The sequence below is a fragment of the Sphingobacterium sp. BIGb0116 genome (assembly GCF_024808035.1).
Lineage (GTDB): Bacteria > Bacteroidota > Bacteroidia > Sphingobacteriales > Sphingobacteriaceae > Sphingobacterium > Sphingobacterium paramultivorum.
The window spans coordinates 1326442-1384112 of sequence record NZ_JANUDT010000001.1; the positions used below are offsets into that span (position 1 = coordinate 1326442).

Consider the following 57671-nt stretch of genomic DNA (forward strand, 5'->3'; position numbering starts at 1 on the left):
TGGGAGGTTGTCCAAAACTTAAAAGCAGCCTTACCAAAAATTCAGGAGAATTTACCCGACGACGTCAAGTTATCTTATGAATTTGACCAGTCCGTCTATGTCATCAATTCCGTAAAGAGTTTGATTACCGAAGGTGCAATCGGTGCTATCCTCACCGGACTAATGGTCCTCCTATTTTTAGGTGATCGAAGAGCTGCGCTGATCGTTATCCTAACCATTCCGATATCCGTGATATCCGGGGTGCTCTTTCTGAAACTCTTCGGGCAGACCATCAACCTCATGTCCCTTAGTGGACTAGCCTTGGCTATTGGTATCCTGGTCGACGAAAGTACGGTAACGATAGAAAATATACACCAGCATCTGGATATGGGTAAACCCAAAGCCTTGGCTATCTGGGATGCCTGTAAAGAGATTGCTTTACCCAAATTATTGATCCTGCTCTGTATACTAGCCGTATTTGCGCCGGCATTTACCATGACAGGTATTCCGGGCTCGTTATTTCTTCCATTGGCTTTGTCCATTGGATTTTCAATGATCATATCCTTCCTCCTTTCGCAGACATTTGTTCCTATCATGGCAAACTGGCTCATGAAAGATCATGCGCATAAAGCGCCACATGCGGTCCAACCTACGGGTTTAAATACAGATGAAGCTCAATTTGCAGCAACTGGACTGACCATAGAATCCGAGCAGGATACCCTAAATCAGAAGAAACTATTGGTGGAACGGGAAGACTTTAACAACGATGGAAAGATCAGTATTTTTGAACGGTTCAGAAACAGATTCATGAAAATGATCGACCGTTTGTTCAAAAGAAAGAAAACCATTACCGTAGTTTATCTGCTTGGAGCAATAAGTCTTGTTGTCATTTTACTTTCCACAATCGGACAGGATGTGTTTCCGAAAGTTAACTCCAGTCAGTTCCAAATGCGCCTCCGTGCAGCTGAAGGTACACGTATCGAACGCACCGAAGAAAAAGCAAAACTAGCGCTGGCCGAACTGGAAAAACTGGTTGGGAAAGAACATATCAGCATATCTTCTGTCTATATCGGTCAACACCCCGGACAGTTTTCAGTATCACCGATCTATCTTTTCATGGCTGGTCCACATGAAGCTGTTTTCCAAATTGCACTGAAAGACTACCATCACGATATGGACAGTTTCCGTGATGAATACCGAAAACGCCTGAAAGCGGCAGTTCCCGATGTACAGGTATCCTTTGAACCGATCGAGCTTACGGATAAAGTATTAAGTCAGGGATCGCCCACTCCTATTGAAGTTCGGATAGCAGGAAAAAACAAAAAGAACAACGAGAAGTACGCCGGTAAATTGATCGAGGAACTAAAAGCCATCCCTTATTTTAGAGATGTGCAATTAGCACAATCCATTAAATACCCTTCTTACGATATTAAGATAGACCGCATCAGGGCTGCACAATTGGGTGTAGATCTCAGCGAAGTCACACGATCGCTGATCGCTTCCACCTCTTCTTCGCGTTATACCGAAAAAAATACCTGGATAGATGAAAAAGCAGGACTTTCTTACAACGTCCAAGTTCAGGTTCCCATCGATAAAATGAAAGATGAGAAAGAAATCGGTGAAATCCCTTTATTGAAAAATTCAGCGCGACCAATACTGAGCGACGTTGCAACGATCACACCGTCCTTCACCTATGGCGAAAACGACAATTTAGGTGCAATGCCTTATGTATCAGTTACAGCAAATATTGATCATACCGATTTAAAAACAGCCTCCAAGGATGTACAGCGCAGTATCAAAGCCCTTGGTGAACTTCCTCGTGGTTTATCGATGGAGCAAATAGGACTTGGAAAAGTATTATCAGAGACCATGAGCAGCCTCGAATCTGGTTTGGCCGTAGCCATCATCGTTATATTCCTGATGCTATCAGCTAACTTTCAGTCGTTCAAAGTTTCTATGGTTGTGCTCACCACAGTGCCTGCGGTTGTGCTGGGCTCATTGATTCTGCTGTTGTTAACCGGATCTACCCTCAACTTACAATCTTACATGGGGATTATCATGTCGGTGGGTGTATCCATTGCGAACGCTGTTTTACTCATCACCAATGCCGAACATATCCGTCGGCATAATGGCGATGCGCTGGCTGCAGCCCGTGAGGCAGCATCCTTACGGCTTCGCCCAATTATCATGACCAGTTTGGCCATGATTGTGGGTATGTTACCTATGGCTATTGGTCATGGTGAAGGTGGCGAACAGGTTTCACCACTCGGTAGAGCCGTAATTGGAGGATTACTATTTTCGACATTTGCCGTACTCGTCATCTTACCGCTTATATTTGCTTGGGCGCAAGAAAAAAGCAGTACACAATCGATCTCATTAGATCCTGAAGACAAAGAAAGTAAACACTATATTGCGGCATTAAAACCTTTATCGTAAAAGCAGTATAATCTATAAAACATGAAAAATAATTTGTTCAAAATATTAGCTATCGCCGGTCTGATCGCATCCTTAACAGGATGCCATTCGGCTGCCGAGGAAAATGCAAAAAAAGAAAGTCCGGAAGCTGCAGCTCCGACAATGGAAACATTTGTACCCACCAAACAGAAATTAACAAATAAAATGCAGATCCCCGGAGAAATCACAGGATTCCAGCAGGTCGAGATTTACGCGAAGGTCAGCAGTTACGTCAAAAGTCTTAACGTGGACATCGGAAGTAAAGTGCATGCCGGTCAGCTATTGGCTGTCCTGGAGGCTCCCGAATTGAGTTCACAGCTGTCAGCAGCTAAATCGCGGCTGAAATCACAGGAGGCGGTCTATATGGCTACAAAAAGCACTTACGACAGACTCTTTGAAACCAGCAAGGTAGAGGGAACGGTGGCTAGACTGGATCTTGAGGTTGCTGAGTCAAAAAAGAATGCTGATTTTGCGCAGTACCAAGCCGCTAAATCGGCCTACGCAGAGGTACAAAACCTGTTGAATTATTTGGAAATCAGGGCACCCTTCGACGGTGTAATCGCAACAAGAAATGTCAATCAGGGTGCCTATGTTGGTCCTGCTGGCCGTGGCTCGGAAATGCCCATCATGACCATTCAACAGCAACGTAAACTGAGGTTAGCCGTTGCTGTTCCTGAACAATATTCGGGTTTCCTCACCGAAAACCAGCCCTTACAATTTACTGTCAAATCATTGCCTGGGCAAACTTTCTCGGGTAAGATCGCACGTAAATCGGGTGCCCTGGACAGCCGATTAAGATCCGAGCGGGTAGAAATTGACATTAACAATACCGACAACAAGTTATTGCCGGGCATGGTCGCAGAGGTCGAATTGCCTTTAACATCGCAGGATAGTACTTTTGTTGTACCGAAATCAGCCGTATTTACTTCGGGCGAAGGAAGTTTTGTGATTGCTGTTGTTTCGAACAAGACACAACGTATTCCTGTACAGAAAGGACGCAGCATCGATGGTCAGATCGAAATATTTGGTGACTTAAAACAAGACACCAAATTGGTCAGCAAAGCGGATGAAGAGATTATAGACGGAACGTCAGTCAAATAGGACTTCTACTAATTCCTAAACAAAAGAAAGACCGACCCCAGTTGTAATGGGTTCGGTCTTTCTAATTTATTCGGTCTTTCTAATTTAAATGCCCATAAATTTAAAGGGTTGGGCAGCCTTAAACAGGTTATTTGAAATGCCATTTATTGCCATCCCCTGCTTCATGTCCAGCTTCATCGTCGGAGCCCCCTTCTTTAAATCAAATTTAGCCAGATCTACCCACAGCGTTCCCGGAACCAATACATTCTCAAAATAATAGATTTTATTCTTCTGATCAGCCACGGATCTCCATCGTGTAGACGAAATATTAGGTTCAGATTCCGAGCTTATTCCAAATGGAACCGAGCAGTTGCGGATCACGCTGAAAACACTGGCAACAGAAAGCCGCACATCGTCTGTTTGCGGGATCGCATTAATATAATAGGAAGCCCTCACAAAACGATCAGCAGCTCGATTTGTTCCCGGCAACATAATGGTTCCCGGAATTCCCTGCCAATACCTGTTTAGCGCCAGTTGATCTTCAAAGATGGGCGAGTTTGTCATAACTGTATAGGCCGCATCGTGATGAATCACCAGTTTACCGTTGATGTATTCAAATATAGCATTATCGCCTGTGGCATCTGAAAGCGATAAATGTATGGTCGTAAATTTGGTAGTTCCCGGGATATAATCACTTACAATTACAAATGGCTCATCCTTTAAGGCAGATACTGCTTCACTGACGGTCGCAAAATTATCCAAAACATATTGGGCCCAAGCCGAGATTGCAAGCCCTTTTTTTGGTCCCGCTGGATCAAATTTAGGATAGGTAGATTCGACAAGCCAGAGTACATTGGCCACCAATCCCTTTTCATTTAAACCATCGACTGTAGCAATGTCCCATGCACTGGAAACTACACTCCCATATTGGGAAGTCCATTTCAAAGACTGAGGTCCTACCTCTCCACTGCGCGCTATTCCACGCGGAAACACCCATAGATTGGCCGCGATATCATCTCTCCAGTCCATACTCCTTGCCGTGATAACGGTCTGATTAGGCCCCTTATAAACAACGCGTGTACAGGATCGGCCTTCTTTAACGGCAAAAAGGAATACGATCAACATAAATTGTGCAAGATACTTCATATGTATAGATTTTTTTGCGTGATATGACTTTGTCTTGATAGCGTGCAAAAGCACTCCAATTCCATAAACAATAATTTGAGCTTATTGTTTCTCTAAGCTGTACCCGGCATGATTTAATCCGGTACAGCTTAGACGAGCATAATCTATAGCCATAATATATGGCTCTGGGTACTATTCTGCTGCTTTCGGGTCAATTGCGGCAGCAACTGCAGTTAATGCCAAGGCACCTCCAACAAGCATTGCCCCCTGCCCCTTTTTTTCCTTAACAGCCAGCACGTCTCCGCGCTTATTATACAGTTCAATAATATTATTAAGCGCTACTGAACCGGTCTGCCAAAGCTGGGCAGCATAAAATTTTTGTTCCGTAGTTTTAACAATAGCTTTACCATCTTCTAAAATCGAATAACTTAAATAACTACGTAAACTGTAAGGTGAATCAGCGCCATCAAATCGAGCAAGTTTTACCGCAAAACTCTCGCCACTCATATCATACATATACACTTTTTCTTTTTGGGATGATCGTACAATGGATTTAACATCGTTTTTAAAATCAAAATAATGCCCATCCACATAGGCATGTGGTGGGATAAGTACCACATCTTTAGGCAAACTTACCGATCCTGTAATATAACCGTTCACCCAAGAATCATTAAATATAGTGGATTTACTAGCGTTTATATCGTAAACCGAAGCATTCATCTTTCCATTAAAAGCAGCTTGTTCAGCAGAATAGCCTTGCGTTTTACCATTAATAACCATGGCCGAACTTTTAAGATCCCATAAGATCGGTTTATCGATTTTATTTTCTATTCGAAGGTAAATTCGACCATCTCTGTCGGCAAAGGAATAATCAATTTGTACTGTATCATTATTAAATGAAAACGTTCCTTTGTCTTCATCTTTTTTTACATTCTCCCCATTGAATGTCATGAGATAGTTGGAAGAACAGGCTGAAAGAAAAACAGCACAATACATTAGCGTGAGAACTTTGAATACTTTTCGCATAATATCAGGATATCTTAGTGTCATTGCAACGGCACGAGTGCTGTTGTACAACAATATAAAAAACTATTATTAAAAAAACAGCGAAACGACATAAAATAATTTCATAATTAGGGTATTAATCGCAAAGTATCACTGTTTCTATAAAATAGTAAATGGTCGTGATAAAGCAGTAAATGGTCCTCTTTTATCGCCGATACAGCTTTGAAATTGCATTACATCAGTTTCCATCATAACAGGGATATTACAGGGGGTTAACAGGGGTATAACAGGGGGTTAGCAGGGATAAGTCCCCAGTTAACCCCCTGTTAATACCTTGTAAAAAGACTACTATATCCCTCTTAATGGAGAATAGGGTATTCGACTGATAGTAACCATAAACAAATCAAGGAATACCATCAACTGTTGGTCTGATTAGCGTAACAAAAACGGTTAAACGAATAGAAGTTTTTTTAACCGGAAAGCAAAAGCTATATTTACAGTCAACTAAACCCAATCCAATGAAAGAGAAATTTATCGACAGAAAAGATCAACAAGCCAATAAGATATTTGAAAGAAGGACATTATCCTCCGATTATAGAACGATTATCCCCCTACTGTCCTCTGGCATGGAAATCTTGGATGTGGGCTGTGGTACCGGAACACTCACGAATGAGGTAGCAAGCTATATCGGCGACGGAACTATAACCGGGCTCGATAATACACAGTCTTTTATCGACAGTGGCAATGAGCGCTATGGTAGCACCCAAAATCTGAACCTGGTCTGCAGCAATATTTTTGATTATCAACCTCCACATCCGTTCGACCTGATTATAACGGCGCGCACCATGCAATGGTTGAGTGATATTCCCAGGGCATTGGGCTTATTTAAATCCTGGTTAAAGCCCGGAGGACAAATTTCTATTTTAGACTACAATCACACCGCCATTGAATGGAACCCCGCCCCTCCGGAAAGCATGCTTACATTTTACCGTACTTTCCTGAAGTGGAGAGCAGATGCAGGTATGAACAATCGTGTCGCTGATGAAGTCGCTGCACTGCTCCAGGAAGCAGGTTTCCATTCGGTTCAGGTTATCAATGCCGATCAGACCTACAAAAAAGGAGAAGCAAACTTTGATACCAATCTGGCTATCTGGAACAAAGTCGCCCAATCGCGACAAATGGTTACTGAAGGGTATATCTCCGACGAACTTCGCTTACAGGCTATCGCCGAATACAGCCAATGGATCGAGACAGAAGCGACAAGCATGACACTTAAAATGAACGATGTACGGGCTAAAGTATAATCTCCTTTTATCCGTTTTGCTCCTACTGACATTCCCCGGGCTAGCCGTAAAAGCACAGCTCAGGGATACGATGATCAATGTAGGCAACCACAGCCTTCATTTTACTTTAATGGCGGGGAAGGGTATCCCCATTGTCTTTGAATCCGGAGCGGGAAATGATGCTTCCGTTTGGAGAAAGTTATTGGAACCGCTATCGAGCAAATTGGGCGCACCTTTAATTACCTATGACAGAGCTGGCTTTGGAAAAAGTGAAATAGACACCGTTAACGTTAGCTTGACAAATGAAGTAAAGGATCTTAAAACTGCTTTGCAGCAATTGGGCTATCGTGATCGGTACTTTTTTGTTGCCCATTCCTTCGGTGGTAACTATACGATGAAATTTATAACGACCAATCCCGGTCAGGTTGTTGGCACAGTAATGATCGATATTGTATCCCCTTATTTCATGACCATGGAGCGATCCAAATCATTGAAGAGCGAATATGCCAGTGAGCTCGATAACATCAAAAAAGAAAGCTTAGGGTTCTATCATCTCGTTTTAAACTACAAAGCATCAACGGCTGTTTTACATGAGGTTGCAGGAAAAATCAATGTTCCTATGACTGTCATTGGCTCAGGAAAATCACCTTTTGAAGAACCCGATCGCAGTTTATTTATTGCTGCCCTTAAAAAATTTGCAGATCAAAAAAACAATAGACGTTATCTTTTGGCTCAAAATGCGGAGCATCATGTCTTTTATGACGAACCAGATCTGGTCATTGATGAAATCGTCAAACTATATCAAAAAACCGCATTCGAGTAATCAAAAAGTCTATCCGTACAACCGATTTTATTTGTAGCTTAGCAAGGCTGTACAACATATAACAACTTATCTTATGGATCATCAGGCCCAAAATGTCATCGATACACCGAGCAACAATACGGTGTTTATGGTATGGAATTTCCACGAAAATGTGGTCATTAAGGATGTCTTCCAACGCTTATGTGCATTGGTTGTCAATCTCAACAATTCGGCGCAGGTACGTTCAAATCTTGTAAAAGCAAGCGTGGTATTGGGCATAAGCCACCATGCCTGGAAAAAGCTGGAACTCAACGAACCTATGCCAAAGGAATTGGTTCCTTTCGAACCTATCATTGGTCAGAAACATGTGGCTGTGGCTACACCCGGAGATTTACATTTCCATATTCGTGCTTATGAGAAAAGCTATTGCATTGACATGGCCACCGAAATTGCAGCCTTATTAAGTCCCGTTGCCGATTGCAAAGAGGAAGTTCATGGGTTCAGATATTGGGACGGCCGAAGTATCTTGGGCTTTGTCGACGGAACAGAAAATCCCCTTGGTGAGGATCGTGCTTTCTTTGGTATCGTTGGTGATGAGGATGCAGCCTATACGGGTGGAAGCTATTTATTTGTACAAAAATATATTCACGACATGAACGCCTGGCGCTCCCTACCTGTTGCTGAACAGGAGAAGGTCATCGGCAGGAGCAAAGCAAACGATATTGAGATGGGCGACGATGAAAAACCGACTAATTCACATTCGGCCCTAGCCAATGTCGGTGACGATTTGAAAATTGTTCGCGACAATATGCCTTTTGGGCAAATCGCAACAAATGAAATGGGAACCTATTTTATCGCTTACGCCAGCACATTCAGTACCGTACAATTGATGCTGAAAAGAATGTTTATTGGTGAACCCGAAGGGAATTATGATAGAATACTGGACTTTAGTACGGCCCATACCGGCTCCCTGTTCTTCTGTCCAACAATCAATATGCTGAAAGAATTTGCAGGTTAAAAGCTGTATACCCACTATCTCGGATCATTTCCAACAGGATATCCCAACGAAGTGCCATGGATCATGGAATATGGTCCCACAAATTTATTTTTCAAACTACACGATAAAAAAAATGGAAATCACTATTATTCAGCTAGGTGACGAAAACATTGCTGAAGTTAAAGGTTCAGGCGTCTTTATTCATAATCTCGATGATGGTCTACAGATTATGGTCGACTGTGGCGCGCAAGAAGCATACAAAGCAATTATTTATCAAGAGAACATCACAGACGATTTCTTCGAACTTAAAACAAAACTTGCCGGTGAAATTCTTCAAAAATATACGCAGTATGGCTTTGACATTGCCATCGTTGGCGATTTCTCCAGATACAACAGCAAAAGTTTAAACGATTTTATCTACGAAAGCAATAAATCAAAAAGAATCAATTTTGTAGGTACGCGTGAAGAAGCGATAGCCAGATTTTCAAAACGTTAAGTCATGCATATTGAATCAGAAAGATTAGCGATTCGGCCCATTATGGCAGAAGACAGTCAGGCCATATTCGGTTACCGCTCGGATAAAGAGACCAATAAATACCAGGGCTGGATTCCAGAATCCTTGGCAGAAGTCGATGCATTTATTGCGAAAAATCCGGGCACATTCAATGAACAAGAGTCCTGGTTTCAGCTCGTTATGACCGACAAAACAGCAAACGCAGTAATCGGCGATATTGGCGTTCATTTTTTTGGTACTGAACACCTGCAGGTGGAATTGGGCTGTACCATAAAAAAAGAATGCCAGCAACAGGGTTATGCCAAAGAAGGACTGAAAACAGTTATAGAGGCCCTGTTCCGTCAGTATCATAAACATCGGATCACGGCCTCGGTAGCTCCAGAAAACAAGGCATCCATGCAGCTTTTAACAAGTTTGGGATTCCGAAAGGAAGCTCATTTTGTAAAAAGCTATTTCAATAACGGTCAATGGGAAGATGACGTGGTCTTTGCTATCCTTGCCGAAGAATGGGATTCAACACAATAAGTCGCGAAAAAGCGACTTATTGTGTTGTACGATCGATCCAATCGGCGTAAGACAGCACGCCTAGTTCGGGCCTACCCTCTCCTTCCAAAACTGCGATAAACTCCAATTGGTTGCCATCCGGATCATTAAAGTAAATGGCCAATGCCGGCATCCATGCAAAGACCATCGGTGCTTCGATCCCATCTTTTAAAAAATTATAAGGTGTCAGGTCACGAGTTTTCAGATAGTCCACGGCGTAATTCAAGATATCCTCTTTATCCGCTCTAAAGGCAAAATGTCTCGGTTGAAAGTTTGTTTCTTCCTGCCACAGGCCCAACATATAGTCTTTGCCGGTTCCAATCCATAAAAAAACAATAGGACGTGTCGGATCGCGATGTGCCACACGTAATCCCAATACCTCCGTATAAAATGCGACCGATTTAGCTAAATCACGCACCTGAATATGCGTTTCGTATAAACCTTGTATCATAAGTTATTTCATTTTAAAATTATTTCAATCCATTGATAGCGCTCTCGTGATGTAAATGCAAGATCGGATAGGATTTGCCCATACCATCTACAGCTGAGCGCCCGATAAGCTGATATCCTTTTTTCAGATAAAAATCAACAGCCTGCTGATTTTGCTCATTGACATCAACTTTATACACCTGCAGCTTATCCAGTACATGCTGCATTGCCACAGTCCCAACACCTTTTCCCCTGTAGGCTGAATCCACAAATAACATTTCCAGATTATCATCGGAGACAGCGAAAAAAGCGGTAGGCTGTCCATTGTCATCGATGACATATACCTTTAATTGTGGTAAATACTCGGTTGGGATCAGTCTCTTATACAACTGAAGATCCTCCTCCTTCAAAAAATCATGTGTTGCCCGAACCGAATTTTCCCATATGCGCAGGATTGCCACATAGTCGGCTTCGCTTGCTGCTCTTATTTCCATACCTATTATCTCCTTCTAAAAATTCTTATTTACACCGTATCGCAAAGGGAAAACATTCTTATAAAAGCTTCCTTCTGCTTTACAGAAAGGCAATGTAAGTTAAATTGGAGAACTAAAATCATGAAAAAGTTAAATAAGACAGAAAGATGATGATTTAGGATCCGATAATTTGATTTAAGAGAAAACAACCTTATCTTGTAAATAAACGCATTAGCCATGTACAATACACTTCTATTTAAAAAATATCTCCCGGAAGATTTTGACGCTTTCCACGACTTGGTTAAAGCGGATGATGTCATGAAATACATTACCGGCAAAGGATTGTCCGAAGAGCAGGCCCGGAAAAAGTTCGATTCGATTCTAGAAATCAACCAGGATCCTGATTTAGGCTATTTTAAAGTAATCGAAGCGGATACACTAAAGCTTTTAGGCGACTGTAAGCTTGTTAATTACAAAAAAGATCCAAGTGTATTCGAAATTGGTTATTTGCTGCGCAAAGAACATTGGGGAAAGGGGCTGGGAACACAGATTTGCGAGTCGATGCTAGCCCTTGCCACAACATTAAATCCAGGTAAAGATGTGATTGGTATCATTGATCCCGATAACACCGCATCGAGACGACTACTGAACAAATTCGGATTCGAAAGTTTCTTCGTCGGGATAGAAGACGATATTGCCACAGAAAAACTCATGCGCAAACAGACAGCATCCGAATAAACAAAACCCATTCGAATATTAAAAACAATAGGAACTGTATATGCCCAAGCCGAACAAAAAGTCAATGAAGTTTAAGGTAAAAACAACTTATAATACACACGAAAGTCTTCAAGATACCTTATCATTCTTTGGCGTAAATTGCCACCGCCCCTATTATATTTCTTCTGGAAATCCGATTTTTGAATACCCAAGCAATGCTTTTCGTATTGATTATTATGCCATCTGTATCTGTACGGCAGGCGATATAAATATTCAGGTAGACAATCAGGAATACCATATCTCGACAAATCATATCCTCATATCCGCCCCAACAACAATTATCCGTTTTTCGCAGGTCAGCCCCGACTTTAGAATGAAGCTGCTCTTTTTTGACAAAGCATTCCTGCTTAAACATATTGTCAATCCATTCTTTATCGAACAACTGGGGCTTTTCAAAAATTCGACCTTTACCATTGTCAGCTCCCAAGACAAACAAATTGACAAGCTCTTAAAATTAATAGACTACCTCAAAGAAGTTACCTTAAGAACAACGCATTTTACAGCAGATATCATCCGCACGATTATCTTTAATCTCCTGTTAGAGATCGCCGACGAACTGGCCTCTAAAGACCATAATACCACGGAAAGTGTACAAGAGACCAACAACCTGTTCTATAAGTTTACAGACCTGGTTCAGCGACATAGCAATCAATATAAAGAAGTACAATATTACGCCGATCAGTTATTTATTTCAAACAAATACCTCATTCAGGTTGTTAAAAGAGCATCAGGTAAAACACCACATGAAATTATTGATGAGCGTGTACTTAAAGAAGCCTATGTGCTACTCGGGAATCCCGAAAAGACTATCTCAGAAATTTCTTATGAAATCGGATTTAATTCCATCTCAGCATTTGGTCGTTTTTTCAAAAAATACGCCACCTTATCGCCTTCTGAATACAGAAAGCGACAAAATATGTAGATAGAGGAAATTCGGTAGAACAATAGCGAATTTGAGGGCACAAATGATTAAGGTGATCTTAGTAACTTTACTCAAGAATTAAAAAAACATAAGAATCATGAAAGAAATCACCTCAAAATTCGACAAAGTATTAAATGCATCTGCTGAATATGGAAATGTAAATCATGAACCTGATTCAAGCAAAGAACAACAACGTAACACACCGAAAAAATCGATGCCCTTTTCTGATCAGATCGGAAATTATCAACGCAATAAAGGTATTCCACCAAAATCATATAAAGACAGTAAAATCTACATCGTCGGAAGTGGTATAGCAGGGATGTCTGCAGCCTACTATTTTATTCGTGATGGTCATGTTCCTGCTGAAAACATCACATTCCTTGAACAGCTCCATGTGGAAGGCGGCTCGTTAGATGGCGCCGGTAATGCAACCGACGGCTATGTCATCCGCGGTGGTAGGGAAATGGATATGACCTACGAAAATCTTTGGGATATGTTTCAGGACATTCCTGCATTGGAAATGCCTGCCCCCTACAGTGTCTTGGACGAGTACCGTTTGATCAATGACAACGACTCCAACTACTCCAAAGCAAGGCTTATTCATAAACTTGGTGAGATAAAAGATTTCAGCAAGTTTGGCTTGGGTAAATTGGATCAGCTGGCCATCATTCGATTGCTCCTCAAAAATAAAGAAGATCTAGATGACTTAACCATCGAAGACTACTTCAGCGAGTCATTTTTATCCAGTAATTTCTGGACCTTCTGGCGTACCATGTTCGCTTTCGAAAACTGGCATAGTTTACTTGAGCTGAAATTGTACATGCACCGCTTTTTACATGCGATAGACGGATTGAATGATCTTTCATCACTCGTATTCCCGAAATACAATCAATACGACACCTTTGTGACCCCTTTGCGTAAAGTACTTCAAAGCAAAGGTGTAAACATCCGATTCAATGTATTGGTCAAAGACCTGGATATCCAAAGCAATACAGATGGAAAAGTTGTAGAGGCCCTAATTACAGAACAAGATGGCAAAGAAGTAAAAATTCCAATCGGAAAAGACGACTTCGTCATTGTGACAACTGGATCAATGACAGAAGATACCTTCTACGGGGACAACAAAAATGCACCGATCATCGGTATCGATAATAGCAGCAGCGGTCAAAGTGCAGGCTGGAAACTCTGGAAAAATCTTGCTGCCAAATCGACCATATTCGGTAAACCCGAAAAGTTCTGCAGTAACATCGAAAAATCAGCATGGGAGTCTGCAACCCTGACATGTAAACCTTCGGCTTTAGTCGAAAAACTAAAAGAATATTCCGTCAACGACCCTTATTCCGGCAAAACTGTTACTGGCGGTATTATTACCATTACCGATTCTGATTGGCTGATGAGTTTCACCTGTAATAGACAGCCACATTTCCCTGGCCAACCGGATGATGTTCTTGTCTTATGGGTATATGCCTTATTTATGGATAAAGAAGGAAATTACATCAAAAAGCCAATGCCACAATGTACGGGAGATGAAATTCTAGCCGAACTATGTCACCACTTGGGCATTATTGATCAACTGGACGATGTTATCAAAAATACGATTGTACGTACGACATTCATGCCTTACATCACCTCGATGTTTATGCCACGAGCAAAAGGCGACCGTCCGAGAGTCGTACCTGAAGGATGTAAAAACCTGGGCTTGATCGGTCAGTTTGTGGAAACCAACAATGACGTTGTCTTTACCATGGAAAGCTCGGTACGTACCGCACGTATTGCGGTATACGAACTGCTGAACTTAAACAAGCAGGTTCCGGATATCAATCCCCTACAATATGACATCCGCCATCTTTTGAAAGCAGCCAAAACATTAAATGATGACAAACCATTTGTGGGCGAAGGCTTACTACGTAAAATGCTAAAAGGCACTTATTTTGAACATATCCTACCTATCGGTTCTGAGGAACAAGAAGAACATGAATCTTTCTTGACAGAGCAGATCACCAAATTCAAAGATTGGTTAAAAGGAATTAAAGGATAAGGATCACAGCATGCGCCATGGTTCCGTGGCGCATGTTTTTACGAAATTAACTTCCCTCTTTCAATCATTCGCATATACTCCGTTCAACCATGCAAAAGTTGAGCGATGCTGCCCATTCAATACCGGTTTACTGATACCCATTGTTTTAAGGATGGCATCAAAGGCTTCACCGATCATAAAATCATCACGATTGCTAAAAAGTGAAACCACAAGGTCTTTCTGTACATCGATATATACGATATGATGAAACCCGGTAGATTCACCTGAATGAAACAAGATTTTATGTCCTGCATTTTTTTGAATAAACCAGCCGAAATGATACGCTATTCCATCCTTTACCGGGTAGGCCATTTGATCGAACAATTGTTCCAGTCCCGGCTGTATTAACCGATCTTTTACCAAAAAATTGGCCCATGTATGATATTCCTCGGCAGATAGATAAACACCCCCATCCCCCTGTGTCGCACTCGTCACACTCTGATCGGCAAACAGGTAGGAACCTTCCGTCGGATGATAACCGTAGACTCGTTCATCAACCGTCGTGCCCGGTTCATATACCATTCCCTTGCTAATACCTAGGGGTTCAAACAATTGACTTTTGACAAATGAAGCAAAGGATTTTTTTGCCACTTGCTCGACAATCAGCGATAAAAGACAATATCCCGTATTGCTATAGCGAAATTGACTCCCCGAAGGGAAATATAAACGATCAGTCTGCCGGATATACTTCAGCACATCCTTATCCGATACCTGATCTTTCCGCTCTTTCGGAATAAGCTCTTCATAGTCCCAGATTCCGGATGTATGTTGCAGAAGCTGTGCTACAGTAATATCCTTCAGCGCAATTGGCAGATCTTCAAAAAAAAGGCCAATGGGTCATCTAGTTTTAAACGCTTTTGAATCACTAAGGTGTATATCGCCTGTGCAGTCACCTGTTTGCTTACCGATGCCAGGCGAAAATGTGAACTGGATGTGATTGCACGTTTTTCCTTCAAATCTGCAAGCCCAATTGCATAACGATAAATAAGACGACCATTTTGGCTAACTGCACAGCTAATCCCCGGCGCTTTCGGGTCCTTGTAATAGCCTGCAATGGTGCTATCCAATTTTGATTTATCCATTTTTTGCCCCATAACAACACTTGTTACACAGATCAAAATAAAACTCAGTTTTAGGTTTATCATATTTTATACAGCACATTTCGGTTTATATTGTCAGCCTCCTGAAAGGCACAGCGTATTAAATCAATTTGATCTTATTGCTTTTGAAAAATGTACCCTTCAAAAATCGAAATTTTCTTGCAATGCCCGGGTCTTTTTATGGATTTTTATTTATTTCTTTTAATTTTGCTTTCATGCTTCATTACTCATGAAGTCGAACTGATCCGGAATCCTTCCCCCAGTTCTTCATTAAAAAATCACGACAGACTATGTTTTTTATTTTCAGTATCTACGACTTTGTATTAGCAGAAAAAACGGTAACAGCAACCTTAAAAAAAGAAAACGCGCCACGAAATTTCACCTTGCAGATTATTACACCAGCCCGTCGGTTTATAGGCCTACCTTTTGGCGGTGGATTTGTCAAACTTTCCAGACTTTACGACGAACAGGGCAAATTGATTCACGCACGGAATTACTCAGATGAATTAAAAGCAGAGATCAAAGCGTTCAAAAGTCAATATAGTATCCCCTATTTTCAGTTATGGAAAGGATTTCTTATTGTCACTGCGGCAATCCTTATCTGGGCAGTTATTTATGGCGTTAAGAATAAATTGGGAAATCAACAACAGGAAAAAGCAGTGGGTCAGATGATTGATAATTTGAAGCAACTAAAGGCAGGACAGCTTTATGGTGCTACTTTTTTTACCGATCAGGATGGTAACAGCATTGATGGACTTCCCGCAGGTTGGATAAAAATAGATAAAATCGTGGGTGACACTATTTTTATACATCGTTCAAAGCAGCTCGACACAAATTCCGCACTTTTTGACATGAAGAACATCGCTTCGTTCAAGCCTCAATCGACCGATGAATGGCAGGAAAAAACAGAAAAAATGGATTTAAATCTATTGAAAAAACAGCTCGAGGATGCTGCGACAAAAAAAGTCGATCTGCTTTATATTGGTAAAGACCACGAGAAATATTCAGGTGTTATATTGACGATAAAAGGTAGCGAGTAAATCTTATTTCTAGGTATAACCAACGTATTGACTTTTCAGCGCAGACAGATCATGCGGCTAGGTCCATATTTAAAAAACTCAAGATCGGACGTTTTAAGCAGCGGCCGATCTTGAGTCTCTATTTTTAGTACTGGATTTTTTCGTCAATATCGTATTTCATACCTGGATAGTGCAGCAACCTTCGCATCAAGGCAATCTGACCGGCAAGATAATCCTCCCGTCCGATACACATCCCAATGAAATTTAGCTTGTCCTCCTCAATAAAAGGGATATTCATATTAATCTTAAATAGTTCAGCCAGCTGCGTATCGTCCACTTGCAGCAAAGCAGCATAGACTTTCGGAGATATCGATTTAAAATTTTCTTTTAATTCCAGCACACTGGGATAGTGATAACTTTCATCGAGTGTCTTTCCCATAAAAAATAGCTCATGGTAAGGATCATTTTCCTGAAGGCCAAGAACATGAGCCATAGCATAACGCACATTTACAAAATTACCCGCCATCCATACGATATGGTTAGTCTGTCCATCAATTCGTTTTAATGCATCTTCTTCCGAAACGCCATCCAACGCGTTCAGAAAAATTTGACTGTGCATACGATAAGCAGGAATGATGATTTCTAATTTTAATGATTTCGGTTTATCCATTTCGTTTTGATTTTTTTAAATACTAAATAACTGATTTATACCAAAATTACACGTTTCAATAGCGATTACACTTGTCGTAGGACAAGAAATAAAAATGAACAAAATTGATAGATCATTGCGAAATAAATTCTAAATTTCTACTAAATTGAAATTCTATCTTTACCACATGAAGATTTTGATCATAGAAGACGAATTGGAGCTGGCCAAAAGCATCGCAACATACCTTAGCGAGCAACAGTATTTATGCGAATTTGCGCCAACTTTACAGGATGCTCTGGACAAAATTCAGTTATATCAGTACGACTGTATCTTACTGGACATCGGTCTACCAGATGGAAATGGTCTAAAACTACTCGAAGATTTGAAGACGCAGCGAAAGCAGGACGGTGTGATCATCATTTCTGCAAAAAATGCATTGGACGACAAAATTCATGGACTACAACTGGGGGCCGACGATTATCTGACCAAACCTTTCCATTTATCTGAACTCACAGCACGAATCTATTCCTTGATCCGTCGCAAACAATTCAATAGCTCAAATATTGTTGTGCAAAATGAAATACAGATTGATCTACTTGCAAAAACTGTTATTGTCAATGATCTTCCTGTTGTATTGACAAAAAAAGAGTTCGATCTGCTGATGTTTTTTATTGGCAACAAAAATAAAGTGATTTCAAAAAGCACCTTAGCGGAACACTTGTCTGGCGACATTGCTGATATGCTCGATAACCATGACTTTGTCTATGCTCATGTCAAAAATTTAAAAAAGAAACTACAGGACGCCGGAAGTCAATCCTATATAAAAACGGTATACGGTACGGGCTACAAATGGGAAAATTAAAATAGTGAGATGAAACCCCTACTGAGCAAAATAACGACCCCATTTCTACTCTATGTATTGATCGTACTAGGTGTCAGTATTCCTGTTTATTATTTTGTAATCGACGGGATATGGAAAAGTGAATTAGACGAACATAACGAAATTATCGTCAAGAAAACAACCTACGAGCTGAACAGTTTAAAACTGTCCGAAGACAGCCTCCAAGCCAGCATCGCTTTATGGAATAGCATACAACCTGAAACCAATATACATCAAGTAAAGCCGGGTGATTTATTGCAAGATAGCGTGTATACCATCGAAAAACCGCAGCGTTTTGTCGAACCAAAGACAATTGACCGATTTAGATGCCTATCATCTATCATTCAGATCAATGGTGCGCCTTATCGTTTTACCGTACAAACAAATATTGAAGAATCTGTAGAAACCATCGCCGCCATCGCCGCTACAACACTGTTTTTCTTTGTTATCTTGGTCATTGGTCTACTTATTATCTCCAGAAAAATATCACTTAGGCTCTGGAAACCATTTCGAGATACCGTTGATAAATTGAAGGCATTTAATCTCAATAGTCAACAACAGGTTGACTTTCAGCAAACGGATACCATAGAGTTCCATGAGCTTAATCAATCCTTATCCAAGCTTCTTGAAAAAAACCTGGCCGTATACCGATCACAAAAGGAATTCACTGAAAATGCTTCTCATGAATTACAAACACCCTTGGCAATCCTAAAAAATAAGTTAGATATCTTATTGCAGTACCCTGATCTAAGCGATGAGCAGTACCAGCTCTTTGAAGATATGCATAAAGCGCTTTCACGTAGCACGCGAATCAACCGCAACCTGCTGCTGCTCGCCAAGATTGACAATAGTCAATTCGATCATTCCGAAAAAATCAGTATGGACTCGCTTGTCACACAAAGTATTGGAGTCATGCAAGAACATCTGGAGCTAAAACACCTACGACTGCAACAGGAGATCCAACCGTCGGTGCTGCTGACAGGAAACAGCAGTCTGACCGAAATCCTGATCAACAACCTACTCCTGAACGCCATACGTTACAGCAATGCCAACGATACAATTGCTGTACATCTCAATCAAACTTCTTTAACGGTATATAACCCCGGTTCAATGCCCTTGGATAAAATACTTTTATTCAAACGGTTTTCCAAACTCTCGAAAAACAGCCAAGGCAGCGGTTTAGGATTGGCAATTATTACTGAAATCGCCCGGTATCAAGGCTGGACTGTTGATTATCAATTTGAAAATAATCAACATATTTTTTCCATTCATTTTTAAAATTCCAAAAGTATTCTAATTTGGATGACAGTTTTGTTTTATGATCCACATGAAGCAAAACCAGACAACACACTTATTTGTATGTCATCTACTGATAAGTGTATTATTTCTTTTGGATGTCAGCATGGCCAAAAGTCAGACTACAATCACAAGGGAAATGCCGACAAACATCGCTCAACCTGAGCGAAATAATAATGCATTCAGTACAAACTTGACGGATACCAGGCCAACCGAAGGCATAGCGGCCAGCGGCCTGTTACTGTCAACAGACAGCACAGCACTGTCTCCAATAATCCATACTCCGAGCAAGAAAACAAAATTAAACCGTTTCTTCCGAACAGCAATTGATGAAACGCCTTACAAACCACATTTAACGAGCTTTATCGTACCGACAGCCTTTATCGGTTTCGGGGTGGCGAGTTTAAGCATCAATGGTTTAAAAAATCTCAATTTATCCACCAAAGACGAGATCAGCGAACATCAGTTAAAGCACAGCAACCTCGACAATTACAGTCAATATGTCCCTGCAGTTATGGTATACGGACTAAATGCTTTGGGCGTGCAGGGCAAACACAATTTTAAGGACAGGACGGTCATTTATTTAACATCACAGCTGATCTCAGGAGCCATGGTTCTTCCATTGAAACATATCGTCAAAGAAGTCCGTCCAGATAGTTCCAATAACCTTTCCTTTCCTTCAGGGCACACCGCGACAGCCTTCTCTTCTGCACAATTTATGTTTCATGAATATCATGACAGCAATTTTTGGTTAAGCATTTCGGGCTATCCATTTGCGATTTTTACAGGTACCTACCGCGCCATCAATAATAAACATTGGGTGGGCGATATCGTTGCCGGGGCTGGATTTGGCATTCTGGCAACAGAACTAGCCTATTGGGTGCATCCGCGGATCAATCATCTATTATTCAACGACAACAAAACAACTTCCGCTACGCTAATGCCCTTCTATCAGCACAAGCAATTTGGTTTGAGTTATGTCAAGCAATTTTAACCAGCCTAATTTTTTCAAAGCCTATGCATCTAGAAATTATCAAAAATATTTTTCATCTCGAATAATCTTCCATTACCAAGCAAGCACTTGCGCAATCAGTTTGGTTTTCAGCTTATCCGTATGTGCAGCCTGATGAAATCCAGAAAGTTTTATTTGCATATCCGTGTAAATTTAGCTTAGTTTGATACATTTGTAGGGACAATGCATGGATAGCCCATGATTTGGTATCATAGATAAACTTCGATTCATCGAAGTTTTTAACGTTTTTCTTTATATGAAGATTCTCCTAGTCGAAGATGACGTACGTGTCGCAGGATTGATCAAACGCGGACTTGATGAAAATGAATTTCAAACAGCTATTGCCTACGACGGCATATCTGGAAAGAAAATGGCCTTACAACACGACTTTGATCTTATCATAACCGATATCGTACTCCCTAAGATGGATGGATTGGATCTCTGCAAAGAAATTCGTCATATCAAACCCGATGTTCCCATTATCATGTTAACAGCATTAGGAACTACAGACGATAAAATTGAGGGTTTTGACGCCGGAGCGGATGACTATCTGGTCAAACCTTTTGAAATGCGCGAACTCCTAGCCCGCATCAGAGTCCTGCTCAAAAGATATCAAAAACAAGATACACTCACGGGAACAATTTTGCGTTATGGGGATCTGGAAATGAACCTCCATACCAAAAGCGTCAAAAGGAATAATACCGAAATCCATTTGACCCCCAAAGAGTTCAAGTTACTCCATTATTTATTGCAAAATCCCGAGCGTGTGCTTTCCAGAATGGAAATTGCTGAAAAAGTGTGGGAAACGCATTTTGATACCGGAACCAACTTCATTGATGTTTACATCAACTATTTACGTAAGAAAATCGACAAAGATTTTGCGACCAGATATATCCATACCAAATCCGGAATGGGCTTTATTCTAAAACAAGACTAATGCGAATCAGGACACGAATCTCCATATTGTTCACGCTGATTACAGCCACCATATTGCTGGTATTTGCCTGTACAGTATATTTTTCAGCGGTGGAGAATCGGGAAAGAGAATTTTACGCCCTATTGAAAAAAGAAGCTTACACCAAAGCAAACCTTTTTTTGAATGCAAAAGTCGACAAAAAGACCTTAGAAGATATCTACCACAACAACCGAAAAATCCTCAACGAAGTCGAGGTTGCAATTTACGACACCCGTTTTGATCTCTTGTATCATGATGCCGTAGATATCGACTTTGTCAAAGAGACACCAGCCATGCTGCAGGATATTCTCAAAAATAAAGAAATACGATTTTATCAGGAAAAATGGCAGGTCATCGGCATAACCTTTCCATATAAAGACAAAACTTACATCATCACAGCCGCAGCCTATGATCAATACGGCTACAATAAACTCAATAGTCTGTTATCTACTATTCTTTTGGTTTTCATTTTGTCTATATTTCTGATCTATGCAGCAGGAATATTCTTTTCGAAAAAGGTCTTTCAACCTATCCTGGAAATGACACAACGTGTAAAAACCATTTCTGCAACAAGTTTGGATGCCAGGCTTACGAGTAGCGGAAATAAAGACGAGCTTTCCGAATTGGCCAGCACATTCAATGCAATGCTCGACCGCCTCGAGAACTCCTTTGATGCCCAAAAGCATTTTGTCTCCAATATCTCGCATGAGCTAAGAACACCTTTGGCCGCCATGATTGCAGAACTCGAGATTTCTGCCAATAAGGACCGTAGCATAGCGGAGTATAAAACTGTCATCGACAATACGCTAAATGATGCACAGAAACTGAAGAAGTTATTTAATAGCTTACTTGATTTTGCCAAAGCAAGTTACGACAGTTCTGAAATCGCGTTTAAAACCTTACGTATAGACGAAATACTAATTGATGCATGTCAGCAGGTTCTCCAGTCAAGTCCAAATTATAAACTCGACATTTTTGTCGATCCTGCGATTGAAGATGAAAAACTTTTATCCATCAATGCAAATGAGTATCTATTGCAGGTCGCCTTTGTCAACCTCATTGAAAATGCCTGTAAATTTTCACCCAATCAAAAATGCCTAATCGCTATCAAAGCGGATGAAAATAGGATTCAGCTGGAATTTAAAGATGACGGAATAGGCATTGACCCGGTCGATCTACCCAATATATTCACACCATTCTATCGTGGAAGCAACAAAGATTATAGCGAGGGAAATGGTATTGGTTTATCGCTTACCCGAAAAATCGTGCTTCTCCATCAAGGCGAGATCAGCGTCCGCTCGGCAAAAGGCGTTGGAAGTGTTTTTAGCATTGATATCCCCCATCGTTCATTATTCTAATAAAATTCTAATTTTTTTCTAAGGCCCCTCTAACCGGCTTATCGGGAGCAGGTGGATAGTTTTGCGGTATGATTAACCGTACAATCAACTATTCGACCCAATCCTTGAGGTACATGAATTGGATCCCTGTGCTGCTGTTGCTGCAAGCTTGCAACAGCCAGTCTCACGAAAGCCCCAACCAATCTCCGGCCATCAGCGCAGCTGGAGACACCGTGACCGTCAGTGAAAACACGTCCCTGTTATCGAAACTCAAATTTGTTACGACGACCCATGCACAACATGCGCTGAAACTAAATGCAGCTGCTACAGTGAAGATTATTCCCAGCAGCTATGTGGAGATTCCGGTACCTTTTGCTGGACGAATTGTCAAATCCCACGTGAAACTGGGCCAAAAAGTTACCATCAACACGCCTTTATTTTCAATTAGTTCATCTGACTATTTTGAGGCACAAAGGGCTTACCTTGACGCCAAACAAGCATTTATGCTTGCCGAGAATATGTTAAAACGCCAAAAAGATCTGATCGCGCATGGTGTTGGCACTAAAAAAGAACTCGAAGAAGCAGAAACAAATTTTGCAATGAGCAATGCTGCGCTTGGAAATGCTACTGCCGCCTTAAAAATATTCGACAGCAACCCGTCCCATAGCGTTCTCGGTGAGCCCCTCCTTGTTCGTTCACCTATTCAAGGAGAAATTTTAAGTAGTTCGATTGTACTGGGTCAGTACACGAAAGAAGATGCTCCGGCATTACTCCGAATTGCCGAATTGTCAAAAGTATGGGTTTCGGCCTACATCAAAGAAAAGGACTTGCCGGCAATCGATCAACTTGCGCGTGTTGAAGTGAGCGTAGATGCGCTCCCTGCTAAAAAAATACCCGGAAAAATTGTCCATATCAACCAATTTGTCGACGAAGCAAGCCGGAATATTGAGGTCCTCATTGCCTGTGAAAATACTGATCGTGCCTTAAAACCAGGGATGTATGTCAACGCCGAATTCGAACGGCAAACGACTCCGACACTTTTCATTCCAGCAAAAGCTGTATTTCAATTTAACGATAAGAGTTTTGTTTGGGTCAAAACATCGTCCAATACCTTCGTCAAGCGCTTTGTTACTACTGGCGTAACAGAAGGTGATGCGATCCAGATTTTAACAGGCCTGGTTCCGCAGGAACAGATTGTTGGTGAAGGTGCCTTTTATTTAACACCCGGCCTGTGATGGGCTCAGGCTTTCAACTTTTAAAATAGAAACACATGAATATTAAACAATTGATTGGCCATATCATTGCAAAGAGATGGGTAATCGCCGCATCTTTTCTATTGATCGGCTTTTTCGGTTACTATGCCTGGCGACAACTTTCGGTTGAGGCATACCCTGATATCGCTGACGTATCATCACAGGTCGTAACTCAGGTGCCGGGACTCGCCGCCGAAGAAATGGAACAGCAGATCACCATCCCGATCGAACAGGCCATCAATGGATTGCCGGGGATGGAAGTAATGCGCAGTAAAACGACTTTTGGCTTATCCATGGTCACGATTGTCTTCAAAGATGGTGTTGAAGATTATTGGGCGAGAGCCCGTATACAGGAGCGTCTAGCTGATTTATCCCTGCCCTATGGTGCCAGTCCGGGATTGGATCCGCTGACTTCACCCACAGGTGAGATCTTCCGTTATATTCTTGAAAGTAAAACCCACGATTTACGACAGTTGACGGATCTTCAAAATTTTGTTATTATTCCCAAAATCAAACAGGTTTCGGGCGTCGCTGATGTAACCAATTTTGGTGGTATCACTACACAGTTCCAAGTGGAACTGGATCCCAAAAAGCTTGATCAATATGAAATTTCGCTTGCTGAAGTTGTCGCCAAGATCGAAAGCAATAATGCCAATGCCGGCGGCAGTGTGATGAACCGTGGAGATCAGTCGTACGTCATCCGTGGCATCGGTCTGGTCAAGACATTGGATGATTTGGGCAACATTGTCGTAAAATCCACCAACGGAAACCGCATCTATATGCGTGATCTCGGTCAGATCAAACTTGGAAATCTAGCACGGAAAGGCGCTTTAGGATATTCGGATAAACGCGGGGCCAATTATTCGGACAATATCGAAGGTATTGTCCTGCTATTAAAAAATGAGAATCCTTCTGATGTATTAGCCGGTGTAAATGCGACGGTACAGGAACTAAACGAAAAGATTCTTCCGGAAGACGTAAAAATACATGTCGTGCTCGATAGAACCAGTTTGGTCGACAATACCCTACATACCGTTTCCAAAACCCTTCTCGAAGGTATGATCTTGGTTATTTTTGTCCTTATTATTTTCCTGGGCAGCTGGCGTGGCGCACTCTTGGTTGCCATAACAATTCCATTGTCCTTGTTGATTGCCTTTATTCTGATGCATTTCACCCATATTCCCGCCAACTTGCTTTCCTTAGGGGCAATTGATTTTGGGATTATTGTAGACGGAGCCATCGTTATACTCGAAACCATTCTTAAAAAAAGGGAAGATGAACCAGAAGGTCTGCTGCAGGAAAAAACGATTGCGCAGAAAATTGCTGAAGTCGCCAAACCCATATTCTTTGCGACACTGATCATTATTACAGCCTATCTTCCCCTGTTCGCATTTGAGCGCGTCGAGAAAAAACTTTTTACGCCGATGGCCTATACCGTGGGTTATGCCCTCTTCGGTGCCTTGGCTGTCGCTCTTGTGCTTATTCCCGGGTTGGCCTATTTGATCTATCGCAAACCCCAAAAAATCTTTCACAACAAATGGTTGGCAAAATTGACTGCGGCTTATCAGTCGGCGATAGAAAAGGTTATGCAGGCTCCCAAACAAGTTTTCATTCCATTGGCAATCGTATTGCTTGCCACAGGTTTGCTCACGGCCTCCGTTGGCAAGGACTTTCTTCCGTCGTTGGATGAAGGTTCGATCTGGCTTCAAGTGTCGCTTCCCCCAGGCATCACGGTAGAAAAGTCAAAAGAAATGAGTGATACCTTACGTGCCCGCACACTTAAACACGATGAGATCTCCTATGTCATGGTTCAGGCAGGGCGTAACGACGATGGTACCGACGCCTGGACACCCTCCCATTTCGAAGTTAGTGTGGGATTAAAACCTTATAAAACATGGAAATGGGGGAAAACCAAGGAAGACCTGATCAATGAACTTGCTGCAGAATATGCGAAAATGCCGGGCTTCAATGTTGCTTTTTCCCAACCCATGATCGACGGGGTCATGGATAAAATCGCTGGCGCCCATAGTGAGCTCGTTGTCAAAATATTCGGCGATGATTTAAAAGAAACCCGACGGGTCGCCGAGGAACTGATCACAACACTCCAACAAGTGAAGGGAGCTGTCGATCTGGCCATTGATCAGGAGCCACCACTCCCCCAATTGCAAATTATCGCCGATCGCGATAAAATAGCACAATACGGACTGAACATCGCTGATGTGACTGACCTGATCCTGATCGCTATCGGGGGAAAAGCCGTAGCACAGGTCTATCAGGGAATCAAAGTGTATGATATTACCTGTCAATATCAGGAAGAAAACAGGAATTCGCCCGAAAAAATCGGCAATTTAATGCTGTATCCCGAAAATGGAAACCGTATTCCACTAGCCCAGGTGGCCACTATTAAACTCAATACCGGAGAAAGTATGATTTCACGCGAGCGTAACAACCGACAGTTGACAGTTCGTCTAAATGTTCGCGGTCGCGATCTAGGGGCATTCCTCACTGAAGCACAGCAGGCCATTGCCAAAAATATACCGTATGACCAACATAAAATTACGTTAAAATGGGGCGGACAATTTGAAAATCAGCAACGGGCCTATACGCGTCTTGCCATTATCGTCCCATTGACATTAGCCATTATATTTATCTTATTGTATGGCACATTTGGTTCATTTAGGCAAGCCGGTCTATTAATGGGCATCGTACCCTTGGCACTTTTTGGCGGTATGCTCGCACTCCATGTTCGCGGGATGACGCTAAACGTTTCCTCGGCAGTCGGTTTTATTGCCTTATTCGGTGTTGCCATACAAAACGGTGTCTTGATGCTTTCACAGATGAATGTACTACGTAAAAATGGGCTGCCGCTACATAAAGCGGTAACACAGGGAGCCTTTAATCGTTTTCGTCCCGTTTTGATGACCGCTACGGTAGCCATTCTTGGTTTGCTTCCGGCTTCACTAGCGACAGGGATTGGATCGGATGTGCAACGCCCTTTGGCAACGGTAATCGTTTATGGCCTACTATTTTCGACTATCCTGACACTATTTGTGCTTCCCCCACTCTATTATCTTTTAGAACGTAACAGCACCAAACAAAAAGACCCCGTAGAATAAATACAAATTCATCCATTCGAAACAGCTTGCTTTCTGCTGTTTCAAATGGATATAACCTGAACATGGAATGGATACAACCTGAACATGGAATGGATTCAACCTGAACATTGAAAAGCTATCAGCAAAACCTACACAGCAATCACATCCGCTGAAGGTTTGCTCAAGCCAGGAAACAAGGAATCCAAATGACAGGAGCTTACGAATAGCCCGGGCGACTTATTTCAGGTGTCAAGGGCGCCCTGCTACTTTAATAAAAGAATCACTAAAACAGAACATTCAGAAGAAGTCGATTATCATGAACAAACAATCTATTTTAACAAAGAAAAACTTTACCTTTTTTCTTTTTATACTCGCGCTATACCACCATGCAGCAATCGCTCAGGATAGGAATAGCAGTATGTCAGAAGCGACAGGGCAGCAACTCGATTATTCAAAATTTATACATACAGTCGCTAAAAATAATCTGGGTTACGCCGCCGAAAAATTCAACCTCAGCATTGCTGAAGCCAATATTATTAGCGCCAGGGTATTTCCTGACCCTGAATTTAGCATGGGCATTTTTGATAATAGTGAACGTACAAAACAACTGGGGCGGGGCTATAATGCAGGAATTGCATGGACCCTGGAATTGGGGGCTAAACGAAAAGCCCGGATAAACCTGGCCAAAGATGAAGCCGAGGTAACCCGTTTATTGCTAGCAGATTATTTCCGAAATTTACGTGCCGACGCTACACTTGCATTTTTAACAGCAAAACAGCAGGCATTATTGGTGAAAATAAACCAAAATTCCTATCAGCAACTTAGGCAATTGGCCACATCGGATAGTATCCGTTATAAATCGGGGAGCATCCCTGAAATAGATTTCCGCCAATCTAAATTGGAGGCCGCCAATATGCACAATACGTTGCTGGCAACAGAAGCAACCTGGAAATCCGCCCTTGTAAACCTTTCCTTATTTATGGCAGACAACTCCCTTACGACAACGGCAGTACCCCCAGATGCTTTCGATCATTTGGACCGGGCATACCACTTAGATGAGCTGGTCCGAGTAGCCCAAAATGACCGCAGCGATCTAAAAGTTGCCTTGCAAAACAAACAGCTTTCACAGCGTCTGCTCCAATTGGCTCAGGCCAACCGGGTAGTAGACCTCGGACTTTCATTTGGCGTCACTCATAATGGAGAAGCACGAAATGAGACTGCCCCAACGCCTCAGTTTACGGCTATAAATGCAGGTATTTCAATTCCGCTAAAGTTCTCGAATTTTAAAACAGGCGATCTTAAAGCCGCAAAATTTAAGATCGATCAGGACGAGGTTGCCTATCAAGATGTACTCCTACGCATTCAGATCGAAGTTACGCAAGCGTTCCTAACCTACCAGGCCGCTCAAAAACAGGTACAGCTATTTGACAGCGCTATGCTATCGGAAGCAAAAGCAATTTTGGAAGGAAAGGTTTACAGCTATAAAAGAGGAGAAACATCCCTACTGGAAGTTTTAAATGCTCAACGGACCTACAATGAAACACAGCTTAGCTATTATGAAGCCCGTTACAATTATGCCGTAGCATTGGTTGAACTCCAACGCACAGCCGGGATATGGGATATTCAGAAGATCTAAGCTGGGGAGATTCTGTTTTTTCTCAACTTCTTATACATACTTTTCAAGGAAGGCGAAATCAGTATCAGCAAAAGTACGCTGATACTGATCATGGACATGATCTCATAATAATCCATGGCATACCGCACAAAGGATTGGATCTTGACCCGCTCAGCAACGAGCTTTAAGGCAGCTGTATGTTCCTTATACTGTAATCCATGGTTTAAAACGCCGGCGGATTCCTGCTGCAGGTACTCCCGAAACAAGGGGTTGCCCACTTCCGTTTGATCCCGAAACACCTGTTGGTGCTGGGCAGATTCAAACAATTTGAAAAAATTCTGCAAACCGATACTGCTCGTGTAGCCCAGGTAGCGGATAGCAAGACAGACCGCAGCCGCAGAAGCCCCCAATTGAGGGCTGACACTGGTAATGCAAAATAAGATGGTGGGTACCATAATAAGCCCTACTCCGAGTCCGTGTAAAACTAAGGGTATCCAAAAATGCGCATCATTACCCTGCCCCTCAAAGGAGAAAAACATCCATTGGTGAAACAGCAGCAAGCAACAATAGCCCGAAATCCAGATCCATTTTACGGGACGTTGCCCAAGCATCCAATACAATGAGCCTAGAACACCAGCGACAATACCAGCAATATTAAACCACTGGATATAGGACAAATGAATAGGATCGAGTTGAATAACCTGTACGAGATATTGATTTGAGATGGTCAAGGAGAAGCGCTCGATATACATCATATACAAAATCAATAAGCCCAAGAGAAAGTTCCTGTTTTTAAAAATCGCCAAATGAACATACACACGCCTGAGCACCACTTGCCGGACAATAAAAAGAATAAGCAACGCTAGACCTACCCCGAATATGATCAGCATATGCTGATCGTTAAACCAATAAACTTCTTGTCCATACACCATTAAATAGCCAAAACTGACAATCACAAGGCTATAGAAAATACAGCTTGCCCAGTCTAATGAAAACAAAGGGTAAGGGCGTATATGCCGTATAGAGCGCATCGACAGCATAATCAACAATAAACCCGGTACAAATGATAAGGCACCGTATAGATAGAGCTGATCAAAATTGAATGAATCGATAAATTCGGCCGTGACGAAAGTATTAAATGGGGAGCTGCAGAGTAACATGCCAAAAAAGACAGCGTAACTTACTTCCTTAGCCCGATCGCTTTTCAACCGTGAGAATATCATGGATATCGATAAGTTTACGGCAGAAGCAAACAACATCCCTTGGAAAAAGCGCAGGCCATATACCCAGCTGATATCGGTGATGCTGTACATCAAAAAGCAATTCAAGAGCTGTAGAAGATTAAAAATAATGTAGTACTGCTTGATCGGAAAGTATAAAAAAAAGCGTCGTTCTAAAACGTAGAATCCTACAAAACCAGCATAAAACAAAATGATCAGGAACTGGACATCACTGGGTTGGGCACCGTAAAATCCAGCGGTGACATTTGTATTTGCACCTGGCAGGAAAAATAAGACCATACTCGGCATCAAACTGCTAAACAAGATAAGCTTGATCAGCCACTCCGGTACCCATTCTTTAAAAATTCCTTTCACTATTTCTGCTTTTTTGATACCGACACATTCACATTCATTCCCGAAAGAAGCTGTTGGGCTCCCCTTTGCTTATCCAGCTCGATGCGCACAGGTACGCGTTGTACAATCTTCACAAAGTTGCCCGTTGCATTATCTGGCGGCAAAAGGGAGAATGCAGATCCTGTAGCCGGGGAGATGGAAATAATTTTTCCATAAAATTTTTGATCCGGATACGCGTCAGCAACCACCTCAACCCTATTGCCAAGATGCAAATAACGGAGTTGTGTTTCCTTAAAATTAGCCGTTACCCAGGTTGGGGTTTCTCTATTGACGATAAAGCCCAAAACTTCGCCAGCACTTATCATTTGACCTTTTTCAATCGTACGTTTGCCAATCTGACCATCGTAAGGTGCGCGAATAACGGTATACCCAACATCAAGCCTTTTACGGCCGACAGCTGCCGTCAAACGAACACGTTCGGCATCGACCACACCTTTTTTCATATCCACATCATTCACGCGTTCCTGTGAAGCCTGTAATTTATGCTTTAACGAAGCCAGCTCACTCTTATACACATCCAACGTCGCTTTTACATCCTCCAGTTGCTGTGCCGTTGCAGACTTTTCCTGAAACAAATAATTATATCGATCATATTCCAACTGTTGCTTGGTTACCCGAGCCTCCCCGGCAGCAATTGAGGTGCGTAAAGATTCATGTTCCGCCTGAAGAATTTCCTTTTGACTATGAAGAACATTGATCTCCGCAGCTTCCTTATTGACGGATGCCGCTACCTGATCAGCCTCATATTTATATTCCTTATTATCTATAAGCAACAAGGTATCCCCCCGTTTAACCAATTGATGATCGTGATAATGCACAGAAACCACATATCCGCCTACCCGGGAAACAATGGGATTGATATACTGTGTTACCTGTGCATCATTTGTGTAGGTATACCGCAGTCGCATCCATAATGCTTGAGCGCCCCATAACAACAAGGCCAACAAGACAATTCCGGCCAACCAGTTGGTAATTCGAGTGAGTTGTGCCTCCACAACTGTTCTTCGTGATTTAGGTTTCATTAGATAGTACCCTTCAAAAATTCGATAAAATAATAATGTTTCTGTATCGCAATATGTGCGGTTTCAAGATCAAAAAGTGTTTTTAGGTATTGCATATCAGCATCTAAGAGATCCGTAATCAAAGCCGATGATTTAAAATACCTGTTTTTTATAATCCGTGCATTTTCCTGTGCCAACGCCTTATTGTTTTGACAGACGTCCTGCTGCTTAATAGCCAATTGATAATCCAACAGGGCCTGTAACAGCTGATTTTCCAGAATCTCCTCTTCATGATGGTGCTTTACCTCTTGTCGATCCAATGCGATCTGTGCTCCGCGCACCACGTTTTTATTGAGATAGATAGCCGAGATCGGTATGGTTAATTTAAGTCCTGTGATACTCAGATTATACCAGCTGGGATTATAGGGATACAAGAAAACCTGTGGATTGGCAAAGGTGAATGTACTGGTCAATCCCAACTCAGGAAGATAATTTGATCGCGCCTGTTTGACCGACAACTTCTTCAAAACCACTTCCTGTTCGGATTTTAGGAGGGAAAAAGCATGGCTTCGCGCTTCGGCAACAAGCGCTTCATAGCTGGGGCTTTCCACTTTAAAAGGCTCGGTCAAGGGGATAATCTCTGCTGTAATACCGCCAATTAGCTGCAGCTTCTGATTTGCAGCCTGAATATCATGACCGATCTGCACGAGCAACAGTTCCCGCTTCGAAAGCTCCAACGAAATACGCAGGACGTCACTGTGTAATACCACGCCCGCCTTATACAGATGTTCAATCTCTTTGAGCTGTACCCGTTGATCAGCAATATCCTGCTCGATTAAAGATCGGTTACTATACGACAGTTCCAAATCCAAAAAAAGATTGCAAACCTCCAATTTCGTCTGCGCTGCGGCATTCTTCCAATCGATTCTGGCCAGCTCATTTTCCAATTTTTTGGACTCAATTTTCATCAGGTCCCGATGCCCATTGTAGAGGTTCAGATAAAAATCCAGGCCGCTATCGTACAAGTAATGAATGATATCATGCTGGGAAGGTTTATTTAAAAGCCCCTGGTCATACACAGGCATATTACTCGCATAACTAGCAGAAGCTCTGGCGGAAATTTTGGGCAGCAACTCCATGCGTTGCTGCTGTACTGCCACCTCAGTTTCTTTGAGCTGCAAATAGGACTGCTCGATGTATTTACTGTTCTGTAGCGCTTTGTCGATCATGTCTTTCAGGGACATGCGCAAAGAATCGAGGGCGAAGGTGTCCGAAATAGCGAATACTAACAATCCCATGGTTAGTATTCCTTTTGCCCAATAGGGAGGAAAAAAGTTCACGTGTGCTATGTAATTTTTTTGCGTAGCAAACTTAGACACTTATTGGAACTTGGATTTCTTCACAAACGCCAATATGTTATGGAAAAAAGACATTTTTTCATCAATTCAAACAAAAAGACCAATATCTGCCAAGAAGCCCTTACAATATCCTTTTTTACAGCACATAAAAAAGGCCTTTCAAATCATGATTTGAAAGGCCTTTTTCGACGGTATAATAATAGATTATCCGTATAAGGAATCTTCTATTGCATTCCACAACTGGATTCTTTTTTGTAGCGCAATTTTACTGATCTCTTTCATTTCTGTCCATTTAACCTCATCGTCCTTCCCGAGATCTGTGATCATCTGCATCGCCAAAGGCCCATGCTCGTCGCCGTCAAGATCAATATGACGTTGAAAATAATAGATAAAGCTATCCAGATTGGCTGTAGGGAAGTTTGTTTTAATTTCTTCCAAAATAGAGGTAAACATTCCCGGGATAAGATCTTCGCGTCCAAATGTAAATGCAGCAGCAATTTTATGCACCTCGCCCTCAGCAATCACTTCGAATGTAAAATTCAAAAAGTCTTTGATCCGCTTGTCCAATGTGGTCGTTGCAATGACATCGAATATGTTACTCGATTTTTTGGCGTGAGCAATAAATTTGTTGACCAGATGAAGGTCGGCACCCATGGCATCCATGGCGTCCAGATACATCTCAAAATGGCTCAAACGGCGGCCATCAATATATTCATCCGACTCCTCAGCCAATACAATTTCGTTGATTAGATAGCGTGTTGATGGATGCTCACTCGCAAACCAAGGTAAAGTCGTACAGGTCAATTTAATCTGTAAAGCTTTTAGTAAAGACATAAAATCCCATACAGCGTACACATGCCCTTCTGTAAAAGAACGTAGATTCTTGATCGTTTTGATCTTACGATACAAAGGGTGTTGCAATAATACCTCGCGTTCGGCAGCAATGTATTCGTTAATTTCCGCAATTCTATTCATGGCGCAAAAGTATTGTCTTATCTCTATTTTTAAAAGTATTTTCGATGAGATTACAGTAACATGATAAATTTTTCGCCCAGCTATCCGCTTCATAACCAAATCACAGCCAACAACGCGCCTCGCTTTTGACCGCCCTACTCCCGTTGCTAACGCTCATTTACCCTTAAAAACAAAAATATTTTTAATTATAAAAAATAATCTACTATATTTGTAGAGTATTCAGAATTGCATGATGCAATACCAACCGAGTGCAGGCACCGCGGTGGTAAATTAATACGGGTTTCGACCAAAATAAACGTCGCAGAACGATTATTTTCCCTACAAGATCTGGATACAGTTTATGGTTTAATCCTTTAAATTTTTAAATTGTATGGCTACTACAACAAATCTTTACCAACACTTACTGGAAAAATTCAGTTATTATTCAACAGATGAACTGATCCAGCTCAACAATGACACCATCTTAGGACAAGGCTGGGGTTCAGCCAAGGCAACCTTTAGAACAGCTTTGATCAGTACGTTCTCCAAAAGAGGACTGGATCTTTCCAACATCATTTCCAAGGAAGACGGTTTTACCTCAGTGAAGCATGTTCCTGTACGCTTGGAACAGAATGTCCTGATTCCTTTACAATAATCGTTATCGGCAAAAAAAAGCGCGCATCGAAAGGACTTCGTGCGCGCTGCTGTGGTTGGTTTAGGAAATTGCCGATTTAAAAGAAGGCAATAATCTTATTATTTATAGTTTGGATTCTGAATTAACACACCTGCGCTTTTCTCAATTTCTGTTTGTGGTAATGGCCAGCGGTAAAATTTGTCTTCAAAATGATAGGGCACTTTACTGTCTTTGACCGCATTGAGTACTTCGCCTGCGATATGCCAACGAATCAGGTCGTAATGCCGTAGTCCTTCGAAAGCAAGTTCAACCCTTCTTTCGTGACGGATACGGTCGCGCATTTTTTCCTTGTTATAACCGGCAGGGAACCCGGGCATCTGAACGCGGCTCCTCAGGGTATTCATAGCATCGTAAACCGATTGATCTGGTCCGGCGATTTCATTTTGTGCTTCGGCATACATCAATAACACCTCTCCAAACCGCAGTACAACAGCATCCTGTTGGCTCAATGTTGAAAAGCCGAAAGGTAAGTTGGCCGGATCCAAAAATTTCAGCACCCCATAACCTGTAGGCCGCGGATTGGACGGTGTATGGATCTTACCGCCGCCAAAGTCGGGATGATCCACGAAAATTGTTTTGCTCAAGCGCGGATCCCTATCTTTGAAGGGATTGACTCGGTCAGTCAAAGGTGATTCGCCAAAAGGCAGACCATCTTTGCATTCATAGGTATCCACGAGGTTTTGCAACGGTGAAGCAGCAATCCAATCGCCTAGGTACATGTCCCAAGGGGCTGTATTATTCGGTGCCAGAAAATTGACCGAAAAGATAATCTCGGTATTGTTCTTCTGTGTTGCGTCGCGAAAGACATTTTCAAAAGCCGTACTCAGGGTATACTCTTTCATGACATCGGTGCATAAATCTTTTACCTCTTTCAGAATTGCTAAATCGGGCACCCCTTTATCACCATAAGCCGCAAACAGTAAAACCCGTGCTTTCAAGGCTTTTGCTGAACTTGCGGTCGCATGCCCCCCATTGTTGAAATACGGTTTAGCCGCTAAGTTGGCGATCCCGAAATCCAGATCGGCCCGAATCTGTTTTAGAATATTTTCCGCAGTTTCCTTTGGCTGACGTTGATTCTCCAGACTGAGGGGAGTCAGTACAAGTGGCACTTCACCATAGATACTGTACAATTGGAAATACACAAAAGCACGGATAAAGCGGCCTTCGGCTTCCATATTTTTCTTCTCTGGATCGTTCATATCGGCGCCATTGTAGCCCTGAAGCTTCTCGATCAGGCGATTGGCACGTCCTATTCCCACATAAGCATCGTTATAAATTCCGGTTTCATACCCCCCTGTGGTCGGATTTAAATTCCCACCTACGATTTCATTGACGCTACCTGAGTTGAACTGATTGTAGCCATTGTCGGTCAGACAGTCCCGGAAAGGCATCCCATAGGAGAAAGCCTCACTCTGCAATGACGCGTATACACCGGCCAATGCATTATCAAAATCCGATTTTTTGCTAAAATAGTTGTCCGAAGCGATCTGATCCAAAGGATTAAGGTCCAAGGCACTGTTACAGGAACCCAAAAATAGTCCGGATAGCATCAACGCTGTTATAAATTTCTTTTTCATAGCACTTAAAAGTTAACTTGTACACCAAATGAATAAATCTTGTTTTGTGGATACTGTACCAGATCACCATTTCCATAGCGTTCAGGGTCCAAGCCCTTAAATTTGGTCGCAGTAAGGAGGTTATCACCCGAAAAATAAACCCTTAGGCGGTCAATTTTATATTTTTTCAACAGCCCTTCAGGTAAAGTGTATCCGAACACAAGATTTTTCAACCTGAAGTATGAAGCATCCTGTATAAAATAGCTGGAAGCACGGCTGAATTTCTCCGGAGCACTCCAACCCCAATAAATACGGGGCATCGTTGTCGAAGGGTTTTCAGGTGTCCAACGGTCTAACCAGTCTTTTGTCGGCGGACTACCCTGTACAAATGGGGTTACACCCCAGCCCGAAACATAGGATTTGACGCCATATACTCCTTGTAATAGAGCCGAAAAGTCAAAGCCCTTAAAACTTGCACTTAGATTAAAACTATAGTTCAGCTTTGGATCTACACCGGCTATCATTGTTCTGTCGTTGGCATCTATTTTTCCGTCCCCATTGACATCCCGATACTTCAGATCGCCGGGCAGTGTATTATCATTAAACTGCTTAGGCGAACCTGTTACTTCTGCTTCTGACTGGAATATGCCAATGACTTCGTAGGTATAAAAGCTGTCCATTGCATAGCCATTTTTTTTGATCGTATAGCCTCCGATTTCAGGTTCTCCAAATTTGACCAGCTTGTTTTTGAAACGATCGAGGTTTGCACCGAGCTGATAGCGTAAACCTTCCAATGCTCCCGTAGTAATCTGATTACGATAAGTAATTCCCAATTCAACACCTTTATTCTCGACAATTCCATCATTTACGTAAGGTGCTCCCAAACCAACGATTGCAGTAATCTGTGACTGTCTTAGAATATCGGTCGTCCTCTTTTTATACCAGTCAAAAGTGATATCTAAATTTTTAAACAGACTCAGGTCCAATCCCACATCGGTCATCGTTGTTGTTTCCCATTTAATAATCGGGTTGTTTAACCCTTGTTGAGCGACACCTGAATTTAGCGTACTATTATCAAAAGAATAATTTCCGGTAAGTCCCAATACGGGTTGATACGGATAGTTGCCGGTATTCTGATTTCCGAGTTGGCCCCAGGATCCACGGACCTTCAAATTATCCAGCCAACCGGAAGCGAATTCCTTAACAAAAGATTCTTCCGATACACGCCAGCCTGCAGAGAAAGAAGGAAACGCTGCCCAACGGTTTTTACCGTAAAACTTGGAACTACCATCGTAGCGCATATTGGCTTCCAAGAGGTATTTCCCTTGATAATCATAGTTCAATCGGCCGAAATAAGAGATCAGCGCCCATTGGTTGGCGGTTCCGTTTGCCCGTTGAATATCCGATCCCCCCGCATTTAATTCTGTTAGTGTATCGTCGACAAAATTCTGTCTGAAGCCCTGGAGGTAGGTATACTTACTTTTTTCAATGCTATATCCGGCCTGAGCTTTGAGATGGTGTGCCCCAAACGCGCGATCATAGTTGAGGTAAGTAAATAAATTGGTATATATCGTTTGCTGATCCTGATCCGTAAGGCCCTTTCCAAGATCCAGTGTTGTTCCGAGCGTGCCCGTATGGTAGTAATATTCATCCAACGTTGATTTATAATCCTTGTACTTGTCCATATTGAAATTATAGGCACCTTTGGTATACCAGGAAAGACCTTTAAACAGCTGTACCTCCATCCAAGCCTGTAAATTGGCTGCATAGTCATCGGTATTGTACGTGAATTTCCGATCCAATACGGCCATAGGATTTTTATTGTTGTACTCCCAGTCGTAAGCTTTGTACGTGTACCGTCCGCTACCATCCGGCAAAAATGGGCCATAGGTTGGTGCCTGCGACATGGCCGACAGGAACAGGTCTTTGGATCCGCCTGGAATAGATTCGGTATGTCCTGTTTTGAGCAAGATATTTGTTCCGAATTTAATACCTTCCGAGATTTTGGTTGTCAGATTGAGGCGGGCGGAATAACGGTCATAGTTAAAACCTTTGATCATTCCATCCTGATTGACGTAGCCCAAACCAACATTAAAGGTTGTCTTCTCATTTCCGCCCTGGATACCGAGATTATGGGTATAAGTGGGTTTAGTTTGGAAAATAAGCCCCAGCCAGTCCGTATTTGGATATTTTACAGGATCGTTGCTGTTGCGATAGGCAGCAATCACATCGGCGGGATATAGGCCATCGTTGAGATTGGAATTCTTACGCGCTTCGTTGTATAATTCCATATACTGCGCCGAGTTGGTGATCAGATCAAACATTTTCGTAGGCTTATAGATACCAACATTTCCGTCATACTGAACGGTTGTTTTTCCCGATTTCCCTTGTTTCGTCGTGATCAGAATAACGCCATTGGCTGCGCGCGAGCCGTAGATTGCTGCGGAGGCTGCATCTTTCAGCACGCTGACATTTTCGATATCATTGGGATTAACGTCGGAGAATTTTCCCTGCACACCATCGATGAGCACCAAGGGATCTGATCCGGCGCCGCTAAAGGTGCCCTTACCACGAATGCGGATGGATACGCCTTCATTGCCCGGTTCTCCCGAGCCTTGATTGATTTGTACACCCGGGATTGCCCCCTGCAGCATGGAAGCCGTATTGACAACGGGCCTTTTGATCATATCTTTGCCACTCACTGTAGCCACGGCACCAGTTAGGTTTACTTTCTTTTGCGTACCGTAACCGACCACAACAACCTCTTCCAAACTCGACGAAGCGTCGTTCAGCTGCACATTCACGGTTCCTTCATTGGCAGCAACAGCCATTTCCCGGGTTTCAAATCCCAAAGAAGAGAACGTCAGTACGGCAGTTCCACCCGTCAGGCTGAGCTCGAATTGACCCTGCTGATCCGTTTGCGTTTCCTGCGTTGTATTTTTGACCCGTACTGTCACACCGGGTAGCGGGCGCCCTGTATTGTCCAGCACTTTTCCTTTTATTGTACGCTGTTGACCTATCCTATCGAGGACGCTGTAAGGGGCTTTTTCTGTTGATGCAAAACGACGGTCTGTCGTCCTTAGTGATGCTGCTGAGCCCGTGTAGGGTACAGCTATCGAAAGACAGAGTGCCATTATACTGGCCTCAGGACCGAAGGACAGGCCCTTGATCAAAGGCCATTGTCTTGTCTTTTCTGTTTTCATATTTACTTTTTTTGTTTATAAGGTGCTTTTATCTTGAAATTTTTGACACAAAGCATCCCCTATCATGCAAAAAATTGCATGATCCAATTCGGTTGAGGACGCTATGTTTTGTTATTTTTCTTTTGTACGATAGGCGATCCAGTTATGATCTATACATACGTTAAGTTGTTGTGATTTGGGTGAATAAATCTGATAGTTCAGTATCTTACCATCTTTCCATTCCATATCTAGCGTGTGGTTTCCCTTGATGCGCATGCCCGTGACCCGGCCTTCTTTTTTCCAGGCCTGAGGAACCGCCGGTAGAAGATACACCGTATCCTGATGGGATTGCACCAGCATCTCGGCAATGCCAGCTGCTCCACCAAAATTACCATCGATCTGAAATGGGGGGCCTGCTGTTAGCAAATTGGCGTAAACACCACCCCCGGCGCCATAATTGATATGTGTATCAACACGTGGGGTCATGAGTTGCCGAAATAATTTATAAGCCCGTTCGCCTTCATGCAATCTGGTCCAAAAGAGTAGTTTATGAGCAATGGCCCAACTCGGTCCATCATCCCCCCGCACATCTAAGCTTTTTTTAGCAGCAAGCTGCCAGTCTGGATGTTCATCATAACGAATCAGATAACCCGGATACAAACCGTACAGATGCGAGATATGCCGATGCTGCGGATCCACCTCTTCATAATCTTCGATCCATTCCATGATGCGGCCATCTTTGGCGAGCTGCACAGCTGGTGCTAAACGTTTCAGTTGCGCCGCAACCTGCGTTAAAAAAGGATCCGATTGTTTGCCCAATAATCCCGCTGCATGGATGATATTTTCAAATAATTCGCGTACGATTTGATTATCTATCGTTGGCCCCATCGTGACATTTGCCTGCTGCCCATTGGGGAGCTTGAAGGAATTTTCGGGAGATACAGAGGGCGAAGTCAACAGCCAGCCCTTGGTTGGATGTTCGTTCAGGGCACTGGAGTAAAACTGTGCTGCCCCATAGAGAATCGGGTATATCCGCCGTAGATAGTCGATATCTTCGGTATAGAGGTAATGTTCCCAAAGGTTATTGCAGAGCCAGCCCGAGCCCGCATTGGCAATGCCCCAGGAAGCAGACTCTCCAGGTTCGGTATAGCCCCATACATTGGTGATCACATGGGCTACCCAGCCCGGTGCGTTATAATACGCTTTCGCGGTTTTTGCCCCCGGAGCCATAAGGCCTTCCACAAGCCCCACCAAGGGTTCATTGAGTTCGCCCAGATTGGCCGCCCCGAGGTGCCAATGGTTCATCTGCACATTAATATCCAGGTGGTAGTCCCCATTCCAGGGCGTCTGAATCTGATTTGCCCATAAGCCCTGTAAGTTTGGTGGTAGCAAGCCTAAGCGCGTACTGCTGATACTAAGGTAGCGACCATACTGATAGAATAGAGCTGCTAATCCTGGATCCTGATCCGGTTCTTTACCAAAGGCCACCAGACGCTGATCGGTCGGTAAGTCATCTTTCGACTGTCCTAACTGGAGCGACAAACGGTTGAACTTTGCCAAGTAGTTTCGTAAATGTTCGGCATACTGCTGGCTATAGTTTTTTTTCAAAGCCTTTGCTAGCGTTTCAGCTGTGGTACTCTCAAAATCCTTACCTTTAAAATCAGTATCTGTTGCCACGTAAATCAGCACTTCGTCAGCCTGTTGAATAACAATAGATTCTCCTTTTACCAGCTGTTTCCCTCCTTTTATCTGCGCGCGGACACGTGTTTTAAACTGCATTCCTTTACCGTCCACACCATTGTCCAATTGTCCTACCAAAACAAGCTCGCCATCCTCGGTCTTGGCAGTAGCCCTTTCGGGACGGTCAATCTTGATTTCCAGGCTAATCTGTCCTTTTTTGCTACTCTGTAAACGAATAACGCCCAGGTCATCAGCAAAGCTTGTCCAATATTCGCGGCTATACCTGACGCCTTTGAGCTCATAGCTTGTTTTTGCCATCGCTTTATCGAGATCCAATTCCCGGCGATAGTTCTGCACTGCATTGAGATCCGTTTGTCCGTCAAAAGCAAGCATCAGATTGCCGAGCACTTGGTAACAGCCCCATTGCTTGCCGCCCGATCCGGGGCCTTTGCAGATAAAATGCTGGTCTATCAGACGCTGAGCAAGGTCGTTTTTCCCACTTTTGATCAGATTTCGAATACTATCCAAATACCTGCTGGCCTCATAATTATTGGCATCCTGAGGACTTCCCGACCATAGTGTGATATCATTGAGTACAATATGGTCATTCTTCAATCCACCGTCGGGCATCATACCAATTTTTCCATTACCCAGGGGTAAGGTCTCCTCCCATTGTTTTGCCGGCTGCCGATACCAAAGTTTGCCGCCCTGCACTTGCCCAAATAAGTTGCCCGAAAAAAAGAAAACCACAAGCGTGCAAAGTAACTGACCTTTCCGAAGATTTATTTTTGATGATCTATTCATGTGGTTTTAGTTTTTTGTCCAGTCATCAGTTCGGAAGGGAGATCCGGGTATCCCGGCTTCGTTGTATAAAGTCAGGTCCGGGTTATCGGCCCAGCCGTAGCGCACTGCGACGGGCGATGGTACTTCTTTGGCAGATACGATCAGCTTGTTTCCGACCTGTTTGACTTCAGCAGGATAAAAAACCTGATCGGCACCAGCAATTGTGAAACTACCGTTGCGGTTATCCGTTCCTTTCAGCACCAGTTTTTTGCCCATGGGGTTAAAACTAAGTTCCATTTCTGCAGCTTTTGTCGTCCAATGCTGAAGGACAGGACCCGAATAAGGGATCTTCTTGCCATAGAGCTGCGCTGTTGCGATCCAGCCAAGTCTTCTACCGACATCCTGCTTATTTTTCGGATGGATATCCTGTGCATCGCCGATATCCGTTATAACAGCCATACCTGTATAAGGCAATTTGAGTGTTTGGCGCTGCGCTTCCCGTAATCTCGCCCAGGAAGAAGGCTGCGGTGTTACACTTTTCGCTTTAAAGTTGGCCAGTTGAACAAAATAAAAAGGCATCTTTTCATTGTTCCACTGCTGGCGCCAGTCCTGAATCAATGCGGGCAGCAGTTGCTGATAAGGAGCGTCTTTCGAATCCGCGTTACTTTCACCCTGGTACCAAATGGCGCCTTTTATTTTAAAATCCACAAAAGGCTTAACCATGGCATTGTAAAGCACAGTAGGTCTGTTGGGTCCCTCCATCGCATTAGGTTTTGCGGGCAGCTTCGCCAGATCATAACCAACTTTGCATTTCCAGTCTCCAACGAGAGATAGCTGTTCGCCATTTGGCCCTTCCAGTCGCGGCTGTTCTGTTCCGCCATATATTCCGCCATCGCCGGCTCCGTCAAATACGCGAACGGCGATATGCAATCGGCTGCCGTTGTTGGCCGTTGCAGGAACAGTATATTTTCGAATCTGGTCGTAACCGACAGTTTCACCCACTTTTGTACCATTGACATAAGTGATGTCGTTGTCATCAATCGCTCCCAAAATCAACTTGAGGGGTTTACCTTGCCAATGTGCCGGTAGTTCAACGTCTTTGCCAAAATAAACGACACCATCCATTCCCGGAAATAGGTTCTTATCAAAAAAGCTCGGAATTGTAATCGTCGACCAGCTGCTTTTATCCAATTGTGAGGAAAACCACTCGCCCTGCGTTGCTGTCTTCACCTGATCCTGCTGTTCGGCGATACGATTCCATTCGGACAGATCTTTCGCATAGATTTCCTGTGCATCCGGACGTTGGATTTTCTCAATGGCCGCCGTATAAGTTGAAAAAGGTGAAAGTGCCTTCCTGCTCATCCAGGCTTCAATAATTGTTCCGCCCCAGGAGGAATGAATCAGGCCAATGGGAATGCCTGTTTTCTCGTAGATCTCACGTGCAAAAAAATAGGCCGTCGCCGAAAACTCCGGAATACTTTGTGGCGTCACCGGATTCCATCCACCGGACTCCACCTTCACTGCGGTGGTAGGTTGATTGGCGGTTGCTTTTGGAATCTGCAAAATACGAATATTGGGAAAGTTGGCTGCTTTGATTTCCTGCTCAAAGTTATTGATCTTACCCCAGCCCGCCAGGGGCATTTCCATATTTGACTGTCCTGAACAAAACCAGACTTCACCGATCAGAATATTTTTTAGGATCAATTGATCACCATCGTTGATGGTAATTTGGTAGGGTCCACCGTATTTCGGTGTCTCCAGATAGACTTGCCAGGCTCCTTGCTGATCGACCTCAACCTGATAGCTCTTGTTGTTCCAGCTGGTGTTTACGCTAAGTTCCTTGCCGACTGCGGTACTGGTTCCCCAGATCTTGACCTTTTCTTTCTGCTGCAGCACCATATTGTCGCCAATAAAAGCCGGCAACTGTACTTTGGCCTGTAGGGCAGAAAATCCACTGGCAACGCTGAGTAGCAGGGCCAACAAAGTCCGTTTATACTGTTTAGGTTTTATCATGATTTTTGAGTTTGTTGCTCAATTGGGTTTATACATTTAGTGCATCCGAAGTCCCGGCTGTTAGAGTCGGAGCTTCGGATGTACCACAGTTATTCTTTTAAAGTGCCGATATTTTTAGTAAAACACTGGTACGGTTGCTATTCAGGTCTGGATTTACGCCAACTTTCATCAGGTAGTCGCCCGAATAGGTTTGTCCCTGGCCTAAGCTCGACTTGGTTCCCGGATACAGGTTGATCTCCTCCACCCGGTATTGCTTTTGGGCATCCAGTCCTTTTAAACGAACAGGATCGGTTGTTCCGATACCATAGCGATTATTGACCAGGTAGTTGAAGATGACAGCCTCGGTTTTTTGGCTATTTACATAGCTGAGGGCGGCAAAGTCACCTTCACGTGGATCGGCCAAACGATACTGCTCGCCATGCCAGATTGTTCCTTTTAGCGCGTCGTAATTCTTTACCGCCTGCTGGCAGAATAGCAGATCCTGTTCTTTCAGGTGGCTCACCACAATATCAAAACCCAGTTTGCCCATCATCGCTACATCCGTACGGAATTTGAGGGACTGTTTTCCCCAGTCTGTCACATGGTTTGAGGTGCTGATTGCCGGGAAAAAGTACGAATACTCATACTGCATAAAAATACGTTCCAAAGGGTCTGTATTGTCCGAAGGCCAAAATTCGGTAAAGTACCGAAGTGCCGCATAGTCCACACGACCACCACCGCCCGAACATAACATCATCGGCACTTTCGGATACTTCAAACGAATGCGCTCCAACACTTTATAAAGGCCTTCCACATAAGAAACATAGAAAGCACCCTGGTCTTTTAGAAATGCGGAATGCGCATTGTAAATGACCGCATTACAGTCCCACTTGATATAGGCCAATGCCGGATTTTTAGTAAACAGATCGTCCAGAATCTGGAAAACAAAATCCTGCACCTTGGGATTTGTCAGATCCAGGATCAACTGATTACGGAAGTAATGTTCTTCACGCTGTGGCTGTTTGACGACCCAATCCGGATGTTGCTCGTAGAGTTCGGATTTGGGGCTAACCATTTCGGGTTCTACCCAGATACCGAATTTAACGCCCTGTTTGGTCGCTTCTTCCACGAGTGTCGCGATACCATTGGGCAATTTTGTCCGGTTGGGTTGCCAGTCTCCTAAACTGGAGTGATCGCTGTTACGCGGATATTTATTTCCAAACCAGCCGTCATCCAATAAAAATAGATCTACGCCTAGTTTCTTGGTATCCTGAAGCAAACCTTTTAATTTTTGTTCATTAAAATCAAAGTAGGTCGCCTCCCAATTGTTGAGTAAAGTCAGGCGCTCGCCATTTCCATCCAGCAGTTGATATTTACGGGCCCAATTGTGTAGATTTCGGGAGGCGGTGCCTTTTCCCTTTGTCGACAAGGTATAGATCAATTTGGGTGTTGTAAACTCCTGGTTGCTGGCTAATTTTACATTGGAAGCATAGTTATTTATGCCGGCAATGATACGTAGGTTATTGAGGTAATCCACTTCAAAATCCACCTTAAAATTTCCACTATACCCGAGGCTTGCCATCAGTACTGTTCCTTCATCTTCGGATGCCGCCTTGCCCAGAGACACCATAAAGGAAGGTGGCTGGAATAAATTCGCGCGCGTTCCGAGCTTACTGTCCAGCACTTTAATGCCATGTGTTAACGGAGCCTCGTCCACCTGCATTTCTTTTGCCCAGTCGCCATGGTACTGCCGTAGCCAATACGCGTTGGAGCGCAGGGTCAGATTGGCCGAAGCAAATTTTTCCAGCGTGACGACCTTCTTTTCCTTATTCTGGATCGTTGCCCACTGCTCAATGATATCCTCATTCAAAAACGATTTGTAGTGTAAAACGACATAAATATCGTATACCGGATCTTTTAGGGTGATATCAAGCTGTTTGACATTGGCATCCAGGTTTTTCACCGCATGCTTTTCATAGCGCAGGTCCAGCGAGCGGTTACCATCGGCATGAACGACACTGATGGCTGGTTCCAGTAGGTTTTTTGAACCTGAGGGTGTATACGCCGCATTGGAGAGGCCACTATAATCGGTCAATTGCCTATAACCGCTTGCAATGGTCGAGTACTCTTTAGAATCACTCAATTTTTCACCGTAATAAAGCATTTTCAGTGTTTTCGTGGAATCGTACTCCAACACTAAGGCATTCGATCTGGTTTCAATAGGAATCTGTTTGGACTGCGCCTGTGCCTCCAGATGGACAAGCCCCTGGGTCATCAAAAGCCCGAGTACAACATGTTTAAAATGATGGGTTGGCATATATAAATAGATTTAGGATTTGTTAACGAACTTGACTATTTTGTTTGCTTTCAATTGAATCTTATAAAGGTATTTACCATTGATTTCCTGCTGTGGGCTTAGACCTGCCAACGGGGAAGGACTTAACACCTGAATCGTTTGATCCTGCGGCGATGAAAGAATAAGCTGCATAATGCTGCTGTTGCTCCATTCCATCTTTTCGATGTGTACATTGCCACGGGCTTTGAACCCTTTAACTGTTCCGGCCGACCAGCGATCAGGCAGTGCAGGAAGTAATTCCAGCACATCCGTTTGCGACTGCAGCAACATTTCACTCACCGCAGCCACATAACCTAGGTTACCATCTATCTGAAAAGGTGGATGCGCGCAGAGCAAGTTGGCGTAAACGCCACCGCCATTGTTGTAATCAATACCATCGCCGCCAACGAGGTTAATGAAATTAGTTAGGATTTTATAGGCGTGATTCCCATCCTGCAAGCGGGCCCAAAAAGCCACCTTCCAGGCCATGGACCAACCTGTCGATTCGTCGCCACGCGCGGTCAGCGTAACTCGTGCAGCTTTGGCCAGTTCCGGTGTTTTTAAAACAGAGAATTGGTTACCGGGGTACAGACCAAACAGATGCGAGACATGGCGGTGCTTGTCCTGTGGATCATCACGATCCGTTTCCCACTCCTGCAGCTGTCCCCATGTACCGATTTTGGGTTTGAGCAGCGCATCGCGAAGTGCCGTGATATGCTTACGGTAATCGTCGTCCAACTTTAAAATTGTACTCGCCTGGATGTAGTTGTTAAAGAGATCGTAAATAATCTGGTGGTCGTAGCTCACGGCATCCTCTGTGGGTCCATGTTCCGGCGACCAGCCCTTTGGCGCCACCACAGTTCCGTCTGGTCGTCGAACCAGACGATCATCCCAAAACTCACTTATTTCTTTTAAAATCGGATACGCAAATTCGCGTAGGTATTTCTCGTCCCTGTTAAACGCATAATGCTCCCAAAGTGCCTGAGCATACCAGGCACTTCCGGGCGTGTTCCAAAGGAAGCTCTCCCCACCGAAGATATTATTTTCGGTCTTTACGGTCCAGCCTCTTACGCCCGGAAATTCCTTCTGTGTATTTATTTTTTTCACCTCACGCATGCTATTGATATAATCGAGGTAAGGCCAGGCCGATTCACGCAGATTAGCGACTTCTGCAGGCCAATAGTTCATCTGTACATTGATATTGGAATGGTAATCTGAGCGCCATGGTGGATTGTTACTGTTGTTCCAGAGCCCCTGCAGATTTGCAGGCAAACCGCCTTTCCGTGAGGAACTGATCAGCAGATAACGTCCATATTGGTATACCAAAGCTTCCAGAGCCGGGATCGGCTGTTTTTTATAGGCTTCCAACAGCGCTTTTGTTGTTTGCTTGCTGTCCAGCTGGCTATGGTCGAGATCAAGCTCTACGCGGTTGAACAGCGCTGTATAATCTGCAACGTGCCGTGCCAGCAGCTTATTTACACCATATTTTTCCGCTTGCTGCAGATAACGTTCATTAACCTTCATTGGTTCTTCGGCCGACTTCCATTTGGTAGCCCGTGTATTGGCGTAATCTGTTGCGGCACTCAGCAGCAGAACAATTCGATCGGCAGATTTTACGGTAAGGACAGCCTGTCCTTTTTCATCTGTCGTTTTGGAAAGTGAACCACCTACGACCTGTACGCGTATCTGTGCGGCATACCGCATGCCGTTGTCGAGCGTTCCCTGAAACCACAGATGACCATCTTCTACCTGCACCGCCTGCCCATGTGCATCCTGAAGTGCAATCTGGGCATTGAGTTTCCCTTTTTTACTGTTCGCATAGTCAAATACCATGACCTGATCGGGCTGACTCGCAAAATACCGACGGTTGATTTGCTGTCCATCCTGCTGATAGGCTATTTCATGCAGCCCTTTATCCAAATTCAATTTCCGGCTATAGGCGGTAAAGGATTTATTAACGTCGGAGTCAAAGCAAACAAAAAGATCACCAAAAGCCTGATAGGCACCTGTTTCCTGTTCATCACCTGTCCATAGGCTATTTTCATTAAATTGAATATGTTCCTGATTTACGCCCGCGAAGATCATGGCGCCAATTCGTCCATTTCCGATGGGGTATGCTTCAGTCATCCAGTCCGTTGCGGGCTTATTATCCAAGAGGTAATAGCGTTGTGCCTGGGAAGTGCCAAAACAAATGATCAAGAGTGTTAAGAGAACGTATTTTATTTTTGTGTGCATCAACATAGCGGTTTATACAATTTTATTGGGCAATGCCCAAGGGTGAAAAAACAAGGTATATGACAATCATCAGGACAATCAAAATTGCGCCCACACCATAGCGGCCTTTCCAATAAGCTTCTTTATCCTGGCCCGAAAACTCAAATTGATACTCCGATAGATAGTTTGGCTGGCTCAGTTTACTTCCCCCCCAGATAACCAGTGCCACAGCGATAAACAACAGCGCGAACAGGTGCAGATAGTGTAGCTCTGTTTTCCAGACAAACACCAGAAAAAAATAACTGAACATGTATAAAAACAATCCAATCTGTGCCATGCGCGGTGTCACACGGCGGGATAAAATCCCCAAGATCATAATCGTGAAAATGGGCATATTAAATAAGCCCGATACGGTCTGCAAATAGGTATAAAATCCATCGTGGGCAAAAAGGATAAAAGGGGCAATAAACATCGCTGAAATTGAAATAATCAATTCGAACAATTTCCCTTTTCGTACCAATTCCTTTTCACTGTATGGCCTCTTTTTATAAGCCAGATAGGGTTTGTAAATATTAAAAATAAATAAACTGCCACAGCTCTGCAGCCCTGCGGTATATGTTGTCATCGCAGCGCCAAAGACCAAGGCCAAGGAAAAACCGATCAGGATATCGGGAAAAATTAAAACGATAAGTTTCGGAAAAACAGAAGCCGTAGGCTGTACATGCGGCAACAGATGCACAGCCAAAAGTCCCGGCAGATTGATCAGCAAGGGCATAAGGAGCTTACCTCCCGCAGCCAAAGTCATCCCTTTTTGTGCCTCCTTTAAATTCTTAGCACTCAGGGCCTGCTGTGCAATATAGGGTTCCATCCCCCAGTAATAGAAATTGATCAGCAGCATTCCGGTAAATAAGGTCGAAAATGGGACCGCATCATGCTTTCCGCCGACAGCATTGAGGTGCTCTTTTTTTTCATGCAGTAACTGCGCTAGACCAGACCAGACATCGCCACCTCCAAGGTGCCAGAGCGCAAAGACAGGAATGAGCACAGCAAGTAAAAACAGACATAAGCCTAAGCTTAAATCCGATAAGGAGATCAGCTTGAGACCTCCCAAAATACTATATAAACTACCTATCACGCCTAAAGCCCATACCAGCAACCAGATGCTCTGCCAATAGGTAATATGCAATAACGCCGGGACATCAAACATGGTCGCAAGGCTCAATGCTCCACCATACAATACAGGAGGCAGCAAATTGACAATATATCCAATCAAGATGAGGATAGAAACCAGCATTTTTGTTTTGGTGTCAAATCGCAGTGCCAAGAAATCCGGAACCGTCCGAAAGCCATGCTTAAAATAAATAGGTAGCAGAAATTCCGATACCAAAAGCATGGCAACAACGGAACTAATGCCCCAGCCGATAACTGAAAGATTATTGATATAAACCGATTCGTTTTCACCTATAAACTGGTTGGCGCTCAAGTTTGTCAACAGCAAGGCTGAACCAACCATCCAAAAGCTATTGCTCTTTCCAGCCAGGAAGAAGCCGTTGAGCGTCGTGGAATAGGTGGTCTTAAATTTCCATAAGGACCATAACGCAACCAAACCGGTAAAAAGACAAAAACTAAAAATTATCATCGTAAAACTTTCTTTTTTATACAGAGCCGCGATCTGCCAATGTTGTCGGCACCACTTCCCGGATCAATGTTCTTTCGAGCACAAACTTGGCTGCTTCGGCCCCAATCCGTGCAAAACTTGTCGAAAAGGTGGTAATACCACCGCTGATAATCTCTTTAATAACATCATCATTATGCGATAAAATCCCCAGATCCTCACCCAAAGTCCAACCCTTTTGCAGCACCTCTTTTAACATCTGGTAGAGCTCCGGATTATGAATGGTAAAATACAGTTTCCCCTTTTTTAGATCACCTACATGGTATTGCTTTTCGATATGACCTTTTACCTTATAGTCTTTCAAAAAGCGCAAGAACGCATCTTTGATTTCATTGGGTTCGGCTGTATTTTCCCTAAAATAGAAGATCACTTCTTTATACTTTTTGATCTTTGGATAAAGCTCCTGAAACACGGCATAGGTGGCTGCTTCAAATTCCTGAGAAACATAAGAATATTCCGCCCCTAAATCCATCAGCCGGTCGATAATCAATAGTTTTGACACAGGAATATTTCGCAATAAACGCTCAGAATCGGCATTTTCAATCGGAGCGACAATATATACCGTATATCGTCCCTGAATACGATTGAAAATATCTTCAAAGGTTTCCATATTGTTGTGATGGAAAAAAAGATCGACCGTCACTTCCTCCGGAAGATTCGCCCGCAATTCGGATACCAAGGTATCCTGAAAAGTATCGTAAGCATATAACAACACGGCAACTTTCTGTTTCAACTGCGTGTTATTACTGACTACAAAATATCCTTTTCTATTTTTGGATTCCACGACTCCATGGGCAATCAGATCGCGGTAAGCCTTAGCGAAGGTTTCGCGTGCATAACCCAGGTATTGGATCAAGTTATTGACAGAAGGTAAACTGGCATGTACCTCCAGTTCATTGGCATCAATGGCATCCAACACGCCCTGCACAATACATTCATGTTTAGAGAGTGTATTCAATGCCTCCAGGCGTTTGATCCGATCGATCAATACTTTAAAATTTTCTTCTTTGCTTATCTTCATATGTTGTGATTAAAACAGGGCAATCTTAAATAATTTTGCACCTGCCTGCTCAAAGGCAATGGATTTCTCAGCGACAAATTCCTGCGCTGTTTTTTCAAACAGTTCCACCGCCTTATAGGTTGTATTTGGCGCTAGGCCAATCTGTTTAAAATCTATGTTTATTGCTGCCGGGGCTGTATTGAAATTAAATACGGCCACATACAGCGTTGTTCCAATCTTTTTGTAATAATACGTATTTGCGGCTTTTCCTTCTACAAATCCTGCCGGACGGAAGCTTTTACCGTCGGCTATAATTTTTAGAATTTCGGGATCCTGCAGATATTGATTCATCTTTGGCTGCCAGTTTTCTTTTTTCGACAGGTCATCACCAAGGATAATGGTCCCCGTTACCACACCGGAAAGCAATCTTGCCTTATTGACCTCAGGGCTTTCATCATGAAAGACCAGGTGGTCGGCATCGATAAAATCGTAGAGATAAGTTTGCCACCAGCCGTAACTAACACTGTTTAAGGTATACTGAGTTTGGTCGATCGTCTTCCAGGCGTCGCAGGCTATTCTGCGCATGTGTGCAAATTGGGCTGTTGCCAAGGATGGCGAAATTGCTGCGTAGATCAACATTTTACCCTGCAGCACGTCGACGAGATGTTTCATCCCCACAGCATAAGCCTGCATACCTGTCTGAATTTTCTTATCGTAAAAACCTGTGGATTCGATTGCCGCGTGAGAGAGGAAATCGACCTTGATCATTCGGAAGCCACAGTCGACCAATTTGCCCAGGATCACATCCATACGGGCCAACGTACCGGGATGTGTCGGGTCAAGAGCCCGACCACCATCTAAATTGTGGTAGCCTTTTTGGGTTTTGGTCCAAAGCTGGCCAAAGGTAAACTTGCTTCCCTCCGCCTTGCGGTCGGGACCACTTCCATGCCCCCAGTCTGTAAAAGGGGCCCAATACACACCGGGCTTGAGGCCCAAAGAATCACAATAGCGAACAAATTGCTTCAGCTGCGTGTAGTCACCTGACATACCTCCGGGCGTCATATTATCCCAGAAAGAGTCAAGATCTATAAAAGCCTCGCCATCTGCGTTCCGGAAATAAGGAATATCTTTTGCGAAATAGTCTGCTGTGCCTGTGGCATTCTGAAAATTAAGTTTTTCCTGTATCACGCCCCAGCTGTTCCAGCCGACAGGTGTGGCTCCTTGCCAAGATTTCACATAGGCCGGCGATAGCTTCCGGTGGATTTTAGCATAGTTTTCGAGCCCAATGCGCCAATCCTTGTCGTAAGACACGAGGTATTTTGGAGAGTGAATGACATCCCCCTTCACCGTCCCGTGCGCCATGGAATCACGTGTGATAGTTACATCTGTAAATCCCGCCTGTGCTGCCAGGTGGCTATATTGCCCCTGATCTCCTTCAATCGCGATACCCGATTTCCAGACGGATTGATCCAATGAACCAATCAACAGACCGTTTCCGCTGTCCTTATCGTATACAACGCCGACCTCGGCGCTGCGCTTACTATTCATTGCAAGGACATTGTTTTCATACGAAATAAACGTATCGTTATCAAAAGGAACAGCCAGCTGGTACAAGGATTTTCCCAAGCCGGCAATTGAAGCATTTGACCAGATCGGCACAAGTTCATTACTGGCTATATTTTTACCCCTAACTTCCAGTTCAAGGATGACACCATCTATTGTGTCGTAGCAATAAAAATGCTGCAGCAATGTGATGCCCTGTTGGGTTTTAACAGAAATGGTATACTGTATGCCTTTGCCCAAATTGTCCTGAATAGGCTTTTCTGTGACGCTGCGGGTTCCTTTCAGTTTATCTGTACTAATTTTCTGTCCATTAGCAAGTGCCACATAGGCACTTGCTTGTTGGATATAGGCGACTTGATCTTTACTTAGTGAATATGTTCCATCTTGTTTGTTATAGGTCAACGTTAGGCCATTTTTCTTGACCTGAAAAGGCTGCGCGTATAACATGAAGGTACATAGCATAAAACTTAGCGCGAAAATAACTGTCTTCATTCTGCTTGATATTATTGTAAATTGATTTGAAAAGCGTTGATCTTCATGTAATGGTCAGGTTGAAAATTGACCAGCATTCCCATATTGACAGTAACCTTTTCTTTGATTTCAAAATAAACACCATCTGATTTAACATCAGCATGGGCCATTGCCTGTTGAATCTGCTCAAGATCTGGAATTCCACTGTTTGCTTTGCTAACAACCAGTTTTGCTGGCGGTTGATCATAATTTGTCCAGGATAAGTTACAAAAAAAACGATACTTACCGGGTAATAAGGTTACTTTTTGCTCTATTTTACCATTTATGATAGCCGGAGCTCCCCAGCCTGCTTCAATGTTGACCACGCCGCCATCGTCCGATCCAAAACCACCGTAACCGTTATGGTTTTTCATGGCGGCGTTTGTCATCCAGTTGTCCAAAACTCCCCAGCGATTACCGTCATAGACCGTCGCTGTAAATGGTGTTTTATAATTCTGGAGGTACCAAGGTGTGATATTGTCTTTTTTCACAGCCAATTTGGTCGATTTGACCATAAAGGTATCGATGGCCGAACTATCGGGTCTGAACACGGTACGATAGGAAACTTCGGCACCAGGAAGATAGCGTTGAAGGCCAATCTTTTCATCCTGATTTTTAGTACGCACCACGGTATCTGTGGTACCACCATCCCAATTTCTATACGCGATACGCAGTCCATCAAAGCCCATGGTTTCCGATACATTTTGCAAACCCAATTGCAGTTGCTGTCCAGCAATAAAATTCTGTTCGAGTACCACACGTTGGTAAAGTCCTTCGCGATAACGATCGCCATATACGTTCCCCACCACATAGGTCGGAACAGAAAAGCGTCCTGCGGCATCCACACTACGAATTTCTAAATTCATAGGCCCTTCAGGCAGTTTATCGATTAAATAACGTACGGTATCCACCTTGCCCGTCAGTTTGACCGGTATCTTCATCGAATCCTGCTTACTGTTCCAATAGATCCGTAGCTCAGACACACCAGAGGAAGCTCTATAGACACCTTCTACTTGTATACGGTATTTTCCCGAACGAACTCTAATCGAGTCGAGCTTTGCCGGGTAGATAATTGCTTTCCCGTCTGTGTGCTCGGTAAACTCGTCCATTTTGGAACAAGCCGCCAACAGCGCCACGATAAACAGGGACAGCAATACGATATATCTTTTCATAACTTTGCTTTTTAAATTGATTAATAAACGCCCCACACCTGAATCTGGTTAATCTGCATAAAATAACTACCCCGCCAATTGCGCAGATTGCGAATGCGCAGGTATTTGTATTTCGGAGCATCTTCCGGTAGATCAAATGACCAGCCAGAGGTACCATACACTTCGTCTGCATTGGTATTTGTTCCCGACGGTGTTCCCGATGGTTTACGTACCGTGCAGGTAGCCAATTTGGTCCAGGACTCCCAAGAGCCATCCAAATTCGGCGTATTGCTTCCCCAGATCTCAAAATCACGTAAGTTTCCCTTATCGTAGAAGCCGTTTTCCCGTCTTGGAAAGATCACCACCCGGCTTAGTTTTGCTTCTCTACCGATCGAGAAAGTGACCGATTGCGGTACCCCTGCATTCTCTACCGTATAAAAGCTTGGCCATTTGCCCGTATTGAGATTGCCATCCCATAGATTGTCCATAGAACCGTAGAGGATTTGCGCATCTCCAGGCAAGCGTAATGGCGTAAACAATTGCCGGTTAAACAGATTTTCCTCCAATGGCGTAATCGAAGTGTACAGTGTATCGGATTTATTTAACCAGCGATCACGGACATAAAATGCGAACTTCATTTCTTTGGATTTCAATCCACGGACATTATATAGGATGATAGAATCCTGTCCATAGTAATTGTCCAAGGGCAGGTACTCCCCATTGTTGAGCGAGTCTACCATCGGTACGATCACAACATTTCCTTTTTCCTTATTGGTTGAGGTAATGCGGATACCGCCAAAGGCAGCCGTTACTTTCATCTCCCCAAACACCAGATTAAAGATCGGCGTCTTGGGCTCAACAATCACATCTACGGGATCCGACACAACCTCAGCCTTGCTTACCGCGTATAATTTAACGGTTTGCGGCTTGGTATCGGGGAATCCATCAATTAAGATTTCATTGGTGTACGTCGATGATTTGACAACACGGGTGGCGCCACTCGCCATCACGTATTCGGCTTTGACATAAAGTATGTTATCATTCTCTGGAAGGCTATAATGTATGGTTGCCTGTCCATAACCGTTCACGACGGAGGGATGCTGTACCAGTCCCGGTTTGGTCTGGTCGTCCTCCATTAAAGTCCAGCCTTTTTCCTCTTTACAGCCGAGCAGCAGAAACAGCAAACCAGCCATGACATAGATACTATTGCGATATATTCGTTTTTTCATGATTTTCTTCAATTTAATACGCTAATTACCAGCCTGGATTTTGTACCAAATTCGGGTTGACCAACAGATCGCTTTCTTTAATCGGCCAAAAATAGTCCCTTGGTGCCACGAATCGTTGTTGATAGAAGGTCTGTTCCTGATAGAAAAGCTCCGGATGGTCCTTATCCTGATTGCGATCCCAGCCCGTGATATTTTTGTTGAGTTCCTGCGCGGCAAGCTTCCAGCGTCTCAAATCCCAAAAGCGGGAACCTTCAAAGCTCATCTCAATATTACGTTCACGTTGTATGATAGCACGGAGTCCTTCTTTTGTCGTTGGTTTAGCGCTATTAAAAGCATACTTTGCCCAGGATTCTTTCACCCCTTCCAGACCAGCGCGCTTGCGAATTTTATCGAGATAGAGGAATACATCGGCTGTCGGTCCTTCACTTTCGTTCAACGCCTCGGCATACATCAGATACAGGTCGGCAAGCCGTAGCATAGGCCATGGATATTCTTCGATATGCGAGCTGTTTCCATCCTTAAAGGCAAATTTCCAATTGACCAGTTTCTTTGGGTAATAGGTTGTGATCGGCACGGAAACACCACTGCCAAATAAGCCTAAACGAAGCTGTGTTGTCCAGGTATTTTCGTCTGTCTGACTTGGGCTATTTTCCATGTACCAAACCCCACCGTCAAAGCCCACATTGGCGTAGAAACGATTTTCACGGTCAAAATGCAAACGCGCTGTTCGGTAATTTTCGATATTGTTGAAGCGTTCGTCATGCGTTCCAGTACGCAATTGATTTTTATTGCTAAAATCAAGGGTTTTGTCTTCATCCATCGGCACCCCGTTTTTCGTATAAAACTGTTCAATGATTTTAATTGTCGGGGCCAAGGTACCGTTGACGCTGTTGTTGCCGGCATTATTCGGATCGATATGCGCCATGGACGAGTACTGCAACTGCCATGTCCGCGAATTCGAATTCCCCCAGATGATCTCGCGGTTCCATTTTTCCGTCACAGCGTTACGAATGCTCATCTGAATCATTGTGGTATTGGACAGTGGACGTACCGGTGTTGGAAATTCGTATAGATTCATACCCAGCTCCTCACAGGCAGCAATAGCTTCTTTTGCAGCCTGCGCTGCTTTACGCCATTTCTCGGCTTGGAAGCTCTGATTAAAAAATAAGGTGCCGTCCACATTTTTGAAGGTTGCATAATCCGTATTACCATTGAATAACGGGCTCGCTGCATATAATAGGACTTTCGCCTTGATGCCTAAGGCAATCGGTTTTGTGATATGCCCCAGATCAGTTACTGGCGACTGCACCGCACTTGGCAGCTTACTTGCGGCCTCATCCAGTACCTTCACGATATAATCCGCTACTTGGTCAATCGGCTGACGCTTTACCTGCGTATCCTCAATTGGTGCTGTGACAGGTACGTTGACATCCATAATGGGAATAGGGCCATAGTGACGCATCAGCATAAAGTGGTAATACGCTTTTAAAAACAGGACTTCACCCTCCCAGGTGGTACGTTCGTCTTGCGTCATATCACGTACCTTTTCGGGATTTTGAATGTTTTCCAAAAAGATATTACAGTCGCGAATGGCATTGAACATCGACCGTTCGCGAACATTATTGATTATATGTCCGTCCCAATAGTTGACATAAGGATCGGTGACACTTTGATTGCCACGGGCGATGTTCCAGTTTGTCCCGTTGATACTCCGCGTTGGGTAATCCAGCCAGAGCTCATCTCCTGCCATAAAAGCAGGATTTATAGTCGGTTCACCATCATTGGGCAAATAAGAATAACAGGTTGCCAAATATTTGATCGCTTCGCTACGCATGGTAAAGGCATTATCTATTGTGGGGGCATTGTCGGGTACGACATCCAAATAGTTGCAGGATTGAAAAAACAATAGACCTGATACCACCATCGATTTAAATACAGTTAACTTTTTCATGATACATTGTTTTTTATAATCCTACATTGATTCCGATATTATATACCGCCTGAACCGGGTACCCCAAACCATCACCGCCCATTTCAGGATCCCACATTTTAAATTTGCTCCATACAGCAAGATTCAGGGCATTGGTATAAATGCGGATATTGGACATCTTCCAGCGATCCAGGATCTTCTTTGGTACCGTATAGCCCAATTCAACAGATTTTAGGCGAAGGAAGGCACCATTGCGCATCCACCAGGTCGAGAATTGATTATTGTTGTTATTGAATCCGTCGGTCAATCGTGGCCAAAATGCACGGATATCCTGATTATCTTCCGACCAGTGACTATCGGCCACCTGTTTTAACAGCCCATTTTGATAGGGGCCATTGATGGCGAAAGGCGTAATATTTCCGGGATTAATAAAAAACGATGAACGTGCAGAGCCCTGTAGGAAAGCACTGACATCAAATCCTTTGAAACCGACGGTGAATCCCATACCGTAGATAATTTCAGGATCCGTTGGAAAACCGATGGGCACTTTATCCAGATC

44 protein-coding genes and 1 riboswitch (2 of these 45 only partly in view) are annotated in these 57671 nt (G+C 43.4%); of the genes, 20 read left to right on the forward strand and 24 right to left on the reverse strand.

Annotated elements, in window-relative coordinates:
- On the forward strand, nucleotides 1-2415 hold the 3' portion of the coding sequence (locus M2419_RS05580) for an efflux RND transporter permease subunit (protein WP_259254457.1). The gene continues 876 nt to the left of window position 1, outside the view; the window shows 2415 of its 3291 coding nt (coding positions 877-3291); the start codon falls outside the window, past its left edge; the stop codon is at nucleotides 2413-2415.
- Nucleotides 2416-2436: 21 nt separating this feature from the next.
- Nucleotides 2437-3534, forward strand: a complete 1098-nt coding sequence (locus M2419_RS05585; protein ID WP_201667449.1) for an efflux RND transporter periplasmic adaptor subunit — start codon at nucleotides 2437-2439, stop codon at nucleotides 3532-3534.
- Between the two features lie 84 nt (nucleotides 3535-3618).
- Here M2419_RS05585 and M2419_RS05590 read toward each other — a convergent pair whose 3' ends face one another.
- Together M2419_RS05590 and M2419_RS05595 are read right to left on the reverse strand one after the other, a co-directional pair.
- Nucleotides 3619-4659 carry a linear amide C-N hydrolase gene (locus tag M2419_RS05590; protein WP_182330881.1) on the reverse strand — a complete coding sequence of 347 codons (1041 nt, stop codon included), beginning with the start codon at nucleotides 4657-4659 and terminating at the stop codon, nucleotides 3619-3621.
- A gap of 171 nt (nucleotides 4660-4830) precedes the next feature.
- Nucleotides 4831-5664, reverse strand: a complete 834-nt coding sequence (locus M2419_RS05595) for a YgdI/YgdR family lipoprotein (RefSeq protein WP_259254458.1) — start codon at nucleotides 5662-5664, stop codon at nucleotides 4831-4833.
- A 497-nt stretch (nucleotides 5665-6161) separates the two neighbouring features.
- Between M2419_RS05595 and M2419_RS05600 the strand changes: the two genes are divergently transcribed.
- From M2419_RS05600 to M2419_RS05620, 5 genes are all read left to right on the forward strand, one after another.
- A complete protein-coding gene (locus M2419_RS05600) occupies nucleotides 6162-6947 on the forward strand; it encodes a class I SAM-dependent methyltransferase (RefSeq protein WP_259254460.1) in 786 nt (261 codons plus the stop codon).
- On the forward strand, nucleotides 6928-7749 hold the full coding sequence (locus M2419_RS05605) for an alpha/beta fold hydrolase (RefSeq protein ID WP_259254462.1): 822 nt from the start codon (nucleotides 6928-6930) through the stop codon (nucleotides 7747-7749). The genes M2419_RS05600 and M2419_RS05605 overlap by 20 nt, the downstream gene beginning before the upstream one ends.
- Nucleotides 7750-7822: 73 nt before the next feature.
- Nucleotides 7823-8746: a Dyp-type peroxidase gene (locus M2419_RS05610; RefSeq protein ID WP_259254463.1), complete on the forward strand. Its 924-nt coding sequence runs from the start codon at nucleotides 7823-7825 to the stop codon at nucleotides 8744-8746.
- A 112-nt stretch (nucleotides 8747-8858) separates the two neighbouring features.
- On the forward strand, nucleotides 8859-9221 hold the full coding sequence (locus tag M2419_RS05615; RefSeq protein ID WP_259254464.1) for a DUF4180 domain-containing protein: 363 nt from the start codon (nucleotides 8859-8861) through the stop codon (nucleotides 9219-9221).
- Between the two features lie 3 nt (nucleotides 9222-9224).
- Entirely contained in the window at nucleotides 9225-9764 is a 540-nt protein-coding gene (locus M2419_RS05620; RefSeq protein ID WP_259254465.1) for a GNAT family N-acetyltransferase, read from the forward strand.
- 16 nt (nucleotides 9765-9780) lie between these two features.
- On the opposite strand, the gene M2419_RS05625 is transcribed toward M2419_RS05620, so the two are convergent.
- Both M2419_RS05625 and M2419_RS05630 read right to left on the reverse strand, forming a co-directional pair.
- On the reverse strand, nucleotides 9781-10233 hold the full coding sequence (locus M2419_RS05625; RefSeq protein WP_259254466.1) for a VOC family protein: 453 nt from the start codon (nucleotides 10231-10233) through the stop codon (nucleotides 9781-9783).
- A 19-nt stretch (nucleotides 10234-10252) separates the two neighbouring features.
- Nucleotides 10253-10705, reverse strand: coding sequence for a GNAT family N-acetyltransferase (locus M2419_RS05630; RefSeq protein ID WP_259254467.1), 453 nt, complete (start codon nucleotides 10703-10705; stop codon nucleotides 10253-10255).
- Between the two features lie 216 nt (nucleotides 10706-10921).
- On the opposite strand from M2419_RS05630, the gene M2419_RS05635 reads away from it, so the two are divergent.
- The 3 genes from M2419_RS05635 (at nucleotide 10922) to M2419_RS05645 (ending at nucleotide 14421) form a co-directional block, all read left to right on the forward strand.
- The gene (locus tag M2419_RS05635; protein WP_259254468.1) at nucleotides 10922-11422 is read left to right on the forward strand and encodes a GNAT family N-acetyltransferase; all 501 of its coding nucleotides are present in this window, start codon (nucleotides 10922-10924) and stop codon (nucleotides 11420-11422) included.
- Between the two features lie 64 nt (nucleotides 11423-11486).
- On the forward strand, nucleotides 11487-12383 hold the full coding sequence (locus M2419_RS05640; protein ID WP_259254470.1) for an AraC family transcriptional regulator: 897 nt from the start codon (nucleotides 11487-11489) through the stop codon (nucleotides 12381-12383).
- A gap of 97 nt (nucleotides 12384-12480) precedes the next feature.
- A complete protein-coding gene (locus M2419_RS05645; RefSeq protein WP_259254472.1) occupies nucleotides 12481-14421 on the forward strand; it encodes an oleate hydratase in 1941 nt (646 codons plus the stop codon).
- Nucleotides 14422-14481: 60 nt separating this feature from the next.
- Here the strand turns inward: M2419_RS05645 and M2419_RS05650 are convergent, their stop codons facing one another.
- Together M2419_RS05650 and M2419_RS05655 are read right to left on the reverse strand one after the other, a co-directional pair.
- Complete coding sequence (locus M2419_RS05650; protein ID WP_310441195.1) at nucleotides 14482-15294, reverse strand: serine hydrolase domain-containing protein; 813 nt, start codon at nucleotides 15292-15294, stop codon at nucleotides 14482-14484.
- Nucleotides 15258-15605, reverse strand: coding sequence for a serine hydrolase (locus M2419_RS05655; RefSeq protein WP_259254473.1), 348 nt, complete (start codon nucleotides 15603-15605; stop codon nucleotides 15258-15260). Before M2419_RS05655 ends, M2419_RS05650 begins: the two co-directional genes overlap by 37 nt.
- 245 nt (nucleotides 15606-15850) lie before the next feature.
- Here M2419_RS05655 and M2419_RS05660 point away from each other — a divergent pair, with 245 nt between their 5' ends.
- Nucleotides 15851-16600 (forward strand): hypothetical protein, encoded by a 750-nt coding sequence (locus tag M2419_RS05660; protein ID WP_201667439.1) that lies wholly within the window; start codon nucleotides 15851-15853, stop codon nucleotides 16598-16600.
- 124 nt (nucleotides 16601-16724) lie between these two features.
- On the opposite strand, the gene M2419_RS05665 is transcribed toward M2419_RS05660, so the two are convergent.
- The gene (locus M2419_RS05665) at nucleotides 16725-17249 is read right to left on the reverse strand and encodes a DinB family protein (RefSeq protein WP_115050001.1); all 525 of its coding nucleotides are present in this window, start codon (nucleotides 17247-17249) and stop codon (nucleotides 16725-16727) included.
- A gap of 166 nt (nucleotides 17250-17415) precedes the next feature.
- Here M2419_RS05665 and M2419_RS05670 point away from each other — a divergent pair, with 166 nt between their 5' ends.
- From M2419_RS05670 to M2419_RS05705, 8 genes are all read left to right on the forward strand, one after another.
- Nucleotides 17416-18090 carry a response regulator transcription factor gene (locus M2419_RS05670; RefSeq protein WP_259254474.1) on the forward strand — a complete coding sequence of 225 codons (675 nt, stop codon included), beginning with the start codon at nucleotides 17416-17418 and terminating at the stop codon, nucleotides 18088-18090.
- Nucleotides 18091-18099: 9 nt separating this feature from the next.
- Nucleotides 18100-19386: a HAMP domain-containing sensor histidine kinase gene (locus tag M2419_RS05675; RefSeq protein WP_259254475.1), complete on the forward strand. Its 1287-nt coding sequence runs from the start codon at nucleotides 18100-18102 to the stop codon at nucleotides 19384-19386.
- Between the two features lie 49 nt (nucleotides 19387-19435).
- Nucleotides 19436-20398: a phosphatase PAP2 family protein gene (locus M2419_RS05680; RefSeq protein ID WP_259254476.1), complete on the forward strand. Its 963-nt coding sequence runs from the start codon at nucleotides 19436-19438 to the stop codon at nucleotides 20396-20398.
- A 274-nt stretch (nucleotides 20399-20672) separates the two neighbouring features.
- Complete coding sequence (locus tag M2419_RS05685) at nucleotides 20673-21353, forward strand: response regulator transcription factor (RefSeq protein ID WP_088162592.1); 681 nt, start codon at nucleotides 20673-20675, stop codon at nucleotides 21351-21353.
- A complete protein-coding gene (locus M2419_RS05690; RefSeq protein WP_259254478.1) occupies nucleotides 21353-22729 on the forward strand; it encodes an ATP-binding protein in 1377 nt (458 codons plus the stop codon). Before M2419_RS05685 ends, M2419_RS05690 begins: the two co-directional genes overlap by 1 nt.
- A 113-nt stretch (nucleotides 22730-22842) precedes the next feature.
- Nucleotides 22843-23943: an efflux RND transporter periplasmic adaptor subunit gene (locus tag M2419_RS05695; protein WP_259254480.1), complete on the forward strand. Its 1101-nt coding sequence runs from the start codon at nucleotides 22843-22845 to the stop codon at nucleotides 23941-23943.
- 35 nt (nucleotides 23944-23978) lie between these two features.
- Nucleotides 23979-27077 carry an efflux RND transporter permease subunit gene (locus M2419_RS05700; RefSeq protein ID WP_259254481.1) on the forward strand — a complete coding sequence of 1033 codons (3099 nt, stop codon included), beginning with the start codon at nucleotides 23979-23981 and terminating at the stop codon, nucleotides 27075-27077.
- A 295-nt stretch (nucleotides 27078-27372) separates the two neighbouring features.
- Nucleotides 27373-28692, forward strand: coding sequence for a TolC family protein (locus M2419_RS05705; RefSeq protein WP_259254483.1), 1320 nt, complete (start codon nucleotides 27373-27375; stop codon nucleotides 28690-28692).
- Here M2419_RS05705 and M2419_RS05710 read toward each other — a convergent pair.
- The 4 genes from M2419_RS05710 to M2419_RS05725 form a co-directional block, all read right to left on the reverse strand.
- Nucleotides 28689-30266, reverse strand: coding sequence for a hypothetical protein (locus M2419_RS05710; RefSeq protein WP_259254484.1), 1578 nt, complete (start codon nucleotides 30264-30266; stop codon nucleotides 28689-28691). The genes M2419_RS05705 and M2419_RS05710 overlap by 4 nt on opposite strands.
- A complete protein-coding gene (locus tag M2419_RS05715; RefSeq protein ID WP_259254485.1) occupies nucleotides 30266-31327 on the reverse strand; it encodes an HlyD family secretion protein in 1062 nt (353 codons plus the stop codon). The genes M2419_RS05710 and M2419_RS05715 overlap by 1 nt, the downstream gene beginning before the upstream one ends.
- Complete coding sequence (locus tag M2419_RS05720; RefSeq protein ID WP_259254486.1) at nucleotides 31327-32604, reverse strand: TolC family protein; 1278 nt, start codon at nucleotides 32602-32604, stop codon at nucleotides 31327-31329. Before M2419_RS05720 ends, M2419_RS05715 begins: the two co-directional genes overlap by 1 nt.
- 264 nt (nucleotides 32605-32868) lie before the next feature.
- Entirely contained in the window at nucleotides 32869-33639 is a 771-nt protein-coding gene (locus tag M2419_RS05725) for a DUF3050 domain-containing protein (RefSeq protein ID WP_153845202.1), read from the reverse strand.
- Between the two features lie 210 nt (nucleotides 33640-33849).
- Nucleotides 33850-33943: riboswitch (SAM-I-IV-variant riboswitch) on the forward strand.
- A 66-nt stretch (nucleotides 33944-34009) separates the two neighbouring features.
- On the opposite strand from M2419_RS05725, the gene M2419_RS05730 reads away from it, so the two are divergent.
- A complete protein-coding gene (locus M2419_RS05730; protein WP_070567048.1) occupies nucleotides 34010-34273 on the forward strand; it encodes a 5-oxoprolinase in 264 nt (87 codons plus the stop codon).
- Nucleotides 34274-34371: 98 nt separating this feature from the next.
- Here M2419_RS05730 and M2419_RS05735 read toward each other — a convergent pair whose 3' ends face one another.
- The 13 genes from M2419_RS05735 to M2419_RS05795 form a co-directional block, all read right to left on the reverse strand.
- Nucleotides 34372-35889 carry a RagB/SusD family nutrient uptake outer membrane protein gene (locus tag M2419_RS05735; RefSeq protein ID WP_259254487.1) on the reverse strand — a complete coding sequence of 506 codons (1518 nt, stop codon included), beginning with the start codon at nucleotides 35887-35889 and terminating at the stop codon, nucleotides 34372-34374.
- A gap of 5 nt (nucleotides 35890-35894) precedes the next feature.
- Nucleotides 35895-39071 carry a TonB-dependent receptor gene (locus tag M2419_RS05740; RefSeq protein ID WP_259254488.1) on the reverse strand — a complete coding sequence of 1059 codons (3177 nt, stop codon included), beginning with the start codon at nucleotides 39069-39071 and terminating at the stop codon, nucleotides 35895-35897.
- A gap of 111 nt (nucleotides 39072-39182) precedes the next feature.
- On the reverse strand, nucleotides 39183-41534 hold the full coding sequence (locus M2419_RS05745) for a glycoside hydrolase family 95 protein (RefSeq protein ID WP_259254489.1): 2352 nt from the start codon (nucleotides 41532-41534) through the stop codon (nucleotides 39183-39185).
- Nucleotides 41535-41540: 6 nt separating this feature from the next.
- Complete coding sequence (locus M2419_RS05750; RefSeq protein ID WP_259254490.1) at nucleotides 41541-43526, reverse strand: sialate O-acetylesterase; 1986 nt, start codon at nucleotides 43524-43526, stop codon at nucleotides 41541-41543.
- Between the two features lie 97 nt (nucleotides 43527-43623).
- On the reverse strand, nucleotides 43624-45822 hold the full coding sequence (locus M2419_RS05755; protein ID WP_259254491.1) for an alpha-galactosidase: 2199 nt from the start codon (nucleotides 45820-45822) through the stop codon (nucleotides 43624-43626).
- A 12-nt stretch (nucleotides 45823-45834) separates the two neighbouring features.
- A complete protein-coding gene (locus M2419_RS05760) occupies nucleotides 45835-48075 on the reverse strand; it encodes a glycoside hydrolase family 95 protein (RefSeq protein ID WP_259254492.1) in 2241 nt (746 codons plus the stop codon).
- A gap of 22 nt (nucleotides 48076-48097) precedes the next feature.
- Nucleotides 48098-49693, reverse strand: a complete 1596-nt coding sequence (locus M2419_RS05765) for a solute:sodium symporter family transporter (RefSeq protein WP_159731655.1) — start codon at nucleotides 49691-49693, stop codon at nucleotides 48098-48100.
- A gap of 16 nt (nucleotides 49694-49709) precedes the next feature.
- Nucleotides 49710-50750 (reverse strand): GntR family transcriptional regulator, encoded by a 1041-nt coding sequence (locus M2419_RS05770; RefSeq protein WP_153845195.1) that lies wholly within the window; start codon nucleotides 50748-50750, stop codon nucleotides 49710-49712.
- Between the two features lie 9 nt (nucleotides 50751-50759).
- The gene (locus tag M2419_RS05775) at nucleotides 50760-52784 is read right to left on the reverse strand and encodes an alpha-galactosidase (protein WP_259254493.1); all 2025 of its coding nucleotides are present in this window, start codon (nucleotides 52782-52784) and stop codon (nucleotides 50760-50762) included.
- An 11-nt stretch (nucleotides 52785-52795) separates the two neighbouring features.
- Nucleotides 52796-53974: a DUF4998 domain-containing protein gene (locus M2419_RS05780; RefSeq protein ID WP_159731659.1), complete on the reverse strand. Its 1179-nt coding sequence runs from the start codon at nucleotides 53972-53974 to the stop codon at nucleotides 52796-52798.
- A gap of 20 nt (nucleotides 53975-53994) precedes the next feature.
- Nucleotides 53995-55182, reverse strand: a complete 1188-nt coding sequence (locus M2419_RS05785; protein ID WP_153845192.1) for a DUF5000 domain-containing lipoprotein — start codon at nucleotides 55180-55182, stop codon at nucleotides 53995-53997.
- Between the two features lie 25 nt (nucleotides 55183-55207).
- Complete coding sequence (locus tag M2419_RS05790) at nucleotides 55208-57133, reverse strand: RagB/SusD family nutrient uptake outer membrane protein (RefSeq protein ID WP_182330864.1); 1926 nt, start codon at nucleotides 57131-57133, stop codon at nucleotides 55208-55210.
- A 13-nt stretch (nucleotides 57134-57146) separates the two neighbouring features.
- Nucleotides 57147-57671, reverse strand: partial view of a TonB-dependent receptor gene (locus tag M2419_RS05795; RefSeq protein WP_200845693.1) — the end only. 2667 nt of this gene lie beyond the right edge of the window; 525 of the gene's 3192 nt are visible here — the last part of the coding sequence; the start codon falls outside the window, past its right edge; the stop codon is at nucleotides 57147-57149.

Excerpts from the sequence above, each read along its gene's own strand:
- M2419_RS05585 (WP_201667449.1), top strand. The coding sequence starts at position 2,437 with ATGAAAAATAATTTGTTCAAAATATTAGCTATCGCCGGTCTGATCGCA.
- M2419_RS05590 (WP_182330881.1), bottom strand. The coding sequence starts at position 4,659 with ATGAAGTATCTTGCACAATTTATGTTGATCGTATTCCTTTTTGCCGTT.
- M2419_RS05595 (WP_259254458.1), bottom strand. The coding sequence starts at position 5,664 with ATGCGAAAAGTATTCAAAGTTCTCACGCTAATGTATTGTGCTGTTTTT.
- M2419_RS05600 (WP_259254460.1), top strand. The coding sequence starts at position 6,162 with ATGAAAGAGAAATTTATCGACAGAAAAGATCAACAAGCCAATAAGATA.
- M2419_RS05605 (WP_259254462.1), top strand. The coding sequence starts at position 6,928 with ATGTACGGGCTAAAGTATAATCTCCTTTTATCCGTTTTGCTCCTACTG.
- M2419_RS05610 (WP_259254463.1), top strand. The coding sequence starts at position 7,823 with ATGGATCATCAGGCCCAAAATGTCATCGATACACCGAGCAACAATACG.
- M2419_RS05615 (WP_259254464.1), top strand. The coding sequence starts at position 8,859 with ATGGAAATCACTATTATTCAGCTAGGTGACGAAAACATTGCTGAAGTT.
- M2419_RS05620 (WP_259254465.1), top strand. The coding sequence starts at position 9,225 with ATGCATATTGAATCAGAAAGATTAGCGATTCGGCCCATTATGGCAGAA.
- M2419_RS05625 (WP_259254466.1), bottom strand. The coding sequence starts at position 10,233 with ATGATACAAGGTTTATACGAAACGCATATTCAGGTGCGTGATTTAGCT.
- M2419_RS05630 (WP_259254467.1), bottom strand. The coding sequence starts at position 10,705 with ATGGAAATAAGAGCAGCAAGCGAAGCCGACTATGTGGCAATCCTGCGC.
- M2419_RS05635 (WP_259254468.1), top strand. The coding sequence starts at position 10,922 with ATGTACAATACACTTCTATTTAAAAAATATCTCCCGGAAGATTTTGAC.
- M2419_RS05640 (WP_259254470.1), top strand. The coding sequence starts at position 11,487 with ATGAAGTTTAAGGTAAAAACAACTTATAATACACACGAAAGTCTTCAA.
- M2419_RS05645 (WP_259254472.1), top strand. The coding sequence starts at position 12,481 with ATGAAAGAAATCACCTCAAAATTCGACAAAGTATTAAATGCATCTGCT.
- M2419_RS05655 (WP_259254473.1), bottom strand. The coding sequence starts at position 15,605 with ATGATAAACCTAAAACTGAGTTTTATTTTGATCTGTGTAACAAGTGTT.
- M2419_RS05660 (WP_201667439.1), top strand. The coding sequence starts at position 15,851 with ATGTTTTTTATTTTCAGTATCTACGACTTTGTATTAGCAGAAAAAACG.
- M2419_RS05665 (WP_115050001.1), bottom strand. The coding sequence starts at position 17,249 with ATGGATAAACCGAAATCATTAAAATTAGAAATCATCATTCCTGCTTAT.
- M2419_RS05670 (WP_259254474.1), top strand. The coding sequence starts at position 17,416 with ATGAAGATTTTGATCATAGAAGACGAATTGGAGCTGGCCAAAAGCATC.
- M2419_RS05675 (WP_259254475.1), top strand. The coding sequence starts at position 18,100 with ATGAAACCCCTACTGAGCAAAATAACGACCCCATTTCTACTCTATGTA.
- M2419_RS05680 (WP_259254476.1), top strand. The coding sequence starts at position 19,436 with ATGAAGCAAAACCAGACAACACACTTATTTGTATGTCATCTACTGATA.
- M2419_RS05685 (WP_088162592.1), top strand. The coding sequence starts at position 20,673 with ATGAAGATTCTCCTAGTCGAAGATGACGTACGTGTCGCAGGATTGATC.
- M2419_RS05690 (WP_259254478.1), top strand. The coding sequence starts at position 21,353 with ATGCGAATCAGGACACGAATCTCCATATTGTTCACGCTGATTACAGCC.
- M2419_RS05695 (WP_259254480.1), top strand. The coding sequence starts at position 22,843 with ATGAATTGGATCCCTGTGCTGCTGTTGCTGCAAGCTTGCAACAGCCAG.
- M2419_RS05700 (WP_259254481.1), top strand. The coding sequence starts at position 23,979 with ATGAATATTAAACAATTGATTGGCCATATCATTGCAAAGAGATGGGTA.
- M2419_RS05705 (WP_259254483.1), top strand. The coding sequence starts at position 27,373 with ATGAACAAACAATCTATTTTAACAAAGAAAAACTTTACCTTTTTTCTT.
- M2419_RS05715 (WP_259254485.1), bottom strand. The coding sequence starts at position 31,327 with ATGAAACCTAAATCACGAAGAACAGTTGTGGAGGCACAACTCACTCGA.
- M2419_RS05720 (WP_259254486.1), bottom strand. The coding sequence starts at position 32,604 with ATGGGATTGTTAGTATTCGCTATTTCGGACACCTTCGCCCTCGATTCT.
- M2419_RS05725 (WP_153845202.1), bottom strand. The coding sequence starts at position 33,639 with ATGAATAGAATTGCGGAAATTAACGAATACATTGCTGCCGAACGCGAG.
- M2419_RS05730 (WP_070567048.1), top strand. The coding sequence starts at position 34,010 with ATGGCTACTACAACAAATCTTTACCAACACTTACTGGAAAAATTCAGT.
- M2419_RS05735 (WP_259254487.1), bottom strand. The coding sequence starts at position 35,889 with ATGAAAAAGAAATTTATAACAGCGTTGATGCTATCCGGACTATTTTTG.
- M2419_RS05740 (WP_259254488.1), bottom strand. The coding sequence starts at position 39,071 with ATGAAAACAGAAAAGACAAGACAATGGCCTTTGATCAAGGGCCTGTCC.
- M2419_RS05745 (WP_259254489.1), bottom strand. The coding sequence starts at position 41,534 with ATGAATAGATCATCAAAAATAAATCTTCGGAAAGGTCAGTTACTTTGC.
- M2419_RS05750 (WP_259254490.1), bottom strand. The coding sequence starts at position 43,526 with ATGATAAAACCTAAACAGTATAAACGGACTTTGTTGGCCCTGCTACTC.
- M2419_RS05755 (WP_259254491.1), bottom strand. The coding sequence starts at position 45,822 with ATGCCAACCCATCATTTTAAACATGTTGTACTCGGGCTTTTGATGACC.
- M2419_RS05760 (WP_259254492.1), bottom strand. The coding sequence starts at position 48,075 with ATGCACACAAAAATAAAATACGTTCTCTTAACACTCTTGATCATTTGT.
- M2419_RS05765 (WP_159731655.1), bottom strand. The coding sequence starts at position 49,693 with ATGATAATTTTTAGTTTTTGTCTTTTTACCGGTTTGGTTGCGTTATGG.
- M2419_RS05770 (WP_153845195.1), bottom strand. The coding sequence starts at position 50,750 with ATGAAGATAAGCAAAGAAGAAAATTTTAAAGTATTGATCGATCGGATC.
- M2419_RS05775 (WP_259254493.1), bottom strand. The coding sequence starts at position 52,784 with ATGAAGACAGTTATTTTCGCGCTAAGTTTTATGCTATGTACCTTCATG.
- M2419_RS05780 (WP_159731659.1), bottom strand. The coding sequence starts at position 53,974 with ATGAAAAGATATATCGTATTGCTGTCCCTGTTTATCGTGGCGCTGTTG.
- M2419_RS05785 (WP_153845192.1), bottom strand. The coding sequence starts at position 55,182 with ATGAAAAAACGAATATATCGCAATAGTATCTATGTCATGGCTGGTTTG.
- M2419_RS05790 (WP_182330864.1), bottom strand. The coding sequence starts at position 57,133 with ATGAAAAAGTTAACTGTATTTAAATCGATGGTGGTATCAGGTCTATTG.